Source organism: Bradyrhizobium sp. RP6, assembly GCF_003837805.1.
Classification (GTDB): Bacteria; Pseudomonadota; Alphaproteobacteria; order Rhizobiales; family Xanthobacteraceae; genus Bradyrhizobium.
The window spans coordinates 1-57,477 of record NZ_RQIT01000020.1 but is presented as its reverse complement, the minus strand read 5'-3'; the positions used below and the strand labels follow the sequence as shown (position 1 = coordinate 57,477).

The 57,477-nt window shown below is 65.1% G+C and carries 48 protein-coding genes and 1 pseudogene (1 of these 49 only partly in view); 26 read left to right on the top strand and 23 right to left on the bottom strand.

The features are described from left to right. The 4 genes from sufC to EHH60_RS28170 all read right to left on the bottom strand — a co-directional run. Positions 1 to 570, bottom strand: the 5' portion of a protein-coding gene (gene sufC / locus EHH60_RS28185; RefSeq protein ID WP_124162645.1) for a Fe-S cluster assembly ATPase SufC. Its footprint begins 180 nt before the window's first position; the window shows 570 of its 750 coding nt (coding positions 1–570); its start codon is at positions 568 to 570; the stop codon falls past the left edge of the window. Positions 571 to 632: 62 nt separating this feature from the next. Beyond that, positions 633 to 2,129: a Fe-S cluster assembly protein SufB gene (gene sufB, locus EHH60_RS28180; RefSeq protein WP_124162644.1), complete on the bottom strand. Its 1,497-nt coding sequence runs from the start codon at positions 2,127 to 2,129 to the stop codon at positions 633 to 635. A gap of 113 nt (positions 2,130 to 2,242) precedes the next feature. Continuing rightward, positions 2,243 to 3,382, bottom strand: coding sequence for a cysteine desulfurase family protein (locus EHH60_RS28175; RefSeq protein WP_124162643.1), 1,140 nt, complete (start codon positions 3,380 to 3,382; stop codon positions 2,243 to 2,245). A 53-nt stretch (positions 3,383 to 3,435) separates the two neighbouring features. After that, a complete protein-coding gene (locus EHH60_RS28170) occupies positions 3,436 to 4,626 on the bottom strand; it encodes an acyltransferase family protein (protein WP_124162642.1) in 1,191 nt (396 codons plus the stop codon). Between the two features lie 179 nt (positions 4,627 to 4,805). Between EHH60_RS28170 and EHH60_RS28165 the strand changes: the two genes are divergently transcribed. The 3 genes from EHH60_RS28165 (at position 4,806) to EHH60_RS28155 (ending at position 6,998) form a co-directional block, all read left to right on the top strand. Beyond that, complete coding sequence (locus EHH60_RS28165; RefSeq protein ID WP_245454608.1) at positions 4,806 to 5,660, top strand: LytTR family DNA-binding domain-containing protein; 855 nt, start codon at positions 4,806 to 4,808, stop codon at positions 5,658 to 5,660. Between the two features lie 336 nt (positions 5,661 to 5,996). After that, positions 5,997 to 6,644: an alpha/beta hydrolase gene (locus EHH60_RS28160; RefSeq protein ID WP_024337874.1), complete on the top strand. Its 648-nt coding sequence runs from the start codon at positions 5,997 to 5,999 to the stop codon at positions 6,642 to 6,644. A gap of 63 nt (positions 6,645 to 6,707) precedes the next feature. Next, positions 6,708 to 6,998 carry a DUF1330 domain-containing protein gene (locus EHH60_RS28155; RefSeq protein WP_124162641.1) on the top strand — a complete coding sequence of 97 codons (291 nt, stop codon included), beginning with the start codon at positions 6,708 to 6,710 and terminating at the stop codon, positions 6,996 to 6,998. 12 nt (positions 6,999 to 7,010) lie between these two features. Here the strand turns inward: EHH60_RS28155 and EHH60_RS28150 are convergent, their stop codons facing one another. The 3 genes from EHH60_RS28150 to EHH60_RS28140 all read right to left on the bottom strand — a co-directional run bounded on the left by EHH60_RS28150 (position 7,011) and on the right by EHH60_RS28140 (position 9,223). Then, a complete protein-coding gene (locus EHH60_RS28150; RefSeq protein ID WP_124162640.1) occupies positions 7,011 to 7,334 on the bottom strand; it encodes a DMT family transporter in 324 nt (107 codons plus the stop codon). A 10-nt stretch (positions 7,335 to 7,344) separates the two neighbouring features. Next, the gene (locus tag EHH60_RS28145; protein WP_124162639.1) at positions 7,345 to 8,022 is read right to left on the bottom strand and encodes a glutathione S-transferase family protein; all 678 of its coding nucleotides are present in this window, start codon (positions 8,020 to 8,022) and stop codon (positions 7,345 to 7,347) included. A 97-nt stretch (positions 8,023 to 8,119) separates the two neighbouring features. Beyond that, positions 8,120 to 9,223: an anhydro-N-acetylmuramic acid kinase gene (locus EHH60_RS28140; RefSeq protein ID WP_124162638.1), complete on the bottom strand. Its 1,104-nt coding sequence runs from the start codon at positions 9,221 to 9,223 to the stop codon at positions 8,120 to 8,122. A 165-nt stretch (positions 9,224 to 9,388) separates the two neighbouring features. Here EHH60_RS28140 and tyrS point away from each other — a divergent pair, with 165 nt between their 5' ends. From tyrS to EHH60_RS28120, 4 genes are all read left to right on the top strand, one after another. Further along, positions 9,389 to 10,642, top strand: coding sequence for a tyrosine--tRNA ligase (gene tyrS / locus EHH60_RS28135; RefSeq protein ID WP_124162637.1), 1,254 nt, complete (start codon positions 9,389 to 9,391; stop codon positions 10,640 to 10,642). 57 nt (positions 10,643 to 10,699) lie between these two features. Then, positions 10,700 to 11,971 carry an MFS transporter gene (locus tag EHH60_RS28130; RefSeq protein WP_124162636.1) on the top strand — a complete coding sequence of 424 codons (1,272 nt, stop codon included), beginning with the start codon at positions 10,700 to 10,702 and terminating at the stop codon, positions 11,969 to 11,971. 219 nt (positions 11,972 to 12,190) lie between these two features. After that, positions 12,191 to 12,628: a DoxX family protein gene (locus EHH60_RS28125; protein ID WP_124162635.1), complete on the top strand. Its 438-nt coding sequence runs from the start codon at positions 12,191 to 12,193 to the stop codon at positions 12,626 to 12,628. A gap of 365 nt (positions 12,629 to 12,993) precedes the next feature. Beyond that, positions 12,994 to 14,688 (top strand): methyl-accepting chemotaxis protein, encoded by a 1,695-nt coding sequence (locus EHH60_RS28120; protein ID WP_124162634.1) that lies wholly within the window; start codon positions 12,994 to 12,996, stop codon positions 14,686 to 14,688. Between the two features lie 154 nt (positions 14,689 to 14,842). On the opposite strand, the gene EHH60_RS28115 is transcribed toward EHH60_RS28120, so the two are convergent. After that, a complete protein-coding gene (locus EHH60_RS28115; protein ID WP_199752095.1) occupies positions 14,843 to 18,652 on the bottom strand; it encodes a YhdP family protein in 3,810 nt (1,269 codons plus the stop codon). A 195-nt stretch (positions 18,653 to 18,847) separates the two neighbouring features. Here EHH60_RS28115 and EHH60_RS28110 point away from each other — a divergent pair, with 195 nt between their 5' ends. Together EHH60_RS28110 and EHH60_RS28105 are read left to right on the top strand one after the other, a co-directional pair. Beyond that, positions 18,848 to 19,540, top strand: a complete 693-nt coding sequence (locus EHH60_RS28110; RefSeq protein WP_124162632.1) for a peroxiredoxin — start codon at positions 18,848 to 18,850, stop codon at positions 19,538 to 19,540. Between the two features lie 111 nt (positions 19,541 to 19,651). Further along, positions 19,652 to 21,007: a M23 family metallopeptidase gene (locus EHH60_RS28105; protein WP_199752094.1), complete on the top strand. Its 1,356-nt coding sequence runs from the start codon at positions 19,652 to 19,654 to the stop codon at positions 21,005 to 21,007. Between the two features lie 56 nt (positions 21,008 to 21,063). On the opposite strand, the gene EHH60_RS28100 is transcribed toward EHH60_RS28105, so the two are convergent. The 5 genes from EHH60_RS28100 to EHH60_RS28080 all read right to left on the bottom strand — a co-directional run bounded on the left by EHH60_RS28100 (position 21,064) and on the right by EHH60_RS28080 (position 28,122). Beyond that, positions 21,064 to 21,954, bottom strand: a complete 891-nt coding sequence (locus EHH60_RS28100) for a DMT family transporter (protein WP_124162630.1) — start codon at positions 21,952 to 21,954, stop codon at positions 21,064 to 21,066. A 15-nt stretch (positions 21,955 to 21,969) separates the two neighbouring features. After that, positions 21,970 to 22,851, bottom strand: coding sequence for an NAD(P)-dependent oxidoreductase (locus EHH60_RS28095; RefSeq protein WP_124162629.1), 882 nt, complete (start codon positions 22,849 to 22,851; stop codon positions 21,970 to 21,972). A gap of 2 nt (positions 22,852 to 22,853) precedes the next feature. Further along, a protein-coding gene (gene prfB, locus EHH60_RS28090) for a peptide chain release factor 2 (RefSeq protein ID WP_124162628.1) occupies positions 22,854 to 23,985 on the bottom strand; the annotation gives its coding sequence in 2 pieces (ribosomal slippage) (positions 22,854 to 23,915 and positions 23,917 to 23,985; 1,131 coding nt in all). A 109-nt stretch (positions 23,986 to 24,094) separates the two neighbouring features. Next, entirely contained in the window at positions 24,095 to 26,596 is a 2,502-nt protein-coding gene (locus EHH60_RS28085; protein WP_124162627.1) for a penicillin-binding protein 1A, read from the bottom strand. A gap of 230 nt (positions 26,597 to 26,826) precedes the next feature. Further along, positions 26,827 to 28,122, bottom strand: a complete 1,296-nt coding sequence (locus EHH60_RS28080; RefSeq protein WP_124162626.1) for an N-acetylmuramoyl-L-alanine amidase — start codon at positions 28,120 to 28,122, stop codon at positions 26,827 to 26,829. A gap of 704 nt (positions 28,123 to 28,826) precedes the next feature. Between EHH60_RS28080 and EHH60_RS28075 the strand changes: the two genes are divergently transcribed. Both EHH60_RS28075 and EHH60_RS28070 read left to right on the top strand, forming a co-directional pair. Next, positions 28,827 to 31,934, top strand: a complete 3,108-nt coding sequence (locus tag EHH60_RS28075) for an Rne/Rng family ribonuclease (RefSeq protein WP_124162625.1) — start codon at positions 28,827 to 28,829, stop codon at positions 31,932 to 31,934. 65 nt (positions 31,935 to 31,999) lie between these two features. After that, a complete protein-coding gene (locus EHH60_RS28070) occupies positions 32,000 to 33,232 on the top strand; it encodes an NAD(P)/FAD-dependent oxidoreductase (protein WP_124162624.1) in 1,233 nt (410 codons plus the stop codon). Positions 33,233 to 33,322: 90 nt separating this feature from the next. Here the strand turns inward: EHH60_RS28070 and EHH60_RS28065 are convergent, their stop codons facing one another. From EHH60_RS28065 to EHH60_RS28055, 3 genes are all read right to left on the bottom strand, one after another. Further along, entirely contained in the window at positions 33,323 to 34,657 is a 1,335-nt protein-coding gene (locus tag EHH60_RS28065) for a dicarboxylate/amino acid:cation symporter (RefSeq protein ID WP_124162623.1), read from the bottom strand. 84 nt (positions 34,658 to 34,741) lie between these two features. Next, entirely contained in the window at positions 34,742 to 35,299 is a 558-nt protein-coding gene (locus EHH60_RS28060; protein WP_124162711.1) for a biotin transporter BioY, read from the bottom strand. A 92-nt stretch (positions 35,300 to 35,391) separates the two neighbouring features. Next, complete coding sequence (locus EHH60_RS28055) at positions 35,392 to 36,579, bottom strand: pyridoxal phosphate-dependent aminotransferase (RefSeq protein WP_124162622.1); 1,188 nt, start codon at positions 36,577 to 36,579, stop codon at positions 35,392 to 35,394. Between the two features lie 193 nt (positions 36,580 to 36,772). On the opposite strand from EHH60_RS28055, the gene EHH60_RS28050 reads away from it, so the two are divergent. From EHH60_RS28050 to aat, 10 genes are all read left to right on the top strand, one after another. Continuing rightward, on the top strand, positions 36,773 to 38,173 hold the full coding sequence (locus EHH60_RS28050; RefSeq protein ID WP_124162621.1) for a M48 family metalloprotease: 1,401 nt from the start codon (positions 36,773 to 36,775) through the stop codon (positions 38,171 to 38,173). A 104-nt stretch (positions 38,174 to 38,277) separates the two neighbouring features. Then, positions 38,278 to 39,045, top strand: a complete 768-nt coding sequence (locus tag EHH60_RS28045; protein WP_124162620.1) for a DsbA family protein — start codon at positions 38,278 to 38,280, stop codon at positions 39,043 to 39,045. Positions 39,046 to 39,279: 234 nt separating this feature from the next. Further along, positions 39,280 to 40,152: a DUF1236 domain-containing protein gene (locus EHH60_RS28040; protein WP_124162619.1), complete on the top strand. Its 873-nt coding sequence runs from the start codon at positions 39,280 to 39,282 to the stop codon at positions 40,150 to 40,152. A 227-nt stretch (positions 40,153 to 40,379) separates the two neighbouring features. Then, complete coding sequence (aroQ, locus tag EHH60_RS28035; RefSeq protein WP_124162618.1) at positions 40,380 to 40,847, top strand: type II 3-dehydroquinate dehydratase; 468 nt, start codon at positions 40,380 to 40,382, stop codon at positions 40,845 to 40,847. 36 nt (positions 40,848 to 40,883) lie between these two features. Then, positions 40,884 to 41,378, top strand: coding sequence for an acetyl-CoA carboxylase biotin carboxyl carrier protein (accB, locus tag EHH60_RS28030; RefSeq protein WP_124162617.1), 495 nt, complete (start codon positions 40,884 to 40,886; stop codon positions 41,376 to 41,378). Positions 41,379 to 41,460: 82 nt separating this feature from the next. Beyond that, positions 41,461 to 42,819: an acetyl-CoA carboxylase biotin carboxylase subunit gene (gene accC, locus EHH60_RS28025; protein ID WP_124162616.1), complete on the top strand. Its 1,359-nt coding sequence runs from the start codon at positions 41,461 to 41,463 to the stop codon at positions 42,817 to 42,819. A 106-nt stretch (positions 42,820 to 42,925) separates the two neighbouring features. Continuing rightward, on the top strand, positions 42,926 to 44,452 hold the full coding sequence (locus EHH60_RS28020) for a sensor histidine kinase (RefSeq protein ID WP_124162615.1): 1,527 nt from the start codon (positions 42,926 to 42,928) through the stop codon (positions 44,450 to 44,452). Beyond that, positions 44,449 to 44,889 carry a response regulator gene (locus EHH60_RS28015; protein WP_124162614.1) on the top strand — a complete coding sequence of 147 codons (441 nt, stop codon included), beginning with the start codon at positions 44,449 to 44,451 and terminating at the stop codon, positions 44,887 to 44,889. Before EHH60_RS28020 ends, EHH60_RS28015 begins: the two co-directional genes overlap by 4 nt. Continuing rightward, positions 44,886 to 45,989 (top strand): sensor histidine kinase, encoded by a 1,104-nt coding sequence (locus EHH60_RS28010; protein WP_124162613.1) that lies wholly within the window; start codon positions 44,886 to 44,888, stop codon positions 45,987 to 45,989. Before EHH60_RS28015 ends, EHH60_RS28010 begins: the two co-directional genes overlap by 4 nt. 61 nt (positions 45,990 to 46,050) lie before the next feature. Beyond that, a complete protein-coding gene (gene aat / locus EHH60_RS28005; RefSeq protein WP_124162612.1) occupies positions 46,051 to 46,731 on the top strand; it encodes a leucyl/phenylalanyl-tRNA--protein transferase in 681 nt (226 codons plus the stop codon). Positions 46,732 to 46,744: 13 nt separating this feature from the next. Here aat and EHH60_RS28000 read toward each other — a convergent pair whose 3' ends face one another. Beyond that, positions 46,745 to 47,764: a DUF2155 domain-containing protein gene (locus tag EHH60_RS28000; RefSeq protein ID WP_199752092.1), complete on the bottom strand. Its 1,020-nt coding sequence runs from the start codon at positions 47,762 to 47,764 to the stop codon at positions 46,745 to 46,747. Positions 47,765 to 47,967: 203 nt separating this feature from the next. Between EHH60_RS28000 and lipP1 the strand changes: the two genes are divergently transcribed. From lipP1 to EHH60_RS27985, 3 genes are read left to right on the top strand one after another with little or no spacing between them, the layout of a single operon-like run. Next, entirely contained in the window at positions 47,968 to 48,915 is a 948-nt protein-coding gene (gene lipP1, locus EHH60_RS27995; RefSeq protein WP_124162611.1) for a LipP1 family hormone-sensitive lipase, read from the top strand. Positions 48,916 to 48,928: 13 nt separating this feature from the next. Then, entirely contained in the window at positions 48,929 to 49,987 is a 1,059-nt protein-coding gene (locus EHH60_RS27990; RefSeq protein ID WP_245454607.1) for a Na+-dependent transporter, read from the top strand. A gap of 27 nt (positions 49,988 to 50,014) precedes the next feature. Beyond that, positions 50,015 to 50,269 (top strand): PepSY domain-containing protein, encoded by a 255-nt coding sequence (locus EHH60_RS27985; protein WP_124162610.1) that lies wholly within the window; start codon positions 50,015 to 50,017, stop codon positions 50,267 to 50,269. A 104-nt stretch (positions 50,270 to 50,373) separates the two neighbouring features. On the opposite strand, the gene EHH60_RS27980 is transcribed toward EHH60_RS27985, so the two are convergent. Both EHH60_RS27980 and EHH60_RS27975 read right to left on the bottom strand, forming a co-directional pair. Continuing rightward, a complete protein-coding gene (locus EHH60_RS27980) occupies positions 50,374 to 50,703 on the bottom strand; it encodes a cytochrome c (protein WP_124162609.1) in 330 nt (109 codons plus the stop codon). A gap of 10 nt (positions 50,704 to 50,713) precedes the next feature. Then, positions 50,714 to 51,836 (bottom strand): annotated as a pseudogene (locus EHH60_RS27975) (molybdopterin-dependent oxidoreductase). A 12-nt stretch (positions 51,837 to 51,848) separates the two neighbouring features. Here EHH60_RS27975 and EHH60_RS27970 point away from each other — a divergent pair. Then, positions 51,849 to 52,103 carry a hypothetical protein gene (locus EHH60_RS27970; RefSeq protein ID WP_124162608.1) on the top strand — a complete coding sequence of 85 codons (255 nt, stop codon included), beginning with the start codon at positions 51,849 to 51,851 and terminating at the stop codon, positions 52,101 to 52,103. Positions 52,104 to 52,340: 237 nt separating this feature from the next. Here EHH60_RS27970 and EHH60_RS27965 read toward each other — a convergent pair whose 3' ends face one another. The 3 genes from EHH60_RS27965 to EHH60_RS27955 form a co-directional block, all read right to left on the bottom strand. After that, complete coding sequence (locus EHH60_RS27965) at positions 52,341 to 53,231, bottom strand: LysR family transcriptional regulator (protein ID WP_124162607.1); 891 nt, start codon at positions 53,229 to 53,231, stop codon at positions 52,341 to 52,343. A 2-nt stretch (positions 53,232 to 53,233) separates the two neighbouring features. Continuing rightward, on the bottom strand, positions 53,234 to 54,247 hold the full coding sequence (locus EHH60_RS27960; RefSeq protein ID WP_245454606.1) for a YeiH family protein: 1,014 nt from the start codon (positions 54,245 to 54,247) through the stop codon (positions 53,234 to 53,236). Between the two features lie 250 nt (positions 54,248 to 54,497). Next, complete coding sequence (locus EHH60_RS27955; RefSeq protein WP_124162605.1) at positions 54,498 to 55,436, bottom strand: GlxA family transcriptional regulator; 939 nt, start codon at positions 55,434 to 55,436, stop codon at positions 54,498 to 54,500. A gap of 108 nt (positions 55,437 to 55,544) precedes the next feature. On the opposite strand from EHH60_RS27955, the gene EHH60_RS27950 reads away from it, so the two are divergent. Beyond that, positions 55,545 to 56,231, top strand: coding sequence for a DJ-1/PfpI family protein (locus tag EHH60_RS27950; protein WP_124162604.1), 687 nt, complete (start codon positions 55,545 to 55,547; stop codon positions 56,229 to 56,231). Positions 56,232 to 56,707: 476 nt separating this feature from the next. Here EHH60_RS27950 and EHH60_RS27945 read toward each other — a convergent pair whose 3' ends face one another. Continuing rightward, positions 56,708 to 57,115 (bottom strand): NADH:ubiquinone oxidoreductase subunit NDUFA12, encoded by a 408-nt coding sequence (locus EHH60_RS27945; protein ID WP_124162603.1) that lies wholly within the window; start codon positions 57,113 to 57,115, stop codon positions 56,708 to 56,710. Positions 57,116 to 57,477: the final 362 nt, after the last annotated feature.

Genomic DNA, 57,477 nt, shown 5'->3' with positions numbered 1-57,477 from the left:
GACGCCGTCGGCCGCGATGCGCAGCGCGTCGATGTCGAGGCCGGAATCCATCTCGTCGAGGATGCACAGGCTCGGCTCGAACAGCGCCATCTGCAGCACCTCGTTGCGCTTCTTCTCGCCGCCGGAGAATCCGACATTGACGCCTCGCTTGAGCATGTCCTGCGGAATGTTCAGCGACTTCGAGACTTCGCGGACCTTCTTGAGGAAGTCAGGCGTCGAATATTCGCTCTCGCCGCGCGCCTTGCGCTGCGCGTTGAGCGCGGTGCGCAGGAAGTTCATGGTGGCAACGCCGGGAATCTCGACCGGATACTGGAACGCCAGGAACACGCCCTTCGCGGCGCGCTCGTCCGGCTCCATCTCCAGGAGATCCTCGCCCTTGAACAATATCTGACCGTCGGTGACCTCGTAGCCGGGCTTGCCGGCGATGACGTGCGAGAGCGTCGACTTGCCGGAGCCATTCGGCCCCATGATCGCGTGCACCTCGCCCTCGTTCACGGTCAGCGTCAGCCCATGGAGGATCTCACGCTCCTCGACACGAACCTTGAGGTCTTTCACTTCAAGCAAAGCCATCTTGGTATCCAGTCTATTCAATTGATGTTGGAGCGCGAGGTGCGCGCCTCGAGGGTCGGCGGTCAGCCGACCGACCCTTCGAGCGAAATCGAGATCAGCTTCTGCGCTTCGACTGCGAATTCCATCGGCAGCTGCTGCAGCACGTCCTTGACGAAGCCGTTGACGACGAGGCCGACCGCCTCTTCCTGGCTGAGCCCGCGCTGGATGCAGTAGAACAGCACGTCTTCGGAGATCTTCGACGTCGTTGCCTCGTGCTCGAACGTTGCCGAGGAGTTCTTGGCTTCGATATACGGCACGGTGTGCGCGCCGCATTTGTCGCCGATCAGCAGGGAGTCGCAGGCCGTGAAGTTGCGCGCCCCGGTCGCCTTGCGGTGCGCGGTGACGAGGCCGCGATAGGTGTTCTGCGACTTGCCGGCGGCAATGCCCTTGGAGATGATCCGGCTCGACGTGTTCTTGCCGAGATGGATCATCTTGGTGCCGCTATCGACCTGCTGGAAGCCGTTCGAGATCGCGATCGAGTAGAACTCGCCGCGGGAATTGTCGCCGCGCAGGATGCAGCTCGGATATTTCCAGGTGATCGCCGATCCCGTCTCGACCTGGGTCCAGGAGATCTTGGAATTGGCGCCGCGGCAGTCACCACGCTTGGTGACGAAATTGTAGATGCCGCCCTTGCCTTCCGAATTGCCGGGATACCAGTTCTGCACCGTCGAATACTTGATCTCGGCGTCGTCGAGCGCGACGAGCTCGACCACGGCGGCGTGCAGCTGGTTCTCGTCGCGCTGCGGCGCGGTGCAGCCTTCGAGATAGGAAACGTAGGAGCCCTTGTCGGCGATGATCAGCGTGCGCTCGAACTGGCCGGTGTTGCGCTCGTTGATGCGGAAATAGGTCGACAGCTCCATCGGGCAGCGCACGCCGGGCGGCACGTAGACGAACGAGCCGTCGGAAAACACCGCCGAGTTCAAGGTCGCGTAGAAATTGTCCGAGGTCGGAACCACCGATCCCAGATATTTCTGCACCAGCTCGGGATGCTCGCGGATCGCCTCCGAGATCGGCATGAAGATCACGCCGGCCTTCTTCAGCTCCGCCTTGAAGGTGGTCGCGACCGAGACCGAATCGAAGACGGCATCGACCGCGATCTTGCGGCGCGCCGGATCTTCCTCGCCGACCTTGGGCTCGACGCCTTCGAGCATCGCGACCTCCCGCAAGGGGATGCCGAGCTTCTCGTAGGTCTTCAGGATCTCCGGATCGATCTCGTCGAGCGAGGACACCGTCTTCTTCGGCTTCGGCGCCGCGTAATAATAGAGGTCCTGGAAGTCGATCTTGGGATAATCGACCCGGGCCCAGGTCGGCTCCGTCATGGTCAGCCAGCGCCGATAGGCCTCGAGCCGCCACTGGAGCATCCAGGCGGGCTCGTTCTTCTTCTCGGAGATAAACTTGACGGTTTCTTCCGACAGACCCTTGGGGGCCTTGTCGGACTCGATCAGGGTCTCAAACCCATAACGATACTGGTCGACGTCGATGCGCTTCACGCGCTCGACCGTCTCTTGTACGGCTGGCATTCCATCCTCCGCTCGCGGTTTCAAGGACCGCGGTGGATCAAACTCGGTCGAGTATTACGATATTTCTCTGCGGAAAGCACGGGCTTAGAACCGTTCGAGCCGTGTTTCATCGCTTAGCTCTTAAGTAGGGTATTACCAAGCTTTCGCCAAGCCTCTAACGCCCTATTGATGTCCTCTGGTCCCGTGGACCAGCCCAGACTGAGGCGCACCGCTCCCTGGGCCACGGCCGGATCGTACCCCATCGCCGACAGGACGTGGGACGGCTGGACCTTTCCCGAGGAACAGGCGGAGCCGGAGGAGACCGCGATGCCCTCCAGATCGAAGCCGATCACGGCGGTTTCGGCCTTCAGGCCTGGCGCGGTGAAGAGCACGGTGTTCGGCAGGCGTTCCACGTCGTCCGAGAAGACCGTCGCCCTGGCAACGCCGCGAAGGCCATTTTCCAAACGATCTCTCAGAGTTGCCATGCGCTTCACATCCTCCGGCAGAGCCTGAAGCGCGGCCTTCACCGCGGCCCCGAAGCCGGCGATCCCAGCGACGTTCTCGGTTCCGGCCCGACGGTTGAGCTCCTGCCCGCCGCCGCGCAGCACCGGCTCCAGACCGGTTATCCCCTCCGTCATCACCAGTGCGCCGACCCCCTTGGGGCCGCCGATCTTATGTGCAGAAAAGGTGGCAAGGTCGGCGCCTACCCTCCTGATGTCAAAAGGGATTTTACCAAGCGCCTGGATCGCGTCGACATGTAGGAGGCCGCCGGCTTCGTGGACGACGCTTGCGGCCTCGGCGACGGGCTGGAGCGCGCCGGTCTCGTTGTTGGCAGCCATGATCGATACCAGGGCTGACCGGCCGTCCTTGAGCCGAACCTTCAGGTCCTCAAGGTCGACCGCGCCGGAGCGCGTGACCTGGATCAGGCCGATCCTGTCTGCCGGGAACCGGCCGCCAGCCAGCACCGAAGCATGCTCGACCGCGGAGACCAGCAGCCGCTCGACAGGGCCGCCGGACGGCCCCCGCAAACCCGGCGAGAGCGCCAGCGCATTGGCCTCGGTTCCAGCGGAGGTGAAGACGACGTTACGCGGCTGCGCGCCGACCGCAGCTGCCAGCGTGGCGCGGGCCTCCTCGACCAGCCGTCGCGCCTCCCGCCCCTCGGCATGGACCGATGACGGATTGCCGACGCGGTCATAGGTCGCGACAATCGCCGTCCGCGCCTCGGGGCGCAGCGGCGTGGTCGCGTTCCAATCGAGATAGACACGGTTCGGCATAGGGGCCCTCTTAGCACCTTTTGTCGGCCGGCCAATCGGAGGGCGTGCGCTCGTCAGGCCGGCTGCTGCTCCACCCTTCGCAGGGTTCGCGGCGCCGCCCGCAATCCGAACAGCGGCCGCACCCAGGCAACGCGCCGGACGATCTCATAGGTCGCCACACATGTGAGCGCGGTCCCAACGATGACAATGGACGCTTCGATCCCGGCCGACAGACCGCTGCCATGTAATTGATGCGCGATCACGATGATCGCAGTCTGGTGCACGATGTAGTACGGGAAGATCGCGTCAGTCAGATAGCGCCGCGCGGGGCCGTCGGCCGTGAAGGTGCGTCGCGCAAAGCCCAGCACTGCGGCGATCGCGAGCCATTGGTAACAGCCGTAGGCTGAGGCTGCGGCCCACTTCAGCGCGGGCGACGGCGTGAACAGGCCGGCGCGAACCAGGATGAAGGCAAAGAAGCAGGCGGCTGCCGCCAGCAGGGCCACCCAGCGCTGGCGCTCGACATCGCGCCAGATCCCCTCGTGCCTGGCCAGCAGGAAACCGATCAGGAAGGCCGTCGCGTGGTCCGCGTGGTTGTACCAGTCGCCGAACAGCGCATGTGTCGAGGGGAAAGCCGGGAACAGCACCAGGCGCCAAGCCGCATACAGCAGGCAGGGCACGATCAGGAGCCGGGGCCCGGCAAGCATGTCAGCCAGCTTCCGGCCAAGCCGGTCGGCGCCGGCCGGCCACAGCGCGAGCACGCCGATCAGCGCCATCGTGTAGATCCACAGATAGACCACGAACCAGAGATGGTTCCATGTCGGCAATACGATGCAAGGCTTCGGACAGAACTGCGCGCCGAAGGCAAAGTAGTGCCTGGTGTAGAAATCGAAGAAGCCTGCGAGATGGCCGAGGCTTTCGACGATCTGGAGATAGGCCTGCGGCGGCACGATCACGAGCATGCCGAAAATCAGTGGGATCAGAAGCCGCGCCGATCGCGCACCGGCAAGCGAGGCGAGGCTGGACTTGCCGAGCATGAAGCGGGTGGCAACCCCTGATACCAGGAACAGCAGCGACAGCCGCCATGGGTTGAGGAACAGCATCACCGGTTCCATCCAGGTGAGCCGGTGCACGCTCTTGATGTGAAATCCCCAGGACACGTAGAGCATGCCGATGTGGTAGAAGATCAGGAGCCCGAAGGCTAAAATCCGCACCCAGTCCAGATCGATACGCCTGTCCGAGCTTTGGAATTGCTGTGGTGTTGTCATGGTATTCTGCTCCTTGACGGGACGACGAACGCGGTTTCCGGGCCATGGCTGCTGATACCGAAAATGCTCCGCCTGCGGCGCGCGTCGAGCCGGTTTGGGATCAGACTCGGGCGCGAGGGGACGAGCCGCCCGCGGCCGGGACGAGTCGCGGGTCTTTTGGGATCAGCGGCGGCGACCGGATGATGTTCGCCGCGATTGCGGCCGTCGCGCTCGCGATCGGAATGGTCAATGCGTTTTCGTTCGCCCAGGACGCCGCCTGGCGCGGCGACCGCTACGACATCGGCCGGCGGCTGTTCTGGGAGATGTCGAGCATTGCCGTCATCCTCCTGCTGCTGCCGATCCTGGTGCTGGCGGTCCGCCGCATGCGCCGGACGCCCGGCCTTGCCGCTCGCGCAGCAATCGGGGCGATCATCCTGCTAGGCTTTTCGGCGCTCCACATCAGCGGCATGGTCTGGGTGCGGAAGCTTGCGCTCTGGCTCGCGGGAGGCGCCTACGATTTCCGTTTTTCGCTTGCGACGGTCCTTTACGAATTCCGCAAGGATGCCGTGGCGGTCGTCCTGATCGCCGGCACGATCTGGCTGCTCGAAAGCCGCCGCGAGCTGAAGCGCGCCGCGGCCGCTCCGCCGACACCACCGGCCCGCCGACAGGCTTTATCGCCAGATGTGATCTGGCTGCGCGACGGCACGAGCCGCGTTCGCGTGGTGCCTCAAGACATCCTCTGGGTCGCGTCCGCCGGCAACTACATCGAATACAGCCTCGCCGACGGCACCCGGCACCTGATCCGGGGCACGCTGGCCGCCGCGGAAAGCGAGCTGGCGCGCTTTTCCATCGTCCGCGTTCATCGAACCAAGCTTGCCAATCTCGATCGGGTGCGCGGCGTGGACCTCAAGCCTTCCGGAGATTTCGAGCTCGCCTTCGACAACGGCCAGTCGCTCGGGGGCAGCCGACGTTACCGGCCGGCGGTCGCTTCGCTCGGAGGCCGAACCGCCCCGGCGGAAATCACCACTGCCGATCGACCGGCGAAACAGTCATGATTCCAATTGGTTGAGCACTGCCCTCCGGCAGAGCGGCCAACCACCACTGTTCTCCGGTTGAACCCGAGCAGGTCCGGTCATGGGCGGCAGGCCGAAGATGACGTTGCCATGACTGACTAAGCTCTTGAGCGCATTGAGAGATGTCGAAGAAGCTTGCTTTTTGACCCTTGCCTTGTGTTAGAACGCGCGCGTCAGTTCACCTGCGCGCCACTCACGCATCATCCGAGGGCGCGCCTTTCCACCCTCATTCGTGCTCCCGTCGGCAGCAACGCTGATGGAGCCACAGTCGGTTGATTGCGCAGGGATCACCTCCAAGGGACTCAATCAGAGACATCCATGCCTGAAGTCATTTTCACCGGCCCTGCGGGCCGTCTCGAAGGCCGCTATCACCCCGCCAAGCAGAAGAACGCGCCGATCGCGATGATCCTGCATCCGCATCCGCAGTTCCACGGCACGATGAACCATCAGATCGTGTACCAGTGCTACTATGCCTTCGCACATCGCGGATTCTCGGTGCTGCGCTTCAATTTCCGCGGCGTCGGCCGCAGCCAGGGCTCGTTCGACCACGGCACCGGCGAATTGTCGGATGCAGCCGCCGCGCTCGACTGGGCGCAGACCATCAATCCCGAAGCGCGCGCCTGCTGGGTCGCCGGCTTCTCGTTCGGCGCCTGGATCGGCATGCAGCTGCTGATGCGCCGCCCCGAGGTCGAAGGCTTCATCTCGATCGCGCCGCCCGCGAACCTCTACGACTTCTCGTTCCTCGCGCCCTGCCCGTCGTCGGGGCTGATCGTGCATGGCGAGAAGGATGCGGTGGTGCCGCCCAAGGACGTCAACACTCTGGTCGAGAAGCTGAAGACGCAGAAGGGCATCGTGATCGACCAGCAGATCATCCCCGGCGCCAACCACTTCTTCGACGCCAAGCTCGAGCCGCTGATGGAAACCATCACGGCCTATCTCGACATGCGCCTGGCCAACGTGCGGTGAGATCTTCCGGCGTAGACAGGTTCGTGGCATGGCTACGGACCGTCACGCTGGAGATTGCGAGCGATGAAGGCGTATCTGGTTCTTGATCTGTCGGTGAACGACCACGCCGGATTCAAGACTTATATCGCTGAAATCCCGGCATTCATTGCGAAGCATTCAGGACGATACATCGTGCGCGGCGTCGAGCCGACCACGATCGAGGGCGACTGGGCGCCCGAGCGCCTCGTCATCATCGAATTTGCGGATCGCGAGAAAGCTCAGGCCTTCTTGGATGATCCCGACATTCAGCCTCTGTTCAAACTGCGCCAGGCGACGACGACCAGCAGGCTGCTCCTTGCCGATGGGTGCATCTGATTACACAACTGTCTACGCCAGCTTCAGCGCGACGATCCCCATCAAGACGAGCGCGATGCCCGCAAGCTTCATCGCGCTTAAGGACTCGCCGAACAACACCACGCCCATCAAGAAGGTGCCGGCGGCACCGATGCCGGTCCAGACCGAATAGGCGACGCCGACCTCGAGCACCTTCAAGGCCCGGCCGAGCAGGAAGACGAAGGCTGCGAGCAGCACCAGCGAAGCGACGCTCCAGCCGACGCGCGTGTAGCCTTCCGCATATTTCATCGAGATCGCCCAGCCGACATCGAGCGCGCCTGCGATCACCAGCATCAGCCAAGCCAGGGATTGCGACATCGGACCGTGCTCAGGCCGCGAGCTTGAGCAGATGCGCGTCGTGGCGAAGGAGGAAGGCGCGCAGCAATTGCGGATAGTCTGTGCCGACTGCGGTGCGCACACTCGGACGCTTCGCGAGCTCGGCGCGCCAGGCACGGACCCTCGGCACATCGCGGAAGATGCCGTGCTCGGTCAGTTCGTCGAACAGGTCGAAATAGCGGAAGATCGGCGCGAATACGGCGTCGACGAGGCTGAACGCGTCGCGGGCAAAGAATGGACCTGTGCCAAGCGCGGCCTCGACGCGCGCAAATTTCGCCGCGAGCGCCTGGCGCTTGTTCTCGAAGATCGCCGGGTCACTCGTGGTTTCCAGGCCCCAGGGATCACCGAGGATCGCCGAGCCGAACTCCATCCAGCCGCGGTGCTCGGCGCGTTTCAAAGCATCCGCCGGATGCAGCTTCGCACCGCCTTGCGTCTCCTCGATGTACTCGCAGATGACGTTGCTCTCGAACAGCGCGACCTCGCCCTTCTCCGTCGTCACCACAAGCACCGGCACCTTGCCGAGCGGTGACAGCCTCAGAAACCAGTCGGGCTTGCTGGCGAGATCGATGTCGATCCGCTCGAACGGCACGCCCTTCTCCTTCAGCGCGATCACCGCGCGCTGCACATAGGGACAAAGCTTGTGGCTGATCAGTTTGAGCGAGGCGGTCATGGCGATGATCCCGGCGGCTAGATGCAGATGCATCCAATCTAGATGCATTTGCATGAACTCGTCAAGATCAATGCACTTGCATTAATCGGCCGTGATCTCAGGGCCGGGTCATGATCCCACCCGTCATCGGCATCGGCACGCCCGTCGTCGCCGGATAGGACAGCGGCAGGCCCTTCAGGCCGCGGGCGGCGAGAAAGCCGAAGGCTTGCGCCTCGATGGCATCGGAGGCCCAGCCGAGTGTCTCCGCGGCCTCGACGGTGGCCGAGCCCACCCGCTCCCGCAGCATCCGCAGCATGGTGAGGTTGCGCGCGCCACCGCCGCAGACGATCCAGCTCCGCGGTCGCCGCGGCAACAGCGGAATGATGCGGGCGATCGCCGCCGCGGTGAAGGCGGTCAGCGTCGCGGCGCCGTCGGCCGGCGCGACGTCGCCGAGCTTCAGGGCGGCAAAATCGTTGCGGTCGAGCGATTTCGGCGGCGGCAGTGCAAAGAACGGCAGCTCCAGCGCCCGGCTGATCCAGGCCTCATCCACCTTGCCGAGCGCTGCGAATTTGCCTTCGGAATCGAACGCCTGGCTCATGGTGCGGTACATGAAATCGTCCAGCAATGCATTGCCGGGGCCGGTATCGCAGGCAATCAAAGCGTCGTTGCCGTCGATATAGGTGATGTTGGAGACGCCGCCGATATTGACCACGACGATCGGCGCCTCGCGCTCCAGCGATTGGACGAGCGCTCGGTGGTAGACCGGCACGAAGGGGGCGCCCTGCCCGCCGGCCTCGACGTCGGCGGCGCGGAAATCATACATGACGGGAATATGGATCGCCTTGGCCAGTGCCGGCCCATCGCCGATCTGCACCGTCAGCCGCTTCTCGGGCCGGTGCAGCACGGTCTGGCCATGGAAGCCGACGATGTCGATGTCCTCCGGTCTCATGCGGTTCTGGGCGAGGAAGGCCGTGACCGCCTCGGCATGAGCCCGCGTCACCGCGCGCTCGGCATCGGCCAGAATGCCCGGGCGGGCGTCGCGTTGCTGCAGATGCAAGGCCTCGTTCAGCGCCTGACGCAGCAGGTTGCGCTCGGCCGGGCTGTAGGCCCGGTAGCCGGTCGGCCCGAACGCCTTCACCTGCTTTCCGTCGGTTTCGATCAGCGCGACATCCACCCCGTCCAGCGAGGTGCCGCTCATCAGACCGAGTGCCGTCAACATCATGGATCAGTGTCCTCAAGAGACCCGCCCTGGCCTGCTGATCTTGTGCCAGAGGGACACATCTTATAATGCCAACGCGCCAGGTGGCGGGCGGACATCGGGTTCCCGCGGAAGACCCCTAAATTGCCCCCAAAACAGTAAACCAAAAATTGTCAGGCGCGCCGACAGATGACTGCATTTAAATCGGATTTCCTCAATATCCTGCAGGAACGAGGATTCATCCACCAATGCTCCGATTTCGAGGGGCTGGATGCGCTTGCCGCCAAGGGCGAAGCCATCGCCTATGTCGGCTACGATTGCACCGCCCGCTCGCTGCACATCGGCAATTACCTGACCATGATGATGCTGCACTGGCTGCAGCAGTCCGGCAACAAGCCGATCACGCTGATGGGCGGCGGTACCACCATGGTGGGCGACCCCTCCGGCAAGGACGAGACGCGCGCGATGCGCACCATTGCCGAGATCGAGGCCAACAAGGAATCGATCCGCGGCGTGTTCGCGAAGGTGCTGCGTTATGGCGAGGGCAAGAGCGACGCCATCATGCTCGACAATGCGGAATGGCTGACCAAGCTGAACTGGATCGAGATGCTGCGCGATGTCGGCCGCCACTTCTCGGTCAACCGCATGCTGACCATGGACTCCGTGCGGCTGCGTCTCGAGCGCGAGCAGGAGATGAGCTTCATCGAATTCAACTACATGGTCTGCCAGGCCTACGACTTCGTCGAGCTAGCCAAGCGCACCGGCTGCCGCCTCCAGATGGGCGGATCGGACCAATGGGGCAACATTATCATGGGCGTCGATCTCGGCCGCCGCATGGGGACCCACCAGTTGTTCGCGCTGACGACGCCGCTGCTGACGACTGCGTCCGGCGCCAAGATGGGCAAGACCGCGCAAGGCGCGGTCTGGCTCAATGCCGACCAGTTCAGCCCATACGATTTCTGGCAGTACTGGCGCAACACCGAGGACGCCGACGTCGCCAAGTTCCTGAAGCTGTTCACGACGCTGCCGATGGCCGAGATCAGGAAGCTCGAGGCGCTGGGCGGCTCGGAGATCAACGAGGCCAAGAAGGTACTCGCGACCGAAGCGACCGCGCTGCTGCACGGCCGCGACGCCGCGAACGAAGCCGCGGAGACCGCGCGCCGCACCTTCGAGGAAGGCGCGCTCGCCGAAAGCCTGCCGACCGTCGAAATTCCGCGTAGCGAGCTGGACGCCGGCCTCGGCGTGCTCAACGCCTTCGTCAAGGCAGGCCTCGTTGCCTCCAACGGCGAAGCCCGACGGCAGATCAAGGGCGGCGGCCTGCGCGTCAACGACGCGCCAGTTACCGACGAGAAGATGGCCCTGTCGGCGGGCAATCTGACGCCGGAAGGCGTGATCAAGCTGTCCTTCGGCAAGAAGAAGCACGTGCTCATCAAGCCTGCATAGGCGTATGAGCTTTTCACTGCTTGTCAGGTCGCGCCGAAGCGCGCCTCCTGACCGGCAATGGACCAGAACGCGACCAAAGAAACGACAGCGGAAGCGAGCAAGGAACAAGCCGGAAGCACCAGGCCGAAGGCGGTGCGCACCGCTCTCGTCGTGCTCGGCCTGTGCTTTACGCTGGCGGTTCTTGGACGCGGGCTCAGCGAGAGCTTCACCGTCTTCCTCAAGCCGATCTCCGAAAACTTCGGCTGGGATCGCGCCCAGGTCGTCTCGATTTATTCACTGACCTGGCTCGTCAGCGGACTGACCGCACCGCTGGTCGGGCGCCTGTTCGATCATTCCGGGCCCCGTATCGTCTATGCGCTCGGGCTGCTCCTGCTCGGTTCGGCCTTTCTGATCGCGAGCCACGCGCAAGCCCTCTGGCAATTCCAGCTGTCGATCGGCATCTGCGTCGGCATCGGCGTTGCCTTCATCGGCAATGTGCCCAACTCGATCCTGCTCGGCCGCTGGTTCGGCCCAAAGCTGCCGACCGCCATGGCGGTGGTCTTCTCGGCGATGGGCGGCGGCGTGCTGGCATTGCTTCCGGCCTCGCAGCTTCTGATCGATCATCTCGGCTGGCGTGAAACCTATCAGGTCTACGGCCTCGCCGCGCTCGGGCTGCTGGTGCCGCTGCTGCTCCTGCCCTGGCGCATGTTCGCGGCCGGCTCACCGCACGTGACCAAGAAGAGCGATCCGGATTTCGTCGACAGCGGCTGGACCCTTGCGAGCGCGATGCGTCATCATGCCTTCTGGGCGCTGTTCTCGACCTTCTTCTTCACCGCGGTCGGCATGTATTCCATCGCGGCGCAGATCGTGGCCTATTTGATCGACGCCGGCTTTCCGCCGCTCCAGGCTGCGACCGCCTGGGGCTTCTCCGGCATCGTGCTGGTGTTCGGCATGCTGGGGGTCTCGGCGCTCGACGCCCTGATCGGACGCCGGCCGTCGGTGCTGCTCAGCTACGCGATCTCGATTCTCGGCATCGTTCTGCTCTGGCTGTTGCAGTACTATCCGAACGTCATCCTGCTCACCGGTTTCGTCGTCTGCTTCGGCAGCATGATGGGCTCCCGCGGGCCGCTGATCACGGCGACCGCGATGAAGATCTTTCGCGGCAAGCGCGTCGGCACCATCTTCGGCACCATCTCGATCGGCAGCGGCTTGGGCTCGGCCTTCGGCTCATGGAGCGGCGGTCTGATTCACGATGCAACGCACGGTTACAATCTCCTGCTGGTCTTCGCACTTGCGAGCGTGATTCTCGGAATGACTCCATTCCTGATCGTCCCCGCCTTGCGGGAGTAGGTCTCCTCGACGTAACCTGCATCCCTTGGCATCACCGGGCTATTACGTACGGGCGCGAGGCGAACATGTGCGAAAAAGCGGATCGCGCGCGGCTGAAAAGCCGTGCCTGCGGTGTTTTGTCCGACATGACAAAAATGTCAGCGCGGAATTGATCCTGGGTGGCTTGCGAGACGAAACCGAATGCGGTCCAAGTCGCAGCATTGGATGGAGGGCAAACCGATGGACTTTCCTTATCTCTCTCGCTTTCAGCCGGTTCTTCTGAGCCTGTTTCGCTTCATCACCGGCCTGTTGCTGTTCCAGTATGGCGTCGCCAAGCTGTTCAAGTTTCCGGTGCTTCCCTACTTCGCCAACATTCCGCCGCTGATCTGGACGGCCGGCGCGATCGAGCTCGTGCTCGGCGCGCTCCTGATGCTCGGCCTGTTCACGCGGCTCACCGCGTTCATCCTCTCGGGTGAAATGGCCTTCGCCTACTTCATGGGCCACATGCTCAAGGGCGAGACGCCGGTGTTCCTGCCGCTGCTGAACGGCGGCACCGCCGCGATCCTGTTCTGCTTCGCCTGTCTCTATCTCTCGGCGGCCGGCGGCGGCTCGGTGAGCGTCGATGCCGCAATGGGCAAGGAGAGCGGCGCAGGCGGCGACGCTTATGCGCGGCGCTGACGCGCTTCGCCGGTTAACCTGAAAGTAAGACAGCACCGGCGGATCAGCCGGTGCGGCTCAGCGCGCGCCCAGCACGTTCCAGATGAGAACGAGGACCGCCACGAGCAGCACGGACATGATGATTCGGTGAACGAATCGGTTCATGAGCGCTCCTGTCCGACCGGCCGCCCACCAAAGCGAAAAACCAATTCTCTCCGGCCTCCGCATTGGCCTGCACCGGCGCCTGTCGTCGGTCTGGTTGCAGGCTTGCGCATAAGACCGCACGGCAGCTTTCGCGCGGCGCGGTTCTGCGCGCGCATGTTCACGTTTGGTAAGAACTTCCTGCTACCCATGCGAGCAACAACAACCATTCCGTAGGGGCTGTGATGAAGCTGCTGAGCCATTTGAAGATCCGCACCAAGCTTGCCAGCATGGTCTGCCTTGCGGCTCTCACAGTCACGGCCATCATCGGCGTATCGGCCGTGCTCAGCAAGAGCCGCATGATGGAGGACCGCGTCCAGCAGATGCGGACCGCCGTCGAGCTCCTCTACAATTACGCCCAAGCGCTCCAGGACGAAGTGACCGCCGGCAAGCTGACGGCGGCCGAGGCCAAGAGCCTGTTCCACCAGCGCGGCCGTCGCATGAACTTCAACGGCAACCAGGGCTATCCGGTGGTCTACAATCAGGATGGCTCCCTGGTCGTCAACGGCGCCAATCAGCAGCTCGAAGGCAAGATCACCGGCGCCAAGGATTCCAACGGCGTGCTCATCGCCGACGCCATCATCAAGGCCGGCAGCGAGACCGCGCAGGGCGGCGTGACCTCCTATCTCTATCCCCGCCCCCGCCAGACCGAGCCGGTCCGCAAGACCGTGTTCGCACGCAAATTCGCGCCCTGGAACGTGACCATCAGCTACGGCCTCTATGTCGACGACATCGACGCCGACGTGCGCGCGCTGACGCTGGAGCTCGGCGCGATCGGCCTCGGCCTGATGCTGCTGATGGCGACGCTGTCCTGGCTGATCGCCCGCGACGTGCTCGGCGCGCTCGAGCGCCAGAAGAATCGCATGCAGGAGATCTCCGAAGGCGCCATCGACAGACCGGTCGAGGAGACCGATCGCGGCGACGAGATCGGCCGCATGGCCGAGACCCTCGAGATCCTGCGCCAGACGGCACTGACGGCGCGCGCGCTGGAGGCCGAACAGGCCGCCACCAAGACGCGCACCGAGCAGGAGAAGCGCGAGGCCCTGATCGCGCTTGCCGACCGCTTCGATGCCTCCGTCGGCCAGCTCGTCGGCCTGATGGCCTCCGGCTCCGGTGAGCTCGAGGCCACCGCCAAGTCGATGTCCTCGACCGCCGAAGGCACCAACCGCCGCGCCTCCGTGGTCGGCTCCGCCGCCACCGAAGCCAGCCAGCGCGTCCAGACCGTCGCGGCCGCCGCCGAGGAGCTCTCCTCCTCCATCACCGAGATCAGCCGTCAGGTCGCGCAATCGGCCGAGGTCACCGGCCGTGCCGTCGACAGCGCCCGCCGCACCGACACCATCGTGCGCGCATTGTCCGACGGCGCCCAGCAGATCGAGCACGTCGCCGAGCTGATCTCCAGCATTGCGGCCCAGACCAACCTGCTCGCGCTCAACGCCACCATCGAGGCGGCGCGCGCCGGCGAAGCCGGCCGCGGCTTTGCCGTCGTCGCCTCCGAGGTGAAGTCGCTGGCAAGCCAGACCGCGGAAGCCACCCGCGAGATCGGCGACAAGATCGCCCAGATCCAGGGTGCGACCAAGGAAGCGGTGGATGCGATCGGCGGCATCACCGCCACCATCGAGGAGGTCAGCCGCATCGCGACCTCGATCGGCGCCGCCATCGAGGAGCAAGGCGCCGCCACCGCCGAGATCGCCCGCAGCGTCTCGCAGACGGCGGAGGCGACCAAGGAGGTCACCACCAATATCGGGGTCGTCTCCACCGCCGCCAACGAGACCGGCAACGCCGCCGGCATGGTGCTCGCCGCAGCCTCGAACCTCTCCAAGCAGGCCGAGCAGCTCTCCGGCGAAGTCGGAACGTTCCTGAAGGGCGTGCGCGCCGCCTGACGCGCCCCCCCGACTCGAGACGTTTAGCGCGAAAGCGTCGCCACATTCGTCATGGCCGGGCCTGTCCCGGCCATCACGTTTTTGGCCGCGCCGCACGAAGAACGTGGATACCCGGGACAAGCCCGGGATGACGAGCACTTGAGAAGGTGGGCGTTTATCGCCGCGCGAGGTTGCAACCGCTCGACAGCTGGCGCGTCGAACCCGTCGAGCCGTCGTTGGACTGCGAGGGGAATTCGTCGAACGGCGAGTTCTGCTTGCCGGTGTTGAACTCGAAGATCTTGCGGAACAGCCCCGGGGCCATCGCCGAGATCGGATTGACGCGCATCACCGGGGCAGCCGGGGTGCCGACGACCTCGTAGGTCACGCCGATCAGTCCCTCGTTGTTGCCGCCGCCGAGGAAGATGCCGAACAACGGGATCTGGCCGAAGATGTTGTTGACACCGTACATCGGCACGAAGGTGCCGCTCATGCACACCTGGTTGCCGGGATAGTCGATCGAGCCCTCGATGGTGGCACCGATCATCGGCCCCTTGACCACGCCGTCGCGGATCGTGAGCGCGCCATTCTGCCGGGTGAACTCGGCGCGAAGCGCGCTGAAAGAGATGCCATTCCCGGTGCCGTTGGGCGCGCCGGCGGCAACACGTTCGAGCTGCGCCTCGCCCTTCACCGTGAAGTCGCGCACGTTGATGAGGCCTTCGCGCGCGGTGTTCTGCTCGGACGTCGGAGGCTCCATCGCCACCACCATCTGGCCGCCAACCGCCTTGGTGTAGGTGTCGGTGAAGCGCAGCAGCGCGCCGGCATCGTTGGTCTGCAGATAGATCACCTCGCGGTTGCCCTGCGCGCGGCCGCCGCGCAGATCGGCTGCCACAGGCGTGTCGCGGCCGATCTTGCCGCTCAGCGTGAAGGCTTTGACCGCGCCGCTTCGTTTCGACATCTTGGCATCGACGCTGCGCATGGCTTCGCCGTTGAATCCGGCGACGGCGCCGAGCTTCACGTCGATGTCGAAATCGACGTTCTTCAGCTTGCTCTTGCCGTCATCCTTGGAATTGCCCGAGATCGCCGACTTCAGGAAACCGCGGCCGTCGAACACGTCGCCACGCATCGTGCCGCGCACCACGCCGTCCTGGCTGCGCTCCACTTTGAGCGACGCCTTGTCGCCGTCGGAGGGCGCGTAGGTCGGGAAGTTCGCGTTCATGAGATCGCCGTTCGCGTCGACCTCGAGCGAGCCCTTGATTGAGGCGCCGCCGCCCTCGATGACGATGTCCTCCAATCGCGTCGATTGCGTCGTCGGCACCACCTTGAAACTGGCCTTGGCGGATTTGCCCGGCAGCTTGACCCAGCCGGGAAGGATATTGTCGAGCTTGACCGAGGTCAGGTCGGCCTCGACGCCGAGCTTGGTCGTCTGATCCGGACCGCTTGCGATCTTGCCAGACAACTTGATCGGCAACGATCCGCTGACGGCGGGGCTCAAATCGAATCCGAGGCGCGCGCGGCCGGCATCGTCCAGCGTCGCCTGCAATCGGACGTCCGCGTCGCCCTCGGCCGGCTTGCGATAATCGACCGAGGCCGCCTGGCCGTTGATCTTGACGTCGCCCTTGACCTGATAGCCCTGGTTGTTGGCGACGATCTTCAGGTTGTTGGCCTCCAGCTTCTGGTTCATCACGAGCTTCTCGGCGGCAAAGCCGTTGAGGTCGGCGGTGACGGCATAGGTGGTGTCAGCCTTGGTCAATTCGCCCTTGACCGGCATGCCGAGCTGGATGTTCGCCGAGAACGTCCCCTTGCTGGTGTTGGGATCGACGACTGTCGACGACAGATCGCTCAGCCGATCATTGGCGAGCAATTCAGCGGCTGCAGGCACCGGACCATCGACCCGAAACCTGCTCCGTGACGGCGACGGCTTGGGCGCCATGTCGGGTACCTCGAAGACGAAATCGGAGATCGTGACCTTGCGACCCGAGGACGTATCCGCAACGCCCTGCCCGATGTTCACGGTCGCAGTGCGCCCGGTCACGCGCGCCTTCAAATCGGCATCGCGCACCACCGGCATGCCATCCACGGGGCGGACCGCGACGCCGCTCGCCACGATATTGACCGACAGGCCGTCGTCCGGAATGGGCGGGCCCCTGCGGGGCAGGTTCTTGGTCGGCGAGTTGACGCCGATCTCGATGCGCTGGAGCGTACCGCGCTCGATCCGTTCGATCACCCATTCACGCAATTCAGGGACGATCAGCGTCGGCCACATCCGCTTCAAGGCGGAGGCCGACATCGGCGTTCCCGCAAAGCCGAGCGTCAGCCGCGGCTCGCCGGAATAGTCGATGGCACCGGTGCCGGCGACGCCAATCTCGCCATTGCTGATGTCGGCCTGCGTCAGCAAGAGGCGCTTGTGATCCGTGTCGAAGCGGAGACCGATCGCAATGCGGTTGAAGACGAGCGGCGGCTCATCGTCGATACCGCCGAGGAGAATCGAACCGCCGCTGAAGCCGAGCTGCCAGTCGTTGGTGGTGCCGTTGGGCGGCTCGAGATGAGCCAGCAGCGTCAGGCGGTTCGCGCCGGAAAGAATCTTGAACGGAGCGACCAGCACGCGCCGGTTGGCGTCCCACTCGACATTGATCTCGGCCGAGTCAATTCCCATCGGATAGTCGGGCGTGTCGGTGTCGATGATGTTGCCGGCGCCGACCGCGATCTTGCCGCGGAAGAAGGTCGGCACGCCGTCGCGGCCGAGTTCGCCCTTGAGTTCGCCGGTCAGCGGCAGGTCGGCGGTATAGGTGAAGTCCTTCACCCGCAGCGCCAGGAGGATATTGGAGGTCGAGACCTTGTCGGCCTTGATGTCGACGGATCGCACGCCGTTCTCGGCGGGACCGATCGTGGCGCGCAGCATCCAGGGGCGCGCGCCCTCCTCGCCGAGGCTGAGCGCGACGCCGCCGCGGCTCGGCCGGCGCAGGCTGAGCGTGATGTTCTCAAACGACCATTTGCTGCCGCGCTGCTGATCGTCGACGATCAGGTTGCCGTTCTTGAGACCGATCTCGTTGAGGTTCTGGCCGTCGAGGCCGGTCATGCTCAGACTGTCGAGCCAGTCGAGGCCCTGGAGAATGCCACTCTGCGCTGTCGTCTGCGGAGCGGCTTGCGACACCTCGGGGCTCGCAGGCGCGGTCGCGAATGGCGGCGGTGGGACACCGCTACGCGGGAATGTCGGTGGCAGGCCCGCGTCCTTCTTGGACGCGACGCCAGTCGCCAGCGGCTTGGCGGTGTCGCCGGCCGACACGGTGACGGTGCCATCGGGCGCGATGCGGATCGCGAGCTCGGCATCGACGAGATTGAGGCTTTCGGCGCGCAGGTGCCCCATCAGGAGACCCGCACCCGACAGCTTCACCTCGGCCTTCGGCGCGCTGGCGACGACGGCGTGATCGCGGTCGCGAACGATGATGTCTCGGATGCGCACGGCGATGCGGACACGCCCGGCGCGCTCGATCTGGGTGCCGCCGATCTCAACCGTGTTGCCGTGGCCGATATTGTCCTCGATCGCGGCCGCCAACCATGGCGTTGCGATATCCAGATTGATGGGACCGGCGCCGAGCCGCCACCACAGCGCGCCAAAACAACCGACGAAGATGACGAGCAGGGTGCCGAGAACCACCGCGATGCGCTTCAGCCAGCGACCACCAGCCACCCAGCGGCGCACTCCGCCGAATCCGTCCCCGAAACGATGGAAGCCCGAACCGGAACGCGCCAGCAGCCGGCGCGCACGATGGCCCGCCGCCGCTTCCTGATCCGGATCCCAGTCGGCGTCGTCCCATTCCTGCGGCTCATATTGGCCGCCGCGCCGATCGAAGTCCCGGTTATGGTTCTGGGGCGACGTATTCCTTGCCATTGCTTCTCGATACAGGCGCCCGTCATAGGATTGAGCGCCGCCGGGACCGCAGCCGGCCACGGGAGCTGATGCTCCCTGCGCCGGCACTGCCGCCATACCTCGTATGTTCCTGCTGTTCGTCATTTCGCCCCGGGAGCGCGTTCAACCAGCAGTGGGGTAGTCTGTGGAATTCCTTGTAACCATACTCCGGCGTCGTCAGACTTTCCCAACGGAGGGCGCGATTCCGGCGCGCCGGACGAGGGCTGCAATACCGCTTCGATTGACCCGCCGAAAGCGTCGAAAGGAAGGCGTATGTCCAAGAAATCCCGAAAGAAATCGTCCAAAACGTCCTCCGGCAGTTCGACCGCCAAAAAGAGAACCGCGAAAACGCGGGCATCGACTCGAACACGGTCCGCGACAACACAGCGGACACCGGCAAGCAAATCAACCCGGACCATAGAAAAAGCAGGATCACATAGAGCCGCATCGAAACAGTTAAGCTCATCGAAATCGGCCTCCTCCCCGCCCGCCGAGGCGAAGTCCGGCTTGGTTGAGGGCCAGAAAGCCCCCGCCTTCCGCCTGCCCCGCGATGGCGGCGACGTGGTCACACTGGCGGATTATGCCGGGCGAAAGCTCGTCCTGTTCTTCTACCCCCGGGCCGACACGCCCGGCTGCACCCGGGAGGCGATCGACTTCACCCGCCTGGCCGCCGCTTTCGCTGACGCCGGTACCGCCGTGCTCGGCATCTCCGCCGATCCGTTAAAGGCCCAGGAGAAATTCCGCGACAAACACAAGCTTGGCGTCCCCCTCATCTCGGATGAGAAACATGAGATGCTGGAGGCCTATGGCGCCTGGGGCCAAAAATCCATGTATGGCAAGAGCTTCCTGGGAATTCTTCGCACCACGATACTAGTCGGGACCGACGGCCGGATTGCTCGGATCTGGCGCAATGTGCGGGTCGATGGCCACGCCGACCAGGTGCTGGAAGCGGCAAGAAGCCTTTAACCAGTCGCTTAAATTCGCCCGCTCCCATTTCCGGAAAATTAACCATGACCGGCCCAGATTGCGGCGGCAATTGAGCCGCAAGGAACCCATCCGACCGGCGCGGGAGTGCCGATGTCGAAAAGTTCTGCCCAATACTCGCAGTACCCCCAACATCACCCTCACGACCACGGACGAGCCTACCAGCGCCGCCCGGCCGCTGCGGCCGCGGCAACCGCGATTCCCCTGCCCGCCACCGACGACGCCTACACCATCGTCCATGCCGGCAAGCAGGTTCGGTTCGGACCCGTAGTGTTCTGGATCGTGGTCGGCACCGTGGTGCTGCTCGGTCTGTGGTCGGCTGCGACGGCCACCTATTTTGCGTTCCGTGACGACGTCCTGACCCGGCTGATCGCCCGCCAGGCCGAGATGCAATATGCCTATGAGGACCGCATCGCCGAGCTGCGCGCCAAGGTCGACCGCACCACCAGCCGCCAATTGCTCGACCAGGAACAGTTCGACCAGAAGCTCGACCAGATCATGAAGCGCCAGACGGCGCTGGAGTCCCGGGCCACGGCGCTCGGGGCCATGCCCGACGTGACCGGCTCGATTCCCCGCGCCGCCCCGCAGCGGGGCGATTCGAGCCAGGCCACGCCGAAGCCGTCGCCGATCAGCGACACCGTCATCTTCGTGGCGCCGCCGGACCGTGAAGCGCGCCTCGAATCGCGCGCCCCGACCGTGGCGGCGCCGCCGACCAGCCAATTTGCCAGGAACAACGGTTTCGACAACGTGCTGGTCCGGCTCACGAACTCACTCGACCAAGTCGAGCGGCGCCAGATGGCGGCGCTCAGCGCCGTCGAGGAAAGCATGGATTCACGCATGCGCCGGATGCGCGGGGTGGTCAGTGACCTCGGCTTGAACCTTGCCCATCTCGAATCCGCCGTGCCCCGCAGCGCGATGGGCGGTCCATTCGTCCCCGTCAAGCTGACGGCCAATGCCGGACCGTTCGAGAAGCAGCTTTACCGCATCAACACCACGCGCGCCGAGATGGACCGCCTCAACCGCACGCTGGCACTGGTGCCTTACCGCAAGCCCGTCATCGGCGAGGTCGAGTTCACCTCCGGTTTCGGCGTGCGCAGCGATCCATTCCTCGGACGGCCCGCGATGCATACCGGGCTCGACTTCCGTGCCGCCACCGGCGATCCCGTTCGCGTCACGGCCAACGGCAAGGTGGTTTCAGCGGGATGGTCCGGCGGCTACGGCCGCATGGTCGAGGTCGACCACGGCAACGGGCTTTCGACTCGCTACGGCCATCTCTCCGAGATCAATGTCAGGGTCGGCGAGATCGTGAAGATCGGCCAGGTCGTCGGGCTGGTCGGCTCGACGGGCCGTTCGACCGGTCCGCATCTGCACTATGAGACCCGCATCGAGGGCGAAGCGGTGGATCCGCAGAAATTCCTGCGCGCCGGCGTGCGGCTCAGCGCGGGCTAGCTTTAATTGGGTGGTGCTGAAAACGTTCCACCCGGGTTCCGGCAAAGGCCAGTGTTTCACGAAGGCGCAGATTCAGACCTCCCGCGCTTCCGCGCATCGCCGGCGATGTCAGCAAGAACGGCTCCGATCACCAGCGCACCCCCAATGAGCGCGTGGACGGCAGGCAGCTCGCGGAAGGCAACCCAGATCCAGAATGGCATCAACGGCGTTTCCAGCATCGCGATCAGGGAGGCCTGACCTGACGGCAGCAGGCGCGAGCCGAGCATGTAGAATGTCAGGCCGAGCGCGACCTGAAGGCAGCCGAACATTGCGAGGATCGCGAGGGTGTGGCCGCCGACATGGGCGATGTCGCGGGCGAACGGCAGGCTGACGAGACTTCCCAGGAAGTTGGAGAGCGCGGCTGCCGCCACCATCGACGTCTCGCGGTGGCGCCGAACGACGACTGTCATGGCCGAGATCGCGAGCACCATCAGACAGCTTAATACGATGCCGCCGATATCGGCGCCCGCCGCGAGGCCACCGACGGTGATGGCCACGCCGGCGAAGGCGACGAGGCTCGCGATCAAGGTTCGCCATGTCGCGGCCTCACCGAGCCACAGCCATGCCAGGGCTGCAGCGACAAACGGTTGCGTGGCGATCAGCACAGCGACGTTCATCACCTTGGTCATCTGAAGCGCGGGGATGAAGGAGACCATGCCGATCGTCGACAACGACGCGACGAGCAGGCCGCTGCGTCCCGGCGCCGCCAATTGCCGCAGTGCGCCGCGGCCCTGCATTAGCACGAGAAAAGCGGTGATGAGGCTGCCGCCGAACAGGCCGCGCCAGAACAGGATGGTCCAGGGATCGAACGGCAGCAACCGGGTGAAGAACGGAGCGGTGCTCCACGCAATCGCGGCGGCGACGACGAGGGCAATGCCGAGACCGCGTTCCGAACGAGTCTGCCCCATCCTGATGCGCCTGGCCTAAGACGGCTTCTTCGGCCGCGACACCAGCTCGATCATCCTGCCTTCATCATCATCCGGCATCTCCGCCTTCGCCTGCGCGTAGGCCTCGACCGCGGCGCGTGCGACCAGCGGCTTATCGGCGAGGAGGCTCTCGGCGAGTTTCACGGCATACGCGGCATCCTTGTGCCGCAGCGCCGCCGTGAAGGTCGCGCCGCTGAAATCGCGGGCGACCATGCGCTTGGAGTGACGCGCTACCTGCGGGCTTGCGGCGACGCCCGCCTGGATCGACTCCAGCACGAGGTTCATGTCGAGCCCGGCCTGCTCGGCGATGGCAAGGCCCTCCGCGAGACCGGCGATCTGGATCGCACCCATGAGATTGTTGATGAGCTTGTAGACCGTGCCGGCGCCGACCGGGCCGAAATGGCGGATGGTCGAGCCGATCGGTTCGAGATAGGGCCGCGCTCGCTCGAGATCGGCCGGATCGGCGCCGGCCAGCAGCGTCAGCTTGCCGGCGGCCGCCGCGTCCGGCAATCCGGTGACGGGGCAATCGATGTAGATCAGCCCGCGCGCATTGAGCTCGCGGCCCATCTTGCGCGCGTGGTCATAGGAGACGGTGGAGCATTCGATCGCAATGGTGCCGGCCTTTGCGGTTTTGGCGGCGCCTTTCGGCCCAAGCCAGACCGCGCGCGATGCCTCGTCGTCGGCCACCATGGTCACAACAGCGTCGGCATCGATCGCGGCATCCTCGGGCGATGTCGCCCAATGCGCGCCGCGCGCGATCAGGTCTTCCGCTTTTGCCTTGCTGCGATTCCACAGCGTCACCGTGAAGCCGGCATCGAGATAGCGGCCGGCCATGCCATGACCCATCCGCCCCAACCCGATGAAGGCGACGCGGGGCATGGCTAGTCCACGTCCTCGATCTCGCCGGTCGTGGTGCCGAACGCGCGCTGCGCCAGCGTCGCGGCCATGAACTCGTCGAGCTCCCCGTTGAGCACGCCCGAGGTGTCGGAGGTCTGCACGCCCGTGCGCAGATCCTTCACCATTTGGTAGGGCTGCAGCACGTAGGAGCGGATTTGATGTCCCCAGCCGATATCGGTCTTGGCCGCCTGATCGGCGGCGGCCTTTTCCTCGCGCTTTTTCAGCTCCATCTCGTAGAGGCGCGCGCGCAGCATGTCCCAGGCCTGCGCCCGGTTCTTGTGCTGGGAGCGGCCGGCCTGGCAGACCACGGCAACGCCGGTCGGAATGTGAGTCAGGCGCACCGCGGATTCGGTTTTGTTGACGTGCTGCCCGCCGGCGCCGCCCGAACGCATGGTGTCGGTGCGGACGTCGGATTCCTTGATGTCGATCTTGATGCTGTCATCGATGACGGGGAAGACCTGCACGCTCGAGAACGAGGTGTGACGCCGCGCGTTGGAATCGAACGGCGAAATGCGCACCAGGCGATGCACGCCGGCTTCCGTCTTCAGCCAGCCATAGGCGTTGTGCCCGGAGACCTGGATGGTCGCGGATTTGATGCCGGCCTCTTCGCCCTCGGATTCTTCCAGGAACTCGACCTTGAAGCCGTGGTTTTCGGCCCAGCGCGTGTACATGCGCAGCAGCATCTGCGCCCAGTCCTGGCTCTCGGTGCCGCCGGCGCCGGCATGGACCTCGAGATAGGAATCGAAGCGGTCGGCTTCGCCCGACAGCAGCGCCTCGAGCTCGCGCCGCGCCACCTCCTTCTTGAGGTTCTTCAGCGCAGCTTCGGCTTCCGCAACGACGCCGTCATCGCCCTCGGCCTCGCCGAGCTCGATCATGCCGATGTCGTCTTCGAGCTCCTGCTCGACCTTGCCGATACCTGAGAGCGCATCCTCGAGCGAGGTGCGCTCCTGCATCAGCTTCTGGGCTTTCTGAGGATCGTTCCAGAGGTTGGGATCTTCTGCGAGCTTGTTCAGCTCAGCGAGGCGCGCCGTCGACTTCTCGACGTCAAAGATGCCTCCTCAGCAGCCCGACTGACTGCTTGATCTCTTCTACCAACCGTTCGATTTCGGCGCGCATGTTGTTCTCGGCTCTCGCGGAATCCCGCGTGCAATTCGAGATGGGATGTAGCGGCGGCGGCTGCAAAGCGCAACCGCCGGAACCGCGATCGTCTGTCTTGTCCTAAGCCTTAGTACAGCCCGCCGGTGCCCGGCCGCATGAAGAAGCCGGAATCCGGTTGCTGCTGCTGCGAGGCCGGCATACGCCCATCGGCGTCGGCAACGCCGATAACCGAATAATTATCCGGCGGCGCCGTGCCCGGCTTGAAGGCCTCGAGGATGGTCCCGCCGGTCTCGCCCGGGCCGGCGCGCATGCCTGTCTTGGCGACGACGCGCACGAGCTTGATTCCGGCCGGCACCTTGAACGGCACGGCCGGCTTGTCGGCGAGCGCGAGCTTGAGGAAATCGCGCGCGATCGGAGCTGCCAGATGGCCGCCGGTCGCGGCATTGCCCCTGCCCAGCGGACGCGGTTTGTCGTAGCCCATATAAATGGCGACGGCGATATCGGGCGAGAAACCGACGAACCAGGCGTCCTTGGCCTCGTTGGTGGTGCCGGTCTTGCCGGCGACGGGTTTGCCGACATCCTTGATGACCGTGGCCGTACCGGCCTGCACGACGCCTTCCATCAGCTCGGTGATCTGATAGGCGGTCATGGAATCCAGCACCTGTTCGCGGCGGTCGATCAGCTGCGGCTCGGGCTGGTTCTTCCAGCCGCCCGGCGCGTCGCAGCCGCGGCATTCGCGCTGGTCGTGCTTGAAGATGGTGTGGCCGTAGCGGTCCTGGATGCGGTCGATCAGCGTCGGCTTCACGCGGCGGCCGCCATTGGCAAGCATCGAGTAAGCGGTGACCATGCGCATCGCCGTCGTCTCGCCGGCGCCGAGCGCGTAGGAGAGATAGTTCGGCAGCTCGTCATAGACACCGAAACGGCGGGCGTATTCACCGATCAGGGGCATGCCGATGTCCTGCGCGAGGCGCACCGTCACGGTGTTCAGCGACTGCCGTAGCGCGTTGCGCAGCGTCACCGGTCCCTGGAACTTGCCCGAGGAGAAGTTTTCAGGCCGCCACACGCCGGCGCCCTGCCCCTGATCGATTTCGATGGGCGCATCGAGCACGACGGTCGAGGGCGTATAGCCGTTGTCGAGCGCAGCCGAATAGACGATCGGCTTGAACGAAGAACCCGGCTGACGGTAGGCCTGCGTGGCGCGATTGAACTGGCTCTGGTCGAACGAGAAGCCGCCGACCATCGCGAGCACGCGGCCGGTCCAGGGATCCATCACCACCATGGCGCCGGAGACTTCGGGGATCTGGCGGAGCCGGTACTGGCCTTCGACGGGGTGACCGTCCTTGTAGAGCGGATCGGCATAGATCACGTCGCCAGGCTGAAGCACCTGCGACACCGCCGTCGGCGTCTTGCCCTTCGTGCCGCCTTGCAACGCCCGCGCCCAGCGCACGCCGTCGACCGTGACGATGCCGGTCTCGCGCTGCTTGCTGACGGCGCCGCCAAGCTCGCGGCTCGGCTGGAAGCCGATGCGCGCCGACTGGTCGCTGGTCTCCAGCACCACCGCCATGCGCCATGGCGAGATGTCGGAGAGCGATTTGATCTCGGCGAGCTTCACGCCCCAGTCGCCCGAAACATCGAGCTTACTCATGGCGCCGCGATAGCCCTGCTGCTCGTCGTAGTTCACGAGGCCGGCGACCATGGCCTTGCGCGCCATGACCTGGATCTTCGGATCGAGCGTGGTGCGAACCGACAGGCCGCCTTCATATAGCTTCTTCTCGCCGTAGCGTTCGAAGATGTCGCGGCGGACTTCCTCGGCGAAATATTCGCCGGCGAAGGTGTGGGCGCCGTTGGACCGGCTGGTGACGGCCAGAGGCTCCTTGCGCGCCTTGTCGGCATCGGCCTGCTTGATCCAGCCGTTCTCCAGGAGACGGTCGATCACGTAATTGCGGCGCTCGATGGCGCGGTCGCGGTTGCGGACCGGATGCAGCGTCGCCGGCATCTTCGGCAGCGCCGCCAGGTAGGACGCTTCCGCCACCGTCAGCTCGTTCACCGACTTGTCGAAATAGACCAGCGAGGCGGCCGCGATGCCATAGGCGCCGAGGCCCAGATAGATTTCGTTCAGGTACAGCTCGAGGATCTTGTCCTTCGAGTAGGTTTTCTCGATGCGCATCGCCAGCAAGGCTTCCTTGATCTTGCGGGCGAAGGAGACCTCGTTGGTGAGCAGGAAGTTCTTGGCGACCTGCTGGGTGATGGTGGACGCCCCCTGCGGGCGGCGGTTGGAGCCGTAGTTCTGCAGATACAGCAATCCGGCGCGCGCCATGCCGGTGTAGTCGATGCCGCCATGCTCGTAGAAATTCTTGTCCTCGGCGGCCAGGAACGCGTTGATCACGAGCTTGGGCACGGCCTGGATCGGCAGATACAGCCGCCGCTCCTTGGCGTATTCGCCAAGCAGCGAACCGTCGACCGCGTGCACGCGGGTCATCACCGGCGGCTCGTAATCCTGAAGCTGAGAGTAGTCCGGCAAGTCCTTGGAGAAGTGCCAGATCAGGCCTGCCACGGCCCCGACACCAACAAGGAACACCACCGTTCCCGCGGCGAACAGGAAGCCCATGAACCGCACCAGCAAGCGCATTATCTGTTTATCCGTTCAAACTCTGGATCAGCCCAGTATCAGCCCCTTGGCGCCCCAAACAGGCGCCAACCTCACGTCGCGAATTCGCCGGCTTACGCAATCACATCGATGCCGGATTTCAGACGCTTGCCGAGCAGGATTCTCGCCGATTCCGGAACCCCCTGCGCGGTTTTTATAAAGCGTCCGCTGTGGCCAAACTAGGGCCTTTGGGTCGGCAGGGCTAAACCCTTTCAGTTCGGAGTCCCGGCCGTGGCCATTCGCTTGGTCAGAAATCCGTCGATCGCCTGCGCCATCGAGCCCACGGCACGGGACCGCCACCCCTCGGAAACCAGGTGCTCGAGGTCTCCCTTGTTGGAGACGTAACCGATCTCGACTAGCACCGAGGGCACATCGGGCGCCTTCAGGACCCGGAAGCCGGCGGACTTCAGGGGATGCTTGTGCATCCGCACTGTCGACTTCATTTCCCCCATCAAAAGGCGGGCAAAACGGTTTGAAAACGTGCGGGTTTCCCGCTGCGTGAGGTCGATCAGGATATCGGCGACGTCAGTGGGCTCCTCCGCGAGGTTGAAGCCGGCGATCGCATCGGCCCGGTTCTCGGCATCCGCCAGCCGCTGGGCCTCGGCGTCGGACGCCTTGTCGGAGAGCGTGTAGATGGTCGCGCCTTGCGCATCACCCTCGGCACGAGGCAGCGCATCGGCATGAATCGAGACGAACAAAGCAGCCTTTTGGTTGCGGGCGATCTTGGTCCGGTCACTGAGGGGGATGAAGGTGTCGTCTTCGCGTGTCATCACCACGCGGTATTTACCGGCCTTCTCCAGCTTGTCGCGGAGCGCCAGGCCAAAAGCCAGCACCAGGTTCTTCTCGCTCTCGCCGCCCGACTGCGTGCCGTTGTCGATGCCGCCATGGCCGGGATCAATCACGACCACCGGACGGCCATCGGCCTTCTGCTGCGTGGCATCCGTGGTTGCCTTGGCGGGAACCGTGGCCGGCGGCGCCTCCGCGATCGCGGACCGCAACTCGGGACGGTTTTCAGGGGGAAGCGATGCCACGAAGGCGGCGCGCTCGACCTCCTCCAGGTCGAGCACGAGCCGCGCCGGCTGGCCGTTCGCGGCTTCCACCACGTAGGAATTGGCGATCTTCGCCGGTCCCGTCAGGTCGAACACGATTCGCGAGCCGCCGGGCATGACCAGCCCGTAGCGGAAAGCTTTGATCAGCCCCCGCCCCCCGCTCCCGGCACCGGCGGGCAGCTGAAAATTGACTTGCGGCACGTCCACCACCACGCGGTATGGGTCGGCCAGCGTGGCGGTGCGGAAGGTGACAGTCCGGTCGAGGTCGAGGATGAAGCGGGTCTGCTTGCCATCGCCGGCCAGCCGGGCGGCCGAGGCCACCGGAAAATTCGCTGCCGCAATAGCCGGCTGCGGCTGGCTCTCTGCAGCAATGAGGCGCGAGGAATCGGCACACGGAAGCGCTGCGGTGCACAGCAACACGCCCGCCAGCAAAACCCGTCGATTTGTGCGGCTCGCCACCAATTCCGTGCCTCCGAGCAGCCCTCTTAACGCAATAGAACCACAGGGTTAATCGCTCCTTAATGACGGAAGCGCGAAAATCGCCGACTGTGACCGCCGTGCGACGCTCCCTTGCACGGATGGCTCATTCCTCGTATGTACGGGATGCTGACGGCCGATATTTCAGGTTGTGTCGCATTCAGCCTCCCGGCGCTGCGCCGGAACTCCCAAGATTTGGGAATTCCAGCGTTTTCCGCTTCCCTCGAAGACCAGCGCGGTGCGCGGCAGCGAGGTGGAGGGGGTCAGGCACCGGCGGTGGACGGTCTCGGGTTACCACTCACGTTACCGGGACGGTTCTGACAGCGGCGTAACCCATTACCCGGTCCCTTGATCCCAGGGGAGCGGTTCGTGGTCTCAAGGCGAGCGCGCTCGCGCCGTGCCTGGCCAACAGCAACTGATTGAAGGGCGGCCTCGCCGCCCAATGTTTCATACGGGCCGACGCTTGATGCGCCAGACTGTGCCGACGAAATCTGAAGGACCATTCGCGACGCTGCGGAGTGACAATCCCGCGCGTCGCAATGGTCCCGAAGCTTCCGGTTCGGCAAGGCGCGAGAGACGGCGTTTCGGCCTTCCCCTCACCCCCGAATCAGGTGGACCGTCGCGTCACCCGGCGGCGCGATACGCGCCCACGGTTTATCGCGCCCGCCGCCGCCAAGAGTTAAGACATGCCCAACAAGATGTTGATCGATGCCACCCACCCGGAAGAGACCCGGGTCGTCGTGGTCCGCGGCAATCGCGTCGAAGAGTTTGACTTCGAGACCGCGCAACGCAAGCAATTGCGCGGGAACATCTACCTCGCCAAGGTCACAAGGGTCGAACCCTCGCTCCAGGCCGCCTTTGTCGAATATGGCGGCAATCGCCACGGCTTCCTCGCCTTCAGCGAAATCCATCCCGACTATTATCAGATCCCGGTCGCCGACCGGCAGGCGCTGATCGAGGCCGAGGAACAGGCCCATCGCGAGGCCGAGGAAGAGAGCGAGAACCGCTCGCACGGCCGCCGCCGTTCGCGCCACCGCAACGCCCGCCGCCGCGGTCATGGCGAGCGCGTGCGCAGCGACATCGTCGAAGGGCTCGAGGTCGGCGCCGATCCCGCAGCCCAGCCCTTGGAGGACGAGGCGCTGCCGGAGCATGCCGAGAACGCCCTGCCCGAAGGCGAGCATCTGCAGGCGGATGCGGAGCACCACGGCGAGCACGAAGGCCATGATCACCACGACCACGATCACGGCGAACATGCTCATGGCGAGCATGATCACGACGATCATCACGGCCATGACGACGAGCACGCCCGTGATCACGATCATCACGACCATGAGCATGCCGACGAGACGCCAGCGCCCGTCGCGGCCGTCGGTGCCGAGCCGGTGGTTGCGACCGAGACCGTTGCCGCGCCACAGGATGCGGAGGCCTCCGAAGCGCACGCTTCCGAAGCCCATGCGGAAGCTCTGGCTGAGGCCGTGACATCGGCCGCTGAGCCGGCCGATGCGGTGTACGCCGCCGTCGAGAATGCCGAGACGTCCGCCGAGGCTGCGGAAGCAACCAGCGAAGACGACGAGGATGAGGACGAGGACGGCGAGGAAGCCGAGGAAGAAGTCGTCGAATCCGTCGGCGGCGACGACGTGCTGGAGGAAGTGCCGGAGCGCACCTTCCGTCCGCGCCGCCAGTACAAGATCCAGGAAGTCATCAAGCGCCGCCAGGTGATGCTGGTGCAGGTGGTCAAGGAAGAACGCGGCAACAAGGGCGCGGCGCTGACGACCTATCTCTCGCTCGCCGGCCGCTACGCCGTCCTGATGCCGAATACCGCGCGCGGCGGCGGCATCAGCCGCAAGATCACCAGCGCGCAGGATCGTTCGCGCCTGAAGGAAGTGGTGCAGGATCTCGACGTGCCCGAGGGCATGGGCATCATCCTGCGCACGGCAGGCGCCTCTCGCACCAAGCCCGAGATCAAGCGCGACTTCGAATATCTGATCCGGATGTGGGAAACGGTACGCGACCTCACGCTGAAGTCGCAGGCCCCGACCCTCGTCTATGAAGAAGGCTCGCTGATCAAGCGCTCGCTGCGCGACCTCTACAACAAGGAGATCGACGAGATCCAGGTGGCCGGCGAATCCGGCTACCGCGAAGCGCGCGACTTCATGAAGATGCTGATGCCCGCCAATGTCAGCGCGGTGAAGCAATATCGGGACGGCCAGCCGTTGTTCTCGCGCATGGGCGTCGAGAGCCAGCTCGATGCGATGTTCTCGCCCACCGTGCAACTGCGCTCCGGCGGCTACATCGTGATCAACCAGACGGAGGCGCTGGTCTCGATCGACGTCAATTCCGGACGATCGACCCGCGAGCACCATATCGAGGACACCGCGCTCAAGACCAATCTGGAAGCGGCCGAAGAGGTCGCCCGCCAGCTGCGCTTGCGCGACCTCGCCGGCCTGATCGTCATCGACTTCATCGACATGGACGAGAAGCGCAACAACCGCGCGGTCGAGCGCAAGCTGTCCGATTGCCTCAGGCAGGATCGCGCGCGCATCCAGGTCGGCCGCATCTCGCATTTCGGCCTGCTCGAGATGTCGCGCCAGCGCATCCGCGCCAGCGTGCTGGAGTCTTCGACCGATCCGTGTCCGCATTGCGGCGGCACCGGCCATGTCCGCTCGGTATCCTCGGTGGCGCTCCAGCTGCTGCGCGGCCTCGAAGAGATCCTGATGAAGGGCGCGACCCACAATCTCGTGGTCCGCACCCGCACCGATGTCGCGCTCTACGTGCTGAACCACAAGCGCGGCCATCTGCGCGACCTCGAGAACAGCTTCAAGGTCACGCTGTCGGTCATCGCCGACGCAAGCGTCAGCGGACCGCAGGCATATGTGATCGACCGCGGCGAGCAGGTGCATACGCTCGAAGCCGCCAAGGCGCTGCTCGCGGCGCAAGTGGCTGCGAGCCCGCCGCCACAGGCCGAAGAAGCCTATGACGACGAGGATGGCTTCGACCTGGAGACCGAATCCGAAGTCGAGACCGACGAGACCGAAGGCCTTGCTGACGAGCAGGCTGGCGGCGAGGCAGCCTCCGAGCAGGACGGCCAGCGCCGCAAGCGCCGTCGCCGACGGCGCGGCCGCGGTGGCCAGCGCGAGGGTGAGTTGCGCGAGGATACGGCGCCGACCCTGCCCGAGCCCGCGATGATCGCCGGCGAAGGCGAGGAGGAGACCGAGTCCGAGCAGGACGGCGAGGAAGGCGAAGAACAGGCAGCCCGTGGCGAACAGCAGGGCAGCAGTGATCGCCGGCGCCGGCGTGGTCGCCGCGGTGGACGCCGCCGTCGCGGTGGAGGCGAGGAAGGTCTTGCCGGCTCCATCAGCGACGAGCTCGGCACCAGCCAGCCGCTCGAAGCCGTCGACGCAGTTGCCGATTTCGATGGCTTCGGCAGCCAGGCTTCGCCCTCGATCGCGCAGGCCGAACCCAGCACCGAGCCGCAAGTTGCGCAGCCCGAGCCGCGCGCCGAGGTACAGACCGAGGCGCCGGCCCAGCCGGAGCCGGCTCCCGCCACGACGATTGCAACGTCAGACGAAGATTCCGCCGGAGACAAGGCCGCGAGGCGCCGCTCCACGGTCCGGGAGAAGGTGAGCCTCCTGCTGAACAGCCAGCCCGAGCCGGCCACGCCGGTCGCGCAAGTGACCGAACCGGTTGCTGTGCCCGCGCCGGCACCTGAGCCCGCGCCGGAGGCCGCGCGCGAAACCCCGGCAGCCCCACGTCGCGCCGGCTGGTGGTCGCGCCGCTTCGGCGGCGGCGAATAAGAGGGACATCCAGATGAAACCGCCCGGCCAAACCGGGCGGTTTTTGGTTGGCGAGGTCAGTTTCGATGCGACGTGCAATAATTCTCGGCGGCGGCATGGTCGGTGTGAGCGCGGCGCTGCACCTGCAGCAGCGCGGCTGGTCCATCACGCTCGTCGATCGCAGGGAGCCTGGTCGCGAGACCAGCTACGGCAATGCCGGGATGATCCAGGCGGAAGCGGTACGCCCCTATCCCATGCCGCGCGACTTCGCTTCGCTCTTGAAGATCGCGACCGGCCGCACCAACGACGTGCGCTACAGCCTCTCCTCCCTCCATCTCCACATCGAGCCCCTGCTCCGCTACTGGTGGCATTCGGCGCCGAAGCGGCATCGCGAGGCGATCGAGGCATGGGCACGGCTGATCGCCTACGCAACGGCCGAGCACGACATCCTGATCCGCGAGGCCCATGCCGACAATCTCATCCGCCGTGCCGGCTACCGAGCGTTGTTTCGCGACCCCGCTTCATTGGATCTCTCGATCAAGGCCGCGGAAGAGGATCAGCGCGAATTCGGCGTGAACTTTCGCGTGCTGTCGGGCAGCGAGCTTGCCAAGGCCGAGCCGATCCTGCGCGACGATCTCCCAGGCGCGATCCACTGGCTCGACACCTGGACCGTGTCAGATCCCGGGGCACTGGTCACGGCCTATGCCGAGTTGTTCGAGCGCCTCGGCGGCAGGATCGTGCTCGGTGATGCGCAGTCGCTGCAACAGACCGCGACCGGCTGGTCGGTCGACACCGACAACGGACGCCTCGATGCTCCCGACGCCGTCGTGACGCTCGGACCGTGGTCGCCCGACCTCCTCCACAAATTCGGCTATCGCATCCCGCTGGTGCGCAAGCGCGGCTACCACATGCACTACAGCGGCGGCGCTTCGCTCGACCTGCCTCTCATCGACAAAAGCGGTGGCTACGCCATGGGACCGATGGCCAAGGGCATCCGCATCACCACCGGCGCGGAATTAACGGGCGCGGACGCATTGGCAACGCCGGTGCAGCTCGCCAGCGCCGAAGCTTCTGCACGCGAGCTGATCGACCTCGGCAAGCGGGTCGAGCCGGACCCGTGGTTCGGCACAAGGCCCTGCACGCCCGACATGCTGCCGGTGCTCGGCCCCGCCCCGCGCCACCCCGGCCTCTGGATGAACTTCGGCCATGGCCATCAGGGCTTCACGCTGGGACCGGCAACCGGACGCCTGCTCGCGGAGATCATGAGCGGCGAGACGCCGGCGGTCGATCCCACGCCATATCGGCCTGAGCGGTTCTAGCATAAAGGAAAAGGGCTGATCGAGGATATCGACCAGCTCTTTTGGTTCGGGACCCGACGGCGCATTGCGCCGCCACAGGCGATCGTCGGATCAGTCCGTCGTGATCGCCGTCTCCATGTCGGTCGGATCGATCTGCTTGGAGAGGTTGGCGTTGAGCTTGTCGCGATCGAGCTCACCCTCCCACCATGCGACGATCACGCAGGCGACGCCGTTGCCGCACAGATTGGTCAGCGCGCGGCACTCGCTCATGAACTTGTCGATGCCGAGCACGATCGCCATGCCCGGCACGAGGCGCGGGTCGACCACGGCGAGCGTCGCGGCCAGCGTGATGAAGCCTGCACCGGTGATGCCGGAGGCGCCCTTCGAGGTCAGCATCGCCACGACCAGGATCGTGAGCTGCTGGCCGAAGGAAAGATCGACGCCGAGCGCCTGCGCGATGAACAGCGTCGCCAGCGTCATATAGATGTTGGTGCCGTCGAGGTTGAAGGAGTAACCCGTGGGCACCACGAGGCCGACGACCGACTTGGAGCAGCCGAGCCGCTCCAGCTTCTCCATGAGGGACGGCAGCGCGCTTTCCGACGACGAGGTGCCGAGCACGATCAGCAGCTCGTCCTTGATGTAGGCCAGGAACTTGAAGATCGAGAACCCGGCAATGCGCGCGATGAGGCCGAGCACGACGAACACGAACAGCGCCGCGGTGACATAGAACGTGGCGATCAGACCGACCAGGTTGAGGATGGCGCCGGTGCCGAACTTGCCGATCGTATAGGCCATCGCGCCGAACGCACCGATCGGCGCCGCGCGCATCACGATCGAGATGACGCCGAACACCGCGTGCGCAGCATCGTCGATGAAGCTGCGAATCGTATGGCCACGCTCGCCTAAGCTCATCAAGGCAAAGCCGAACAGCACCGCGAACAGCAGCACCTGCAGAATTTCGCCTTGCGCGAAGGCGCCGACCACCGTGTCGGGAATGATGTGCAGCACGAAGTCGACGGACCTCTGGCCGGCGGCCTGCTTGGCGTAGCCTGCAACGGCCGCCTCGTTCGCCGCCGCATTGCCAAAGCCGGACCCCGGCTTGACGAGATTGCCGACGATGAGACCGATCACCAGCGCGAAGGTCGAGACGACCTCGAAATAGACCAGCGCCTTGACGCCGATGCGGCCGACCTTCTTGGCGTCCTGGATGTGGGCGATGCCGGAGACGACGGTGCAGAAGATGATTGGGGCGATCACCATCTTGATCAGCTTGATGAAGCCGTCGCCGAGCGCCTTGATCCATTCGTTGGTGGCGACCTGCGGCCACAGCCAGCCGACGATGGCACCGAGCACGATCGCGATCAGCACCTGGACGTAGAGGACCTTGTACCACGGCTTGGCGACGGGCGGCGCGACCGGCGCTCCCGCCATCGTTGTCGTCGTCATGGTTTCACTCCCCCTCAAAACACGGGGCCAGCCAAGATCAACTTGACCGGCCCTGTCAATTGGAACTGCTGGTTGTAGCGCGTCTTACCCGCGGCGCTCGACGATCCGGCGTGCCGCCGGCATCAGGGCCGCACCGAGCGCATTCTTGACCAGTGAGGCCGCAATGAACGGCGCGATTCCGACCTGCCAGGCCTTGGCGGCACCGAGGCCGAGTCCGAACGCCAGCCAGCCGAACCCGGCAGCCAGAATGGCGATGTGGCCAACGGCCATCGCCGCAAACAGCAGCATCACGCTGCGATCCCAGCCGCGCTCGGCGAGCCAGCCGGTCGCGAAGGCAGCCAGCACGAAACCGAACAGATAGCCCGCGGTTGGGCCGACCAGCGGAGCAATCCCACCCACGGGACCGGCGAACACCGGCAGCCCGATCGCGCCCTCGGCGAGGTAGGCAATCATGGTTGCGCTGCCAAGCCGCCAGCCATAGGCGGCGCCGATCATCAGCACCACCAGCGTCTGCAGCGTCATCGGCACATAAGGCAGCGGCAGGTTCACCTTGGCCGACAGCGCCATCAGCGCGGTGCCGAGCACAATCAGCACGACGGCACGCAGCGCGCCGACGGCTTCGCCCGGCCGGGTCGGCCACATCAAAGCGGCGAGAGAGGAATGTGGCGCAGCGGCGGACGGGACGGAACGGTCTGACAAGTTGAACTCCGGAAGGCTGAAGAAAACTGGCGCAGTTATTTAAGCCACTCAGCAATCCGGTCAACTGCCTCTCGCATCTCATCGGGCGAGCGGGCATAGGAAAACCGTATGAATGAACGGCCATGGATGGGATCGAAATCGACGCCGGGCGTCGCCGCCACGCGCGCCTGCTCCAGCATTTGCTTGGCGAACTCGAAACTGTCCGAGGTAAAATCCGAGACGTCGGCGTAAAGATAGAAGGCGCCGTCGGCGGGCAGGAATCTCGTCAGTCCGGCCCTGGGCAATCCATCGATTAGGATACGCCGGTTTTCCTGATAGCCGTGCTTGATTTCCTCCATCTCGGCCGCGCCGTCGAAGGCAGCCTCTGCCGCGATCTGCGACAGGGACGGCACCGAGATCAAGAGGTTCTGTTGAAGCCGCTCGATCGGGCGCACCATGATCTCGGGCACGACCATCCAGCCGACACGCCAGCCCGTCATGCAAAAATACTTCGAGAAGGAGTTGATCACGAGTGCGTGCTCGGACAGCGCCGCCGCCGTCACGGCTGGAAACGCGTAATCGAGCCCGTGATAGATCTCATCCGAGATGAAGCGGATGCCCGCGTCTTCCGCGGCCGCGATGAGGCCGGCAAGCGCCTCGCGGGACATCATCGTGCCCGTCGGATTGGCGGGACTGCCGACCAGCACGCCCTTCAGCGGCGCCTTGCGATGGGCGGCGAGCAGCGCCTCACCGGTGAGTGCGTGGCGCGTCTCGTCCGTGGTTTCGATCAGCACCGGCTCACAGCCGAGGGCGGTGAGGATGTGACGGTACGGTGGATAGCCCGGCACGGTTACGGCGACGCGATCGCCGGGCTCGAACATCGATAGGAAAGCCAGGATGAAGCCGCCGGAGGAGCCCGTGGTCACTACGATCCGCTCGGAGCTGACGTCGCAGCCATAGGTGTCGCGATAACGGCGTGCGATGCGCTCGCGCAGACTGGGGATGCCGAGCGCGGAGGTATAATCGATCCGTCCGGCCTCCAGCGCCGCATGAGCGGCGGCGATCGCCGTTCTGGGCGCGCCGGCCGCGGGCTGACCGACCTCCATATGGATGACATGGCCACCGGCGGCCTCGATTCGGGCCGCCGCCGCCATGACGTCCATCACCATGAACGGGGGAACTTCGCTGCGGCGGGAGGGCTCGAGCCACTGCCCCAACCGATTCCTTAATGTCGCCTCGTGCATCGATTTCTGCTATTCGCTGGCGGACCGATCCGTCCGGTCCGGAAAACAGGGCGCTTGCGCCCCAGACTGGCCGCATTGTACGGCTCATAAAGGGCGCGGCTCACAAGGGGCATATCGCGTATCCGGTCCGCCGCCAATCGCCAAAACCAATCACGAAACTGCCTGACCAAGACCGTTTGACCCAGACCGCTCGATGTTGCTCCAGATCGCATTGCGCCAGAAGTCTTCCGCTCTCACCACCCTCGTCACGGCCGCGGCGATCGCGCTGACGCCGTTCTCGGCCGCGCGGGCACAGGCCAAAGGGCCGCCGGTCCTGCGCGACACCGAGACGGAGCAGCTGCTGCGCGAATACACCCGCCCGATCCTGCGCGTCGCCGGTCTGGAAAAGCAGAACATCCAGATGGTGATCATCAACGACGGCTCGTTCAACGCGTTCGTCGCGGACGGCCGCCGCATCTTCGTCAATTGGGGCGCGATCCTCCAGTCCGAGACGCCGAACCAGATCATCGGCGTGCTCGCGCACGAGACTGGACATCTGGCCGGTGGTCATCTGTCCAAGCTGCGCGAGCAGCTCGCCACGGCCCAGACCCAGATGATCATCGCGATGCTGCTCGGCGCCGGCGCGATCGCCGCCGGCAGCACCCGCAGCTCGAGCGCCGGCAACAACGGGCTGGCCAATGCCGGTGCGGCCGCGATCGCCGCTCCGCAGGAGATGATCCGCCGTACGCTGTTGTCCTACCAGCGCCAGCAGGAGGAGAACGCCGACCGCGCCGGCGTGAAATTCCTGACTGCGACCCAGCAATCGCCGAAGGGCATGTACGAGACCTTCAAGCGCTTCACCAGCGAGAGCCTGTTCGCGTCGCGCGGCGCCGATCCCTATCTCCAATCGCATCCGATGCCGGCCGAGCGCGTCGCCGCACTCCAGGAATTCGCTGGCTCCAGCCCATACTGGAACAAGAAGGACGATCCCGCGCTTCAGCTCCGGCACGACATGGTCCGCGCCAAGATATCCGCCTTCATGGAGCGGCCGGAGACGGTGTACCGCCGCTATCCCCAGACCAACGACAGCCTGCCGGCGCGCTATGCCCGCGCCATCAGCACCTATCTGCACGGGGATCTGCGCAGCGCGCTCACTCAGATCGACGCGCTGATCCAGGTTCAGCCGAACAACCCCTACTTCTACGAGGTGCGCGGCCAGGCGCTCTTGGAGAGCGGCAAGCCGGCCGAGGCGATCCCTGCCCTGCGCAAGGCGGTCGCCCTCTCGAACAACGCCCCCCTCATCGAGATGTTACTTGGGCAGGCTCTGGTTGGAACCGAAAATAAAGCCTACACGGACGATGCCGTTCGGATTCTCCGCGCTGCTGTGGCCCGAGAGCCCGAGGCGGCGCTCGGCTATACCCAGCTCGCGATGGCCTACGGCCGGAAGGGAGACTATGCCGAGGCAGATCTCGCCTCGGCCCAGGCCGCTTACCTGCGCGGCGACAACAAGACCGCCCGCGAGCTTGCTACGCGCGCGAAAACCCGTTTTGCCGTCGGCACGCCCGGATGGGTCAAGGCCGACGACATCGTGGCGGCGAAGCCGCCGCGCAATTGATGCAACCGACGCAACTCGACGCCCCGATACCACGACGTCACGACACCGAGCCCAAGTCCACCGGGACGTTTTTCGAAACCTGCTTTGGATAAGAGGATTTGCCTATGCCTTCGCTGCGCCTGCTTGCTCCTGCATTGTTCGCATTCGCCATGTTCGGCGCAGCCGTGCCCGCCTCGGCCGACAGCTTCTCCGGTGCCCAGCGCACCGACATCGAGGCCATCATCAAGAACTACCTCGTCAGCCACCCCGAGGTGCTCGAGGAGGCCATGGCCGAGCTCAGCAAGCGCCAGGCCGCGGCCGAAACGCAGAAGCACGAGGCCAGCATCGCGCAGAACGCTGATGCGATCTTCAACTCGCCGCGCCAGGTCGTGCTCGGCAACAAGGATGGCGACGTCACCTTCGTCGAGTTCTTCGACTACAATTGCGGCTACTGCAAGCGCGCGATGGACGACATGCTCACCCTCATGAAGAGCGATCCGAAGCTGAAGATCGTGCTGAAGGAGTTTCCGGTGCTGAGCCAGGGTTCGGTCGAAGCCGCCCAGGTCGCAGTCGCGGTGCGCATGCAGGATCCCTCAGGCAAGAAATACCTCGACTTCCACCAGAGACTGCTCGGCGGCCGGGGCGCGGCCGACAAGGCGCGCGCGATTCAGGCGGCGAAGGAAGCCGGCCTCGACACTGCTCGAATCGAGAAGGACATGGCCAGCCCCGAGGTGCGCGCCACCATCGAGGAGAATTTCAAGCTTGCCGAAGCGATGGGCATGAACGGCACGCCGAGCTACGTCATCGGCAAGCAGATCGTGATCGGCGCCGTCGGCGTCGAAGGCCTCAGAGAAAAGATCGGCATCGCCCGCTGCGGCAAGGCAACCTGCTAGAAGCGACCTGCTAGAGGCGACTTGCTGATCGCGCTCTTCGCAACTCGTGCATGCAAGCAAAAGGGCCGGCTGAAGAGCCGGCCTTTTTCGCGCGCCTAACGTTGTCTCGTGCAAAGTCATTCATCTGGCGTTCAACAAACAAATGCCGCGGAACAGGCGAAGTTCCGGAACAACTCAAATCTCCTTTCGTTGTCGGCGCGGGCAATGACGCAAGACACGTGAGGAGAATTTTCGATGTTGAACCGCTTTATGATCTCGGTTGCCGCAATCGCACTCGTCGCGGGCACCGGTCTGGCAAACGCACAGGGCACCATGGGCCGCGACAGCGGTGGCGGCGCCGGTGGCTCGCAGCAGATGCAGCACTCGCAGCCCTCCGGCGGCGCCGCAGAGCGCGGCGGCTCGATGGGTCGCGATTCCATGAGCCACGACAAGGGTACCGTCGGCCAGGCTGGCGGCTCCAGCACGATGAAGTCCGATCGCGCGTCCGAAGACAAGTCCGGCGCGATGAAGGACGAGCGCTCGGGCGGCGCGATGAACAAGAACGCGGCCGAGGACAAGGCTGGCGCCACCAAGGGCCAGCGCACCGACGAACGCGCGCAGGGTCAAATGGATAAGTCCCAGCACGACAAGTCCAAGAGCATGAGCCAGGACACCAGCAAGTCCGGCAGCAGGGACCAGAAGGACATGAAGGCTGAGGGCAGCAAGAGCGGTTCCTCGACCAACAACGCCGAGAACCGGCCGGGTACCGGCACGAGCACCAACCAGAATGCTCAGGGCCAGACCGGCACCAGCACGACCCAGAACGCGCAGGGCCAGAGCTCGACCACGGTCGGCCAGGCCGGCGCCGCTGCCAAGCTTTCGACGGAGCAGCGAACGCAGATCACGTCGGTGATCCGGGAGCAGCGCGTTGCTCCGGTGACGAACGTAAACTTCTCGATCGCGGTCGGCACTCGCATCCCGCGTGAGGGCATTACGCTGCACACCCTGCCCTCGCGGGTCGCGACCATCTATCCGGAGTGGCGGACCTACAGGTACGTCCTGGTCCGCGATGAGATCGTGATCATCAATCCGGACACCTACGAGATCGTGGCGGTCCTGAACGCCTAAGGCAGGACAGCTGCAACTTCGGGGGCGGGCAGCGATGCCCGCCCCTTTGCATTCGGCCCGCAGCCATGCTTCGGACTGGTTAACAAGCAATTTCCGTAGTTTGCGCACAGGTTTTTGCGCGCTGGATGAGGTACCTGAACCCACTCCTCAGGCCCTTCGAGGCTTCCCCTCACGCGCTTTGTTACCTATAACCCCCGCCACGCCGAAGCACCTCTTCCGGGAATGGAATGGCCGAACCTGCAACCGACACGATCCTCGTCCTGAACGGGCCGAACCTCAACATGCTGGGGACGCGCGAGCCCGAAAAGTACGGCCATGCGACGCTGGCCGACGTCGAGGCGCTATGCCGGGAGACAGCGGCGACCTTCGGCCTGAAGGCCGATTGCCGGCAGTCCAACCGCGAAGGCGAGCTGATCGACTTCATCCACGAGGCGCATCGGCGCAAGATGAAGGGCATCGTCATCAATGCCGGCGGCTATTCCCACAGCTCGATCGCGCTGCATGACGCACTGCTCGCGGTGCAGATCCCGACGGTCGAGGTGCACGTGACCAACATCCACGCCCGCGAGAGTTTTCGTCACCATTCCTACACCGCACGCGCGGCCTTCGCCTCGCTCTGCGGCTTCGGCATCGAGGGCTACCGCCTCGCCATTCAGGGCCTTGCCGCCAAGCTCGGCATCAAGCCCAACGCCTGACGCCCCCTTTTCAACAGAACATTCGGATCAAACAACATGGCGCGCCAGCCAGACGACAAAGCAGCCGCAAAATTTTCCAGCGAGGATTCCGCGCTCGTCCGCGAGCTTGCCTTGCTGCTCGATGAGACCAGCCTTACCGAGATCGAAATCGAGCGGGCGGGGCTGCGCCTGCGCGTCGCCCGCAACATCAGCGTTGCCGCGACCATGCCCATGCCGGTGGCAGCCGGTCCTGCCGCCGTGGCGGCGGCAGGAAGCGCCGCCGCGCCCGCCACTGCCGCGGCCGATCTGTCGAAGCATCCCGGCGCCGTGACCTCTCCGATGGTCGGCACCGCCTATTGGGCGCCGGAGCCGGGCGCAAAACCGTTCATCGAGGTCGGCACCAAGGTTGCGGTCGGCCAGACGCTGCTGATCATCGAAGCCATGAAGACGATGAACCAGATTCCCTCGCCGCGCGCCGGCACGGTGACGCAGATCCTGGTCGAGGACGGCCAGCCGGTCGAGTACGGCGAGCCGCTCGTCATCATTGAGTGAGGGAGTGGCGAATAGCGAGTAGCGAATAGCTGCTCCTGCCCTATTCGCCATTCGCTATTCCCCATTCGCCCCCCGAGGCACCATGTTCGACAAGATCCTCATAGCCAATCGCGGCGAGATCGCCCTTCGCATCCTCAGGGCCTGCAAGGAGCTCGGGATCGCGACCGTCGCCGTGCACTCCACGGCCGACGCCGATGCCATGCATGTGCGGCTGTCGGATGAGAGCGTCTGCATCGGGCCGCCCTCATCCAAGGACAGCTATCTCAACGTGCCCGCGCTGCTCGCGGCCTGCGAGATCACGGGCGCCGACGCTGTGCATCCCGGTTACGGCTTCCTCTCCGAGAACGCGCGTTTTGCGGAAATTCTCGCCGAGCACAATCTGCATTTCATCGGCCCGAAGGCCGAGCACATCCGCCTGATGGGCGACAAGATCGAGGCCAAGAAGACGGCGAAGCGCCTCGGCATCCCCGTGGTGCCCGGCTCCGATGGCGCGGTCGGCCCCGACGACGACGCGATGGCGATCGCCAAGGCGATCGGCTTCCCGGTGCTGGTGAAGGCAGCGGCGGGCGGCGGCGGCCGCGGCATGAAGGTCGCGCACAGCGAGGCCGACCTCCTGCTGGCGCTGTCGACGGCGGCCAACGAGGCCAGGTCCGCCTTTGGCGATGCTTCCGTCTATCTGGAAAAATACCTCCAGAAGCCGCGCCATATCGAGATCCAGATCCTCGGCGACGGCCGCGGCGGCGCGATCCATCTCGGCGAGCGCGACTGCTCGCTGCAGCGCCGTCATCAGAAGGTCTGGGAGGAAGGACCCTCGCCCGTGCTGTCCGCCGCCGCGCGGGCCAAGATCGGCGAGACCTGCGCGAAAGCGATGCGCGAGATGAAATATCTCGGTGTCGGCACCATCGAGTTCCTGTTCGAGGACGGCGAGTTCTACTTCATCGAGATGAACACGCGTATCCAGGTGGAGCATCCCGTCACCGAGAGCATCACCGATATCGACCTCGTGCTGGAACAGATCCGCATCGCCGCCGGCGGCGACCTGCCCGCCAGACAGGATGAAATCCAGGTCATCGGCCACGCGATCGAGTGCCGCATTAATGCCGAGAACCCGCAGACCTTCCGCCCCTCGCCCGGCCGCATCCAGCAATATCATCCGCCTGGCGGCCTCGGGGTCCGGATCGATTCCGCCGTCTATCAGGGCTACACGATCCCGCCCTATTACGATTCGCTCGTCGGCAAGCTGATCGTCCACGGCAAGACCCGCGCCGAATGCCTGATGCGGCTGCGCCGGGCCTTGGATGAGATGGTGGTCGAAGGCATCGAGACCACGCTGCCGCTGTTCCGTGCGCTGGTGCGCGAAGACGACATTATCAACGGCGACTACCACATCCACTGGCTGGAGCAGTACCTCGCCGGCAAGCCGGAACCTGCAGCGAGATAATCTTCCGCCCCTTCTGGAACCCTTTGGCCCCGATCGCGTTCTGGACGGCGGGCGCAGTTCCAAGGGGGCGTTTTGAACTCCACTGAACATCGACAGGTGAACCGTCGTGACGGCTGAAGCCCACCGACGGCGCGCATTCTGGCAGATCCTGCTGTTCGCGGCGGGGCTTTTGGTGCTGACCGTGATTAGTGCCGGCTCCGTCTACCTCGTCAACAAGGCGCGGGAGGACAGCAAATGGGTGGTTCACACCATCGAGGTGGAGAACCAGGTCAACGCTCTGCTGCTAGAAGTCCGGCGCGCCGAGAGCGGCGCTCGCGGCTATCTCCTGACGCAGGGTGAGAATTTCAGGGTCGACCATGAAAAGGCCGTGGCGGCGATCATCCCGGCCCTCGACAAGCTGACGCGCCTGAGCGGCGACAATCCAGCGCAACGCGAGAACGTCGAAAAGCTGAGCGCGGCGATCGAAATCCGCCTCGGCCAGTTCGCGCAGGAAATGGTGTTCATCCGGCAGGGCCAGCCGGACAAGGCCGTGGCACTGGTGCGCGAGGCCGCGGCCCAGGACACCACGACGAGGATCGCCACCGTTGCGAATGCGATGATCCAGGAGGAGGAGCGCCTATTCCGCCTCCGCACTGCCAATTCCGACCGCAGCCAGACCCTCGCCGCGTCGATGACCGGCATCGGCTCCGGCCTCGTGGTGGTGCTGGCGATGCTCTCGATCTGGCTGGTCCGGCGGTCGACCCGCGCCCGCGACGAGGCCGAATCGCGCCTGCGCGATGCCAACGTCAATTTGGAGGCCGTAGTCGACGAACGCACGGCGGACCTGCGCGAAGCCAACGACGAGATCCAGCGCTTTGCCTATATCGTCAGCCACGATCTGCGCTCGCCGCTCGTCAACATCATGGGCTTCACCAGCGAGCTCGAGGAGCTCGGCGGCGATATCTTCCGCCGCATCAGCAGCCTCGCTCACGTCCCTGCGGAGGGAGCGCCGCTGGCCCCCGCCGGGCCGGGCGAGATCGCGCTCGAAGGCGCCGACAAACAGCTTTCGGAGGATTTTTCCGAAGCGCTAGGCTTTATCAAGACGTCGATCGCCAAGATGGACCGGCTGATCTCGGCTATCCTCAACCTCACGCGCGAGGGCCGGCGCGAATTCCAGCCGGTGAAGATCGACACGCGCGAGCTGATCGAGGCCATCGTCTCGACGCTGGCGCACCAGGCGGCCGAGGCACAGGCCGAGATCCACGTCGAGCCCCTGCCGAACCTCATGAGCGATCGTCTCGCACTCGAGCAGATTTTCTCCAATCTGATCGACAACGCGATCAAATATCTCAAGCCCGGCGCGCCCGGCGAGATCAGAATCCGCGGGCGGACCAAGCTCGGCTACGCTATTTTCGAGATCAGCGACAACGGCCGCGGAATCGATCCGAAGGATCACCAGCGGATATTCGACCTATTCCGCCGCGCGGGAACCCAGGACAAGCCCGGCCAGGGCATCGGTCTTGCGCATGTCCGTGCACTTGTGCGTCGCCTCGGCGGCACCATGTCGGTATCATCGGAACTGAACGCGGGCAGCACCTTCACGATCACGCTGCCGATCGCCTGGAATGTGAGCAACCGGAACAGAGATCGATGACCCAGCCTGTCACCATCATCATGATCGAGGACGACGAGGGCCACGCCCGCCTGATCGAGCGCAACATCCGCCGCTCGGGCGTCAACAACGAGATCGTCTCGTTCACCAACGGCACCGACGCGATGCGGCACCTGTTCGGCGCCGACGGCTCGGGCCTCGTGCAGAAGGGCAATGCGCTCCTGATCCTGCTCGACCTCAACCTTCCCGACATGACCGGGATCGACATCCTGAGGCAGATCAAGGAAAACAAATATCTGAAGGCCTCGCCCGTGGTGGTGCTGACCACCACCGACGATTCCCAGGAAATCAAGCGCTGCTACGAGCTCGGCTGCAACGTCTACATCACCAAGCCCGTCAACTACGAGAATTTCGCCAATGCCATCCGGCAGCTCGGGCTGTTCTTCTCGGTCATCCAGGTCCCGCCCGCCGCCACATGAACCAGCGCACGCCGACACTGCTCTACATCGACGACGACGACGCGCTGGCGCGCCTGGTCGATCGCGGCCTGACGCGGCGCGGTTACCGGGTCGTTCATGCCGCGAGCGGCGAGGAAGGTCTCGAGCGCATCCGCCGCGCCAGCGCCGAAGGCGGCATCGATGTCGTGGCGCTCGATCAGTACATGCCGGGCCTCGACGGGCTGGAGACGCTCGAGCAGATCATGGCGATCCCGGACGCGCCACCGGTCGTATTCGTTACCGCCTCGCAGGATTCCAGCATCGCGGTCACGGCGCTGAAGGCGGGGGCGGCCGACTATCTGGTAAAGGATGTCCAGGGCGACTTCATCCCGCTCCTCCATGTCGCCGCCGAAGGCGCGCTGCGCCAGGCCGCGTTGCAGAGGGCGCGCGAGGAAGCCGAAGCCGAGATCCACGCCTCGCGCGACCGCTACGCGGCGCTCGCCGCCGAACGCGAGCTCCTGCTGCGCGAGGTCAACCACCGTGTCGGCAATTCGCTCCAGATCATTGCCTCGTTGCTGCACCTTCAGGCGAGCTCCGCCGCCCAGGACGAGGTCAAGGCGGCATTGACCAACGCGATGGGCCGCGTCGCCGCGGTCGCGCAGGTGCACCGCCGCCTCTACACCTCACAGGACCTGAAAAGCGTGGTCCTGAGCCAGTATCTGGACTCGCTGCTGGAGGATCTCCGCCGCTCGGCCGAAGGCAACCGGATGTCGCGCCTGACGCTGAAGGCCGAGCCGATCGAGATCGATCCGGACCGTGCGGTCGCCGTCGGCATCATCGTCAACGAGCTGGTGATGAACGCTGTGAAATACGCCTATCCCGACGGCGCCGGCCCGATCCATGTCGAGCTGATCTCGCAGGGCGACGATCTCCTGCTCTCGATCACCGACGACGGCGTCGGCGACAACGCCAAGGCCGATCCCCGCTCCACCGGCATGGGCCAGCGCATCGTCGCGGCCATGGCCTCCAAGCTCGACGCCTCGGTCGAGCGCGATCCCGTGCATTCCGGAACCCGGGTCGTGCTGAAGTTCGGCCGCATGCCCGCAGCCCCCGGCAAGACCAGCACCGCCGCCGCGAGCTGAGCTCGCGCTCGGCGGCGCCACCCATCGCAACCGCATTGCGATCCTGCTATGATGGCAAGCCATGACTTCGCGCGACTCCGCCCCCTCTGAAATCACGCCGGCCGTGCTGCTGCGCGCCTATGCCTGCGGCATCTTCCCGATGGCGGAAAACGCCGACGATCCGACCCTGTTCTGGGTCGAGCCGGAGTTGCGCGGCGTCATCCCGCTCGATGGATTTCGCGTCGCCTCGCGGCTTGCGCGCACCGTTCGTTCGGATCTGTTTCGCGTGACCGTCAACACCGCGTTCAAGGCGACGATCGCCGGCTGCGCCGCGCCGCAGGCCGGACGCGAGGACACCTGGATCAACAAGCGCATCCGCGACCTCTATGGCGGCCTCTTCGAGCTCGGCCATTGCCACAGCGTCGAGGCCTGGCAGGGCGACGACCTCGTCGGCGGGCTGTACGGCGTCAGCCTGGGACGGGCGTTCTTCGGAGAGAGCATGTTCCACACCGCGCGCGATGCCTCGAAGGTCGCGCTGGTGCATCTGGTCGCGCGGCTCATTTATGGCGGCTTCGAGCTGCTCGACACCCAGTATGTCACCGAGCACCTGAAGAGCTTTGGAGCGGTCGAGATTTCGCGGCGACGCTATACGGCACTGCTCGACAGGGCGCTGGCGGGCGAGCCTGGAGATTTCCTGAGGCTCTCCGACGGCGAAGCGATCCCCGGCGCACGCGCCCTCGAGATCATCGCCTCACGGCAATGATCGTTTGCCGGGCTTAGCGGCCGAACCCGGGAATACCGAACAGACCTGGCCGCTGCTCCGGCGGCGGCGGTGGCGGAGCCGGTTGCTGCTGCGGTGGTGGCGGCAAGGGCTGCGGCGGACGCTGCTGCACGGCCTGCTTGGGTGCGGCCTTCTTCTGCGTGGGCGGCGGTGGCGGCGGCTTTGCCGCGGCCGGATCCGGTGCCGCGGTCGCAATGGTCTGCTGCGGTTCTTTGCAGTCGGTGAGCCAGATGTCGTAGATCGGATGCTCGACGCCGTGCAGGCCCGGGCTTGCCGCGTACATCCAGCCCGAGAAGATGCGCTTCACCTCGCCCTGCAAGGTGATCTCGTCAACCTCGACGAACGCGTCGGTGTTGGCGGCTTCTGTCGCCGGCCGCGTATAGCAGGCGTCGGTCTTGACCCTGAGCGCACCGAACTGGACGGTCTCGCCGATCTCCTCGTCGAAATTGATGATGCGCCCGGTGATCTTGTCGAGGCCGGAGAAGGTCGCCTTCTTGTTCACGATCTTCTGCGCCGGCGGCTCGGTCACGACCTCGTCGCCCGGCTGAAGGCTCGCCGGGGTCTGCGGGACGGTGCCCGGCGCACCCTTCTGCTGGGGCTGGCGCTGACCAGGCGCACCTTGCGGACCGGGCGGAGCGATCGCCGCCGACGGCAGCTGGTTTGGCGGCGCGACGGTCGAGCCCGGGGGCGGCGCCAGCGGCTGGCTCTCGACCGCGCCCGGCATCGCGTTACCTTGGCGGCCCTGCGGCGGCGGCATCGGGCGCGACGGCAGCACGCGGCCCTGCGGGGGCAGCTCCGGTACCTCTTCGTCGTCCTCGGGGACCTGCGGCTGGCCGCGCGGAATGCTGCCGGGCGGCCGCAGCGGCGGCGGATCCGAAAAGATTGTGCCGATCTGCGCCTGGGCCGGCGTCGCGACGGTCAGCGCGGTGGCGGCCAGCAGCGCCGCAAGGCCTGTCAGGGAAAAGGTTTTGAACATCTCGCGCGGCTTGAACAGCGAATCGGGTTTGTTGAACATTCTACAGGGGATACCGCCGCTCGCAGGCCTCCGGTTAACACGCCGAATACGGCGGGGGAAGGGCGGCATCCCTGCCCTTCCCGGCGCGGTCTGGCCAGGCCAGCTCCCGGATGGGATAGTCATGAGCCCCTCCCCGGGGCCGAACGCGGGCGTTGTCCCGAAAATACCATCCAACAATAACCGGAAACCCCAAGGTCCCTTTCATGCCCGTTGTGCTCGATCCCGATGCAGCCGCCGTCTACAAGGCCTTCCAGGAGGCCGGCCGCCCCGCCTACGAGACCCTGAGCGCGGGCGAAGCGCGCGCCTATTATTCGCAGGCGCGCTTTGCCACCAACCCGGAGCCGCCGGAGCTCGCCCGCGTCGCCCCGCTGGCGATCCCGGCGCCGCACGGAACGATCCCCGCCCGCCTCTACGTGCCCAAGGAACCGCGCCAGCGCGAAGGCCTGTCGCCGGCGCTGGTGTTCTTTCATGGCGGCGGCTGGGTGATCGGCGATCTCGATTCCCACGACGTGGTCTGCCGCCAGCTCGCGGCCGAGGGCGCGCTGATCGTGGTCTCGGTCGACTATCGCCTCGCGCCCGAACACAAGTTTCCCGCCGCCGCCGATGACGCGATCGCCGCGACCAAATGGATCGCCGCGAATGCGCGCCAGCTCGGCATCGACGCCTCGCGCCTTGTGATCGGCGGCGACAGCGCCGGCGGCAACCTCGCCGCGGTCGTGGCGCTCGCCGCGCGTGACGCTGGCGGCCCCGCGCTCGCGGGCCAGGTGTTGATCTATCCGGCGACCGATTTCGCCATGACGCACGGCTCCCATAGCGAGCCCGAGACCAGCGTGCTGCTGACGCATTCGGTGATCCGCTGGTTCCGCGACCACTACCTCAATGGCGCCGCCGAGATCCACGACTGGCGCGCCTCGCCGGCGCGCGCGCAGAACCTTGCCGGTCTGCCGCCGGCCTATGTGCTGACCGCCGGCGCCGATCCGCTGCGCGATGAAGGCAACGAATATGCCGAGCGCCTCAGGCAGGCCGGCGTACCCGTAACCTACAAGCACTTCCCCGGCCAGTTCCACGGCTTCTTCACCATGGGCAAGCTGTTGCGGCAGGCCAACGTCGCCGTGAGCGAGATCGGCGTCTGGCTGAAGGGATTGGGCTGACCTGCCGTCCTGCATGCCTTCCTTTCTTCATACCATCTTCGCTCTCCCCCTGCGCGCACTGACATGGCTCGGCAGCCAGGGCACACGCGCAGTCGCCGCCGTCGTCTTCATCGCAGTCGCGGTGCCGCCGCTCGGCGCGCTGTTGCGCCCCTATGTCACCGAGGCGATTTTTCTTCTGCTCTGCATCTCGTTCATGCGGGTCGATCTGGCCGCGCTCTACAGCCATCTCCGCAGGCCGGCGCTGGTCGCGGCCGCCACGGCCTGGACCACGATCGGCGTGCCGCTGATCGTCGGATTGATCGCCCATGCAACGGGGCTGACGAGCCATTCGCCCGGCCTTGCTCTCGCGCTGATGCTCCAGGGCATGGCCTCGCCGATGATGGCCTCGCCGGCACTCGCCGCGCTGATGGGGCTCGATGCCACCTTGGTGCTGGTCACGCTGGTGAGCTCGACCGCGCTCGTGCCATTCACGGCGTCGCTGTTCGCGAGCCTCTTTCTCGGCGGCATGCTCAGCATCTCGCCGCTCACGCTCGGCCTGAAGCTCCTCGGCATTCTCGTCGCATCGCTGCTGGCCGCGACCGCCATCCGCTGGATCTGCGGCGCGAAGGCGATCCAGCGTCAGAAGCGGCCGATCGATGGCTTCAACATCATCATCCTGCTTGTGTTCGCCTCCGCGGTGATGGGCGACGTCGCGAGCGACCTGGTGAGCCAGCCGATGTTCACCATCGGCCTCGCGCTGCTGTCCTTCGCGATCTATTTCACACTACTTGCCATCACTACGCTGCTGTTCCGCCGCATCGGCTACCAGCGCGCGCTGGCGCTCGGGCTGATGGTGTCACAGCGCAATCTCGGCCTGATGCTGGCGGCGACGGCCGGCGCGCTGCCACCCACCACCTGGCTCTATTTCGCGATGACGCAGTTCCCGATTCATCTTGCGCCGTACATGCTGATGCCGATCGCGCGGCGCCTGACGGCCGGCGCAGATGCGTCCAGCGGGGAAAACAAGGCTGACGGTCACCCGTTTGCGTCGCACCGACGCAGTGGAGGAACATCAATTCATGGCCCCCGTTGAAGCCTCTCATCGAAAAGGAGGTTCGCGATGAAGTTTGCCGCAATTCTGGTTCTCGGCTCGCTCGCCGTGGGCTCGGCAGCGAGAGCCGATCAACCCGGACCCGACTGGATGCCGATGGAGCAAGTGAAAGCCAAAGTCATGGAGTCGGGCTATTCGGAGGTCACCAAACTTGAAGCCGACGATGGCCAGTGGGAGGGCGAAGGCGTCAAGAACGGACAGAAGACGGAATTCCATGCCGACCCCAAGACGGGCGCGATCGTACGCGAGAAGCCCGATCGATGAGCATCGCCGAAGTCCGCTTCTCAGGCGGGAGATTCAGCGGTGGTCGCTTTGGAAGAACGTCCTGATCTCATCCATTCAGCAGCGCTTGGCAGCGGTGCCGGGCATCACTGGCCGCTTCCTTTGACCTTGGCAAGATAGTCGACGATCGCGGGCACGTCGCTGTCCTCGACGGGGGCTCCATAGACCTTGATCATCTTGTGCACCTCGGATTCCCAGGTGGACCTGGTCAAGGCCGGCTGGTTCAGCACCATGTCTGCCGAATGGCAAACCAGGCAGTTGTTGTTGATGGCATCCGCTTCGGGCCCACCGGGAAAGAGCGCGTCGCCCGCCGGGAGCTCCACGGTCGTGGAGGTGATCGCGGGGGCCGGCCACGCAGGCGTGGATGCCAGCAGAGCGGCGAACGAGGTGCCGATGACGAAGATGGGGTGACGCATGGTGTTGCTCCTAGATCGCGGTGAGCTGGACCGTTTCGACGACATTGCGCATGAAGCCGCTGGTGTTCCAGTTTGATGCTCCCGGCTGAATGTCGCCGGCGGCGTTCGTGCAGCGGACCATCAACGAATGGCCGCCCTTCGTCAGTTGTGGAATGTCCAACTGCCAGCGGCGGAAGCTGTACTTGCCGTGGTCCTCGCCAAGCGTCGCGGGTTGCCACGTCCGGCCATCATCCATCGACAGCTCGACCTTGGCGACGCCGGCATCACCGCCGAACGCGATGCCGCGGATCGTGGCGACTGCGCCCACCGGAAGCGATGCGCCGTCCGAGATGTTCGTGAAGAATGACCGTGGCACCATGCGGCTGATCGGGACCATCTTTACGCCTGTCTGGCCCGGCTTGATGTTGGCGTGCGGCGTATCCGGGACGGTGTAGGCAGTCGCCATCCAGTAATTGTCGTCCTGGCGATCGAGAACCTCGATGTCGCTGAGCATCTTGACCCAATAGGTCGAGTACCATCCCGGCACGATCAGCCGCAGCGGGAAGCCGTTGAGGAGCGGCAGTTGCTCGCCGTTCATGGCAAAGACGATCATGACCTCGCCGTCACGGGCGTGATCGATGTCGAGCGACTTGCGAAAGTCCGGTGCGTCGGGCACGACCGGCTCGTCCAGTCCGTTGAAGCGGACCTGAACTGCGCCCGGCTTGACGCCCGCGCGGTCCAGGACGTCCTTGAGCAGGACTCCCGTCCACCGCGCATTGCCCATCGCGCCATGCGCCCATTGCGCGCCCGGCACACGGGGAAGGAAAAACCCTCGGGAATTGCCTGAGCACTGGTTGACGGCGGCAAGCTCGACACGGGGCAACTTGAGCAGCTCGCCGATGGACAGCGAGAGGGTCTGGTTGACGTGACCGCGCACGGACAGCCTGAAGCGAGCGCTGCAGGATCATGCTCCCCTTTTGCGGAAAGTCATGCGTCATCGGCCGATCACGCGGCTCGCCGGCGATCGGCAGCCGGATCGACTGATCGGCACGGACCGATGAGCCGGCGAGCGTGAGGCCGGCAACCCCGAGGGCTTGAAGCATGGCGCGGCGGGACAATGCCGGAAACCCTGCGTAGTCGAGATGCTGGGACATCGAAGCCTCCTGTTGGAATGGTTTTTCTGGATCAGTCCCGCGGGCTCATCCGAGGAGCAAGTCCGCGAGCGGATCTTCGACGTGCTGGTGCGGTTGCGCCTGCCGGATGGTCGGAAGATGCCTGTCGATCTGGCGAAAGCCTCGTTCCGGGTGAACGGCAACCCTGGGATCCGGCACGTGCACCGGGCTGCCCGCAAGCGCGGACGGCGCACCAAGCGTGGACGCGGCAGCGACGAACAGGGCGATCGCAAGGAAGGCGCGACGTGAATGGGTCATTGTCGTTCTCCATCTCTGTATTTCCGGCACGCAATGTTCGAAGTGCCTGCCTGTGTCCAAAGAGGTAGATCTCGGCGCATCGGTAATCCAACGCGATGATCAGATCGTTCTGATCGTCGATTGCGATCGATTCCCTCATGCGCTTGCACACACGCGCCGGCGCACTCGCCGGCGGGACGTGGGCTCGATCGTTGCGGAATAGGTGCTACGGGCGGGCGCAGGCTCTGCCTACGGTGCAGCGCCGGCAGCGATGCTGGACATCAGGACGGCTTCCGCCTTGCTGATGTGCCGCTCCTTGTGACGAAGCGCGTAGAATGAACGCTTGGCCAATTCGTCCTCGAGCCGGACCAGACGTTTTGCCGCTATCGCCTTTTCGACCACGAGATCTGAAACGGCTGCAGCGCAGCCGCCCGCCTCGACCGCGGTCCGGATCGCTTCGTTCGAGGCCAGCTCGAGCTGCACCGTCAGGTCGGCGAGGCGGACCCCGCGCTTCTTCAGGGCACGTTCGAACATGGCCCGCGTTCCGGAGCCCGGCTCGCGAAGGATCCACGGTGTCCGGGTCATCCAGTCGGAGGGCAGCTTCTTTTGGCTCGCAAGAGGGTGCCGCGCACCCACGACGGCGACCAACGCATCACCGTCGACCCGGCGGGCGGACAATGCGGAGTCATCAATGTCGCCCTCGACAAAGCCGACATCCGCCATGCCGTCGCGAACGTCGGTTGCGACCTGCTCGCTGTTGGCGATCCTGACGTTGATTTCGATGCCGGGATGGGCGGCCTGAAACGCCAGCAATCTCCCCGGAAGCCAGTAGCTCCCGACCGTCTGGCTCGCCGCGATCACCAGTCGGCCGGCCTTGAGGCTGGCAAAATCACGCAGGACCTGCTCAGCGGCGTGCGCGCGCGCCAGCACCGCACGCGCTTCCCCGAGAAACGTCCGGCCCATATGCGTGAGAACGATGCCGCGTCCCACCCGATCGAACAGCTTGACCCCGTAGCGTCCTTCGAGCGCGGCGATCGCCGCGCTCGTGGCCGATTGTGTCAGATTCAATTCGTGGGCGGCCTGAGTGACGTGCTGCTTGTCGGCGACAGCGGCGAAGATCCGGAGCTGTTCGAGCGTCATGGTCATCCAACGAGTTTGATGAGGATCAGGCTGAAGCCTGCGATGAAGAGAAACGCGAGCCCGCCCAACATAGCCGGACGCAGCCCCTCCGCGTACAATTTCGAGACGTCGGTCTCAAGGCCCATGGCCGCGAGCGCCATCGTCAGCAGGAAGGTCGAGAGCGTGATCGTCGCGCTCCTGAGGCCCACCGGAATGCACACGACGCTGTTGAGTGCGGCTATCGCGACAAAGCCGATCGCGAACCAGGGGATGGGCGGCTTTGCCGACTTGCCGCCGACCCGCTGCGCCGAAGCCCGGGTGACGACGCTCAGGGTCAGCACGACCGGCGCGAGCAGCATGACGCGGGCAAGCTTGGCAACGGTTGCGATTTCACCCGCTCGCTGGCTGTTCTGGAAGGAGGCGGCAGCCACCTGGGCGATCTCGTGAATGGACGCGCCGCTCCAGAGGCCGTACGCGTCGGCATCGAGATGCAGGAGGCGAGGCAGCATGGGATAGACGAACATCGCGATCGAGCCGAAGATCGTGACGCACGCGATCGCATATGCGACGTCCTCGTCGGAGGCTTCGGTGACGCTGTTGGTCGCGACGACGGCCGACGCGCCGCAGATCGAGGTGCCCGCGGCGATGAGTTGAGTGAGCTTGCGTTCGACGCCCAGCGCACGCCCGGCTGCGAGCGTGAACCCGAACGTGGCAACGAGCGTGCTGGCGACGATGAGGATCCCCTTGGGGCCGACGGTGGCAAGCTGAGTCAGCGTGATCTGGAAGCCCAGGAGAACGATCGCGAGCCGAAGCAACCGGCGCACGCTGAAGCTGATTCCAGCGCGGGCGAGAACTGGCGTTCCGGCGAGATTGCGCACGGCCATTCCGATCCCAATCGCCAGGATCATGGGGCTGAACGTCGCGACGGCGGGAATACTGCGCATCATGTTGGCGACCGCGGCAATGGTCCCGGCCAGCGCGACGCCGGGGACGATCGCAAGGGCGGAGTTCCAACATGACAGGATGTTGTCGCGCATGGCACGCGTGGCGGGGTATGGGCGCGAATTCTGAACGATGGTCATTGGCGTATCTCTCGGTATCGACGCTGGCGCAGCGAGGATCGGAGAATCCAATAAATTGATCCAACGGATTGTTCGTGTAAAACTAATCGATAAAATCGATTATCTTGCAGCAGGCGCAGGCCAGCCGATCGCGCAAAGGGACGTCGCGGCTGACATCGTGTGATCGAACTGGCCCACCCAGTCGCGAACGGTGTCCGTGAAGCAGCTACCCCACCCGCGCCGCGCGCCGCAGTGCCTGCGGCGGCTGGCCGAAGGCGCGGATGAAGGCGCGGCGCATTCGTTCGGGATCGCGGAATCCAGTCGTTTCCGCAACGAGCTCGATCGCCTCGCGCGAGGACTGTACGCGCTCGCGCGCCACTTCGAGCCGCAGGCGCTCGATCGCCTTGGATGGCGTCGTGCCGGTCTCGGCGGCAAACGCGCGGGCAAAATGTCGTGCGCTCATGCCGGCGCGATCGGCGAGATCTTCCACCGTCAGCGGCGCGTCGAGATTTTCACGTGCCCATGACAACAGCGCGCCGAAGCGCCCGTTCGGCGTCTTCAGCTCCAGCAGCGAGGAGAATTGCGACTGGCCGCCGCTGCGACGGTGATAGAGCACGAGCTGGCGTGCGGTCTGCTGTGCGATCTCCTCACCGTGGTCTTCGGTGATCATCGCGAGCGCGAGATCGATACCCGCGGAAATGCCTGCCGAGGTCCAGACATTGCCGTCCCGGGTGAAGATCTGGTCCGGCTCGAACTTCACCTTGGGAAAGCGCGCGACGAAATCGCGCGTCCGCCCCCAATGCGTGGTGGCACGGCGGCCGTCGAGAAGTCCCGCTTCGGCGAGCACATAGGCTCCCGAGCAAACGCTCGCGACCCGAACGCCACGCTTTGCCAGCCGCTGGACGAAGGCCCGCGTGACCTCGCAGCGCGCGGCATCGGCAACGCCGACACCGCCGGCCACGACCAGCGTCGTGATCGCGTTTGCGGCCTTGAAGTCACGCGCCATCATCTCGACACCGGATGAGCTGCGCACGAGTCCCGGCTTGGTTGCCAGCACCCGGATGGCCGGCGCCTTGCCGGTGCAGCGCGCTGCGATCTCGAACGCCGAGATCGGGCCTGCCGCATCGAGCAGCTGGAAATCCGGGAAGATCAGAATGCCGATCATGGGCCAACTCCTAACGACATGTCCGAAAGAGAGGGAATTATGCCATTTCGGACGGGAAGGCACCATGACATCCTGCCGGCGTCAAGCTCGTAATTGGAGGATCTGCCGATGTCGTCACCGCTCCAGATTGGTCTGTTGGTGTTTCCGCGCGTCACCCAGCTGGACTTCACCGGCCCCCTGCAGGTGTTCGCCATGGCTCCCGGCGTAAAATTGCACCTGATCTGGAAGCGGATCGAACCGGTGCCGAGCGATTCCGTGATGACGCTGACGCCGACCACGACGTTCGCGAACTGTCCTCAACTCGACGTGATCTGCGTGCCCGGCGGCGGCGGCACCAACGACCTGCTCGGCGACGAGGACGTGCTCGACTTCCTGCGCAGGCAGGCCGATGGCGCCAAATACGTCACCTCGGTCTGCACGGGATCGCTGGCCCTCGGCGCCGCAGGCCTGTTGAAGGGCTACCGCGCCGCCACCCATTGGAGCGCGATGGACATGCTCGCGCAGTTCGGCGCGACGCCGACGAAGACGCGCGTCTGCATCGATCGCAACCGCATCACCGGCGGCGGCGTCACCGCCGGCATCGATTTCGCGCTGACGCTGGTGTCGATCATGGTCGATCGCACGACGGCGGAAGCGATCCAGCTCCAGATGGAATACAATCCTGCCCCGCCGTTCAATTCCGGCTCGCCCGACACCGCGCCCGCCGAGGTGATGGCGTTGCTGAGGGAGCGCGGCGCGCAGAATCAGGCGCGGCGCCTGGAAGCGGTCAAGCGCGCGGCCGAGCGGGTGAACTAGACTCCGATCTCGTGTCCGGACGCGGTGCAGCGTGCAACGCTGCTCCGGCGAGCCGGGACACAGGAAACTACACAGACCGCTGCGACATGGCCCCGGCTCTGCAGCGCATCGCCAGAGAGGGCGCTGCGCCGCGTCCGCCCCAACAGAAAAAGGCCGCCCGGTTTCCCGAGCGGCCCTTCCTGTCTTACGGCGGCTGCACATTCACATCGGGCGATTTCGGAGCTTCCAGACCGGGGGCCTATCTCCCGATCGAGTCCTGGTCGGCGGCCGCTGCATTTCGGGACAGTCGCGAACTGTGGCCCGAACCGAACGCGATGGTCTCCCATCTCCGTAAGATGGGATCATTGAGCCGCATCGCCGGCATCGATGCAACGCCCGCGCAATCGGCATCCCCGCTGTTCCCGTTGTCCACAGCAGTGTCGCGCGGATGCATGTGCATCCGCTTCGGACGACGGCAGTTCGCTGGGGTGAAAAGGCTAGCCGGGCGTCCAGGGCTGGTAGTCGCCGGTCGCCTTCGGACGCCGGCCGCTGGCAAGTGTCGAGCCGGAGGGACGATAGGCCCTCGGCGTGCCGGTGAGATTCGGCTGGTGCGGCTTTTCCCACTCGCGCGGCTGGTAGCTGGCCTCGGTCGGCGGTACGTCGACGACATGATGAATCCAGCCGTGCCAGGACGGCGGAATCCGGCTCGCTTCGGCATAGCCGTTATAGACGACCCAGCGCCGCTCGAAGCCGAGCGTCGGATCGACCGCCCCGCCGCGGGTGCGATAGTAGCGATTGCCCTGCTCGTCCTGGCCGACCAGCTCCCCGTACCTCTTGGTCCAGAGCTGGGTGCCAAAAGTCTGGCCGTTCCACCAGGTGAAGAACTTGAGGAAGAATTGTTTCATGCGGCACGGGCCCTGCTTCGTCGGGTCCTGATGCCATCGGAGCGGCGAAATGTCCAGATCGGCAGTGCGACGGCCTCCCTCAGCGATGCCGCTTCCGCCCCTGCCACAAAGCGGACGCGATCCATTCATGCCCCGTACAGCGGCAACGCGTGAGGCTCGATTCGCACGCAAACCGGCATGATCCCCGGGAACCCCAGCGCTTGCATAGGGTTTGCTTTCCGGGAAAGGAGTTTAACCATGAACAGTCTGAAAATTTTGAGTGCCGCTGCCGCGGTGGCGCTGGCTCTTCCCTTCGCGACGCCGAGCTTTGCCCAGCGTCCCGGAGTTGGCGGAGGCGGTGGCGCCCATATCGGCGGCGGTGG

Excerpts from the sequence above, each read along its gene's own strand:
- EHH60_RS27955 (WP_124162605.1), bottom strand. The coding sequence starts at position 55,436 with ATGATCGGCATTCTGATCTTCCCGGATTTCCAGCTGCTCGATGCGGCA.
- aroQ (WP_124162618.1), top strand. The coding sequence starts at position 40,380 with ATGGCCGAACCTGCAACCGACACGATCCTCGTCCTGAACGGGCCGAAC.
- EHH60_RS28175 (WP_124162643.1), bottom strand. The coding sequence starts at position 3,382 with ATGCCGAACCGTGTCTATCTCGATTGGAACGCGACCACGCCGCTGCGC.
- EHH60_RS27960 (WP_245454606.1), bottom strand. The coding sequence starts at position 54,247 with ATGCGCGACAACATCCTGTCATGTTGGAACTCCGCCCTTGCGATCGTC.
- EHH60_RS27985 (WP_124162610.1), top strand. The coding sequence starts at position 50,015 with ATGAAGTTTGCCGCAATTCTGGTTCTCGGCTCGCTCGCCGTGGGCTCG.
- EHH60_RS28165 (WP_245454608.1), top strand. The coding sequence starts at position 4,806 with ATGATGTTCGCCGCGATTGCGGCCGTCGCGCTCGCGATCGGAATGGTC.
- tyrS (WP_124162637.1), top strand. The coding sequence starts at position 9,389 with ATGACTGCATTTAAATCGGATTTCCTCAATATCCTGCAGGAACGAGGA.
- EHH60_RS28050 (WP_124162621.1), top strand. The coding sequence starts at position 36,773 with ATGTTGCTCCAGATCGCATTGCGCCAGAAGTCTTCCGCTCTCACCACC.
- EHH60_RS28015 (WP_124162614.1), top strand. The coding sequence starts at position 44,449 with ATGACCCAGCCTGTCACCATCATCATGATCGAGGACGACGAGGGCCAC.
- EHH60_RS28150 (WP_124162640.1), bottom strand. The coding sequence starts at position 7,334 with ATGTCGCAATCCCTGGCTTGGCTGATGCTGGTGATCGCAGGCGCGCTC.
- EHH60_RS28160 (WP_024337874.1), top strand. The coding sequence starts at position 5,997 with ATGCCTGAAGTCATTTTCACCGGCCCTGCGGGCCGTCTCGAAGGCCGC.
- aat (WP_124162612.1), top strand. The coding sequence starts at position 46,051 with ATGACTTCGCGCGACTCCGCCCCCTCTGAAATCACGCCGGCCGTGCTG.
- EHH60_RS28110 (WP_124162632.1), top strand. The coding sequence starts at position 18,848 with ATGTCCAAGAAATCCCGAAAGAAATCGTCCAAAACGTCCTCCGGCAGT.
- EHH60_RS28060 (WP_124162711.1), bottom strand. The coding sequence starts at position 35,299 with ATGTGGCCGACCCGGCCGGGCGAAGCCGTCGGCGCGCTGCGTGCCGTC.
- EHH60_RS28000 (WP_199752092.1), bottom strand. The coding sequence starts at position 47,764 with ATGTTCAACAAACCCGATTCGCTGTTCAAGCCGCGCGAGATGTTCAAA.
- EHH60_RS28115 (WP_199752095.1), bottom strand. The coding sequence starts at position 18,652 with ATGGCGGCAGTGCCGGCGCAGGGAGCATCAGCTCCCGTGGCCGGCTGC.
- EHH60_RS27950 (WP_124162604.1), top strand. The coding sequence starts at position 55,545 with ATGTCGTCACCGCTCCAGATTGGTCTGTTGGTGTTTCCGCGCGTCACC.
- EHH60_RS28120 (WP_124162634.1), top strand. The coding sequence starts at position 12,994 with ATGAAGCTGCTGAGCCATTTGAAGATCCGCACCAAGCTTGCCAGCATG.
- lipP1 (WP_124162611.1), top strand. The coding sequence starts at position 47,968 with ATGCCCGTTGTGCTCGATCCCGATGCAGCCGCCGTCTACAAGGCCTTC.
- accC (WP_124162616.1), top strand. The coding sequence starts at position 41,461 with ATGTTCGACAAGATCCTCATAGCCAATCGCGGCGAGATCGCCCTTCGC.
- EHH60_RS28075 (WP_124162625.1), top strand. The coding sequence starts at position 28,827 with ATGCCCAACAAGATGTTGATCGATGCCACCCACCCGGAAGAGACCCGG.
- sufB (WP_124162644.1), bottom strand. The coding sequence starts at position 2,129 with ATGCCAGCCGTACAAGAGACGGTCGAGCGCGTGAAGCGCATCGACGTC.
- EHH60_RS27945 (WP_124162603.1), bottom strand. The coding sequence starts at position 57,115 with ATGAAACAATTCTTCCTCAAGTTCTTCACCTGGTGGAACGGCCAGACT.
- EHH60_RS28140 (WP_124162638.1), bottom strand. The coding sequence starts at position 9,223 with ATGATGTTGACGGCACTCGGTCTGATGAGCGGCACCTCGCTGGACGGG.
- EHH60_RS28095 (WP_124162629.1), bottom strand. The coding sequence starts at position 22,851 with ATGCCCCGCGTCGCCTTCATCGGGTTGGGGCGGATGGGTCATGGCATG.
- EHH60_RS27990 (WP_245454607.1), top strand. The coding sequence starts at position 48,929 with ATGCCTTCCTTTCTTCATACCATCTTCGCTCTCCCCCTGCGCGCACTG.
- EHH60_RS28145 (WP_124162639.1), bottom strand. The coding sequence starts at position 8,022 with ATGACCGCCTCGCTCAAACTGATCAGCCACAAGCTTTGTCCCTATGTG.
- EHH60_RS28125 (WP_124162635.1), top strand. The coding sequence starts at position 12,191 with ATGGACTTTCCTTATCTCTCTCGCTTTCAGCCGGTTCTTCTGAGCCTG.
- EHH60_RS28055 (WP_124162622.1), bottom strand. The coding sequence starts at position 36,579 with ATGCACGAGGCGACATTAAGGAATCGGTTGGGGCAGTGGCTCGAGCCC.
- EHH60_RS28010 (WP_124162613.1), top strand. The coding sequence starts at position 44,886 with ATGAACCAGCGCACGCCGACACTGCTCTACATCGACGACGACGACGCG.
- EHH60_RS27965 (WP_124162607.1), bottom strand. The coding sequence starts at position 53,231 with ATGACGCTCGAACAGCTCCGGATCTTCGCCGCTGTCGCCGACAAGCAG.
- EHH60_RS28065 (WP_124162623.1), bottom strand. The coding sequence starts at position 34,657 with ATGACGACGACAACGATGGCGGGAGCGCCGGTCGCGCCGCCCGTCGCC.
- EHH60_RS27980 (WP_124162609.1), bottom strand. The coding sequence starts at position 50,703 with ATGCGTCACCCCATCTTCGTCATCGGCACCTCGTTCGCCGCTCTGCTG.
- EHH60_RS28100 (WP_124162630.1), bottom strand. The coding sequence starts at position 21,954 with ATGGGGCAGACTCGTTCGGAACGCGGTCTCGGCATTGCCCTCGTCGTC.
- EHH60_RS28105 (WP_199752094.1), top strand. The coding sequence starts at position 19,652 with ATGTCGAAAAGTTCTGCCCAATACTCGCAGTACCCCCAACATCACCCT.
- EHH60_RS28040 (WP_124162619.1), top strand. The coding sequence starts at position 39,280 with ATGTTGAACCGCTTTATGATCTCGGTTGCCGCAATCGCACTCGTCGCG.
- accB (WP_124162617.1), top strand. The coding sequence starts at position 40,884 with ATGGCGCGCCAGCCAGACGACAAAGCAGCCGCAAAATTTTCCAGCGAG.
- EHH60_RS28070 (WP_124162624.1), top strand. The coding sequence starts at position 32,000 with ATGCGACGTGCAATAATTCTCGGCGGCGGCATGGTCGGTGTGAGCGCG.
- EHH60_RS28130 (WP_124162636.1), top strand. The coding sequence starts at position 10,700 with ATGGACCAGAACGCGACCAAAGAAACGACAGCGGAAGCGAGCAAGGAA.
- EHH60_RS28085 (WP_124162627.1), bottom strand. The coding sequence starts at position 26,596 with ATGCGCTTGCTGGTGCGGTTCATGGGCTTCCTGTTCGCCGCGGGAACG.
- EHH60_RS28045 (WP_124162620.1), top strand. The coding sequence starts at position 38,278 with ATGCCTTCGCTGCGCCTGCTTGCTCCTGCATTGTTCGCATTCGCCATG.
- EHH60_RS28170 (WP_124162642.1), bottom strand. The coding sequence starts at position 4,626 with ATGACAACACCACAGCAATTCCAAAGCTCGGACAGGCGTATCGATCTG.
- EHH60_RS28155 (WP_124162641.1), top strand. The coding sequence starts at position 6,708 with ATGAAGGCGTATCTGGTTCTTGATCTGTCGGTGAACGACCACGCCGGA.